The sequence below is a fragment of the Larsenimonas salina genome (assembly GCF_023736155.1).
Classification (GTDB): domain Bacteria; phylum Pseudomonadota; class Gammaproteobacteria; order Pseudomonadales; family Halomonadaceae; genus Larsenimonas; species Larsenimonas salina.
This window is the reverse complement of sequence record NZ_JAMLJJ010000001.1, coordinates 798,298-855,968: the sequence shown is the minus strand read 5'-3', so window position 1 is coordinate 855,968 and position 57,671 is coordinate 798,298. Positions and strand designations below refer to the sequence as shown.

Here is a 57,671-nt window from a genome sequence, read left to right as displayed (position 1 = left end):
CTGGCTGAGGTAGGGGCGTAGTGATGCCTGGCGATGATCGGTCATGGGGTGTCTCCCTGAAACGACGCCGCGCTTGGTGACTCGTCATCGGGCGTGACATCGGCCAGTTGGGCGGCAGATGAGTACGTTCGCCCGCGGCCGCGCTCGAGCCGTACGATCTGATCGGCCAGGCTCAGAAGGTCAAGTCGATGCGTCAGAATCACCAGAGTGCGGGTGGCCTTGAGTCGCGCCAGCACCTCGATGATGTCGCGCTCGCTTTGCTGGTCAAGGCTTGCCGTCGGCTCATCCAGAAGAATCAGCGGCGCGTCCCTGAGTACTGCGCGGGCAAGCGCGATGCGCCTTGCCTGCCCGCCCGAGACGGGTTGCCCACCTTCACCGAGTCGGGTGGCAAGGCCCTGAGGTAATTCGGTTGCCCAGGCTGCCAGCCCCACGTCCGAAAGCGCCTCCCAGAGCGCTTCATCCTTAAGGGCCGGGTCGGCCAGTCTCAGATTATCCGCAAGTGTGCCGGTCAGGAGGGCGCTTCGTTGGCCGACCCAACCAAGCGCCTTACGCCATTGCTCGACAGAAATGCCACTGAGGGGCTGGCCATCATGGGTGTACAGGTTGCCTTCCGATGGGGTCAGTGCCCGAGTGATCAAGGCAAGGAGGGTCGACTTGCCAGCACCACTCGGTCCGACAATGGCGGTGGTGGTATTCGGTGCAAGTTCGAGATCGAGGGAATCGATGGCGTTTAGTGAGTGGCCGTCGTAACGAGCGCAAACGCCCTTGAGCGTTAGCCCAAGTGACGCAGGTACCGTCCACTCGGCGTAGGGGGTGCCGTCAGGGGTCGATTCTTCCGGCGCTAGGAGCGCCATGAGGTCTTCGGCAGCGGCCTCAGCCTCGGCCTTGGCGTGGTAGTGCGTACCAAGCTCTCGCAGTGGCTGGTAGAACTCGGGGGCCAGAATCAGTATGAACAGCCCCGTGAAAAGATCCAGGCCATGGCCCCAGTCGCCGAACTCGAATTTTCCGAGGTAAACGAAGCCGATGTAGATGGCAAGAATGGCGATCGATACCGAGGCGAAGAACTCGAGCGCGGTCGAGGAGAGAAACGCCAGGCGCAGCACACGCATGGTTTGGCGGCGAAACGCCTCCGACACCTTGTAGATGGCGCCGGCCTGCTGGCGGCCAAGACCGAACAGCTTAAGGGTCGGCAGGCCACGCAGCGTGTCCGAGAAATGCCGGCTCATGCGGGCCATTTCCTGAAACTGGGCTTTTTGGCGTGACTTGGCGCCCATGCCGATCAAGGCCATGTTCATCGGGATGAGCGGGCCGGTCACCAATAGAATCACCCCCGCGGCCCAGTTGAGCGGAAACACGACGACCAGAATCATGAGCGGAATCAGAGCGCTCAGAATGACCTGCGGACGGTAATCGGCGTAATAGCCGTGCAACGCATCAACCTGGTCCCATACGCGATTGCCGAGGGTGGCGCTGTGTTGGCGCTGAGCCCAGAGAGGGCCGCGTTCGCCGATGCGCTCGAACACGTCGGCGCGAACGGATTGCCGAACGTGGATACCCGCGCGTGTACCGGCCACTGTCTTGAGCCAGGCAAGCCCCCCGCGGGTGAAAAATGCAAGCGGCAGTGCGGCAAAGGGGAGCCAGAGCTTAAGTGGATCGCCGTGGCCAAGCACCATCTCCTGCGCGATCGAGGCGATTGCCCAGGCTTGAACGAAGAGACAGAGGGTAGACGCCAGAGCGGCGGCGACCGCGGTCTGGGGCCAGGGGGTGGCGCGCTTTGCATGGCGTGAGAGCCATTGACGTGCGGTCAGGGGACTTGGCATAACCACTCCGCAGACAATAAAGACCCAGTGTAATACATGGGTATTTCGTCGACAGAGGCCGGTTGTCGCACGTCGAACCTGATGCGGACTTCTCGTATAATGACCGGCTTCACATTCAAAGTGGCAATGGTTGAGAGTTTATGACGGTAAGAACGCGTGTCGCGCCTTCCCCAACGGGGGATCCTCATGTAGGAACAGCGTATATAGCCTTGTTCAATCTGTGTTTCGCGCGCCAGCACGGCGGTCAATTCATTCTTCGCATCGAGGACACCGATCAGAGCCGCTCGACCGCGTCCTCGGAGCAAATGATTCTCGACAGCCTGCGCTGGCTCGGTCTTGAGTGGGACGAAGGTCCGGATGTGGGCGGGCCACACGGCCCTTATCGTCAAAGTGAGCGCGGCACGATCTACGCACAATACGCCGAGCAGCTATTGAATGCCGGACACGCCTTCAAATGCTATCGCACGTCCGAGGAGCTTGATGCCCTTCGCGATGAGCGCAAGGCGCAGGGTCAGTTCGCCGCGCTTAAATATGAAGATCTGTTGCTCTCACAGGATGAGTTCGACACGCGTGAGGCCGAACAGTGGCCGTATGTCGTGCGCATGAAGGTGCCAAGCGAGGGTGTATGCATCGTCAATGACATGCTGCGCGGTGACATCGAACTCGACTGGGCGCAGGTCGATGCCCAGATCCTGCTCAAGTCCGATGGCATGCCTACCTATCACCTGGCCAACATCGTTGATGACCATCTGATGGGTATTACGCATGTGCTGCGCGGTGAGGAGTGGATCAATTCGGCGCCGAAGCACAAGCTGCTTTACGAGTATTTCGGGTGGGACATGCCGGTGTTGTGCCACATGCCGCTGCTTCGCAATCCGGACAAGTCGAAGCTTTCCAAGCGCAAGAACCCGACTTCGATCAATTACTACCGCAAGATGGGCTTTTTGCCGCAGGCGGTGATCAATTATCTCGGGCGCATGGGTTGGTCGATGCCCGATGAGCGTGAAAAGTTCACCCTCGATGAGATGATGAGCGCGTTCGACATCACTCGTGTTTCGCTCGGCGGTCCGGTGTTTGATCTCGAGAAGCTGACCTGGCTGAACGGGGTGTATCTGCGTGATGATCTCTCAGATGACGCACTGAAGCGCCACTTGATCCAGTGGGCGTTCAACGAGGGGTATATCGATCAGATTCTCCCCCAGATTCGCCCGAGGGTTCAGACGCTTTCCGATGTCATGCCGCTGGCGGGTCACTTCTTTGCAGGGTATCCGGCGCTCAAGGAAGCAAGCTTCGATGACGTCAACATGGAGCGTGAGACGATTGTGGATCTGCTTCAGCTGCTGCTGTGGCGCTTGGAAGCGCTGCGAGAGTGGGACAAGGCGCATGTCATGGCTGAGGTCAAAATGCTTTCGGAGCACTTCGAGCTCAAGATGAAGCAATTCCTGGCGCCAGTATTCGTGGCGATCACCGGCAGCACGGCCTCGACATCGGTCATGGACGCCATGGTAATTCTGGGCGCTGATGTCACGCGTGCGCGCTTGCGTCATGCGATCAGCCTCTTGGGTGCGCCCTCCAAAAAACGCACCAAGGTACTCGAGAAGCGGTACAAGGAACTTGGCGTGAATTAAGGGTTGACGAAAAGACGGGGTCTGGGTATTATCCGTCCCGTCTTTTCGAGCAAGAAGGTGTCGAAAAGGCATCCCACCAAGCTTGTGTTCAAGCGTTCGTGGGGCCTTAGCTCAGCTGGGAGAGCGCAACGCTGGCAGCGTTGAGGTCATCGGTTCGATCCCGATAGGCTCCACCATTTTGCGTCCCATTCGTCTAGTGGTCTAGGACACCGCCCTTTCACGGCGGTAACAGGGGTTCGAACCCCCTATGGGACGCCACTCACTTCCCCTTACAAATCGTTTATTTCCATTAAATTGTCCACCGTTCGGTATGGCGTTTGTTCGTATCAGTGCGTTTGGCGATTTTTTGTGAGTTGTTTAGATAAAATTCAACAAAATCATACGCTTATTATTGGGTAAAAAGTGAGCAATCTGTCTGTAACCCGGCTGTCATGGCGGTTTTGAGGGTGCCAATTCGAGTTGTTTACAGGGTTATCCACAGAAAGTGTGGACAATATGCGACGCCTCAAATGAGAGAGTCATAAAAAAAGAAGCCGCCCCATGAGGGCGGCTTCTTTTTTGGTCTTTCCTGAATCACGCGGGTGCAGTTACTCTGGGTAATCGCGCTCAGTATGGCCCTTGTAAAGCTGGCGAGGGCGGCCGATTCGAACACCTTTGGTGATCATTTCGTTCCAGTGAGAAACCCAGCCGGTCGTGCGCGACAGGGCAAAGATAACCGTGAACATGTTGGTCGGGACGCCCAAGGCTTCAAGAATGATGCCTGAATAGAAATCGACGTTAGGATAGAGCTTTCGCTCGATAAAGTACTCGTCTTCCAGTGCGATCTGCTCGAGTCGTTTGGCGATCTTGAGCTTGGGATTATTTCCGACGCCCAGTTCTTCAAGGACTTCATCGCAGGTCTCTTTCATGACCTTGGCGCGAGGATCGAAATTACGATAGACGCGGTGGCCAAAGCCCATGAGTCGGAAGCTATCGTCCTTGTCCTTGGCACGATCAACGTAGCGTTGGATGTTTTCCTCGGATTCATCACCGATTTCATCGAGCATCATCAAGACGGCTTCGTTGGCGCCGCCGTGAGCAGGACCCCAAAGTGCTGCGATGCCGGCGCTGATGCAGGCGAACGGGTTGGCACCGGTAGAGCCTGCCAGTCGAACCGTCGATGTGGACGCGTTCTGCTCATGATCGGCATGCAGCATGAAGATGCGGTCCATGGCCTTGGCGGCGACCGGGTTGACCTCGAACGGCTCACAGGGGTTGCCGAACATCATGTACAGGAAGTTCTCTGCGTAGGACAGGTCGTTACGCGGGTACATGAAGGGCTGGCCGATATTGTACTTGTAGCACATCGCAGCAAGCGTCGGCATTTTGGCGATCAGGCGAACCGCCGAGACCTCACGGCTGGACGGGTCGGTAATGTCCAGGTTGTCGTGATAGAAGGCAGAGAGTGCGCCGATTACGCCACAAAGGACGGCCATCGGGTGGGCGTCACGGCGAAAGCCCTTGAAGAAGTTGGCAATCTGCTCGTGCACCATCGTGTGATTGCGCACGCACTTGTCGAACTCCTTGTACTGCTCTTCAGTGGGGAGTTCGCCATTGAGTAGGAGGTAGCAAAGCTCGATGAAGTTGGAGTTATCGGCCAATTGGTCGATTGGATAGCCACGGTGCAGCAGAACGCCATTGGCGCCATCGATGTAGGTGATTTCGGATTCGCAGGAGGCGGTAGATACAAATCCCGGGTCGAAGGTGAAGTAGCCTGAGTCGATCAGTGAGCGGACATCAATGACGTCAGGGCCCTTGGTTCCGCTATAGACAGGCAGTTCGATCGGCTGATCAAGCCCCTCGATGCTCAGCTGCGCCTTCTTGTCAGCCATCATGGCCTCCTATAATTATACGATGCGTAATACGTAAGTTCTTGATTGTATGCCTTGCCCGGTCATTTTTAACCTGCCCACTATAGAATCCTCCCGATGATTGTCAATTTGTTTGAAGGGCAGGGCATGCGGGTCTTTCCTTACAAGGATGACTCGAAATGCTGCAGAGCACAAAAAAAATATGAAACCGGCCGATAACATGGATGATCGAGTGGGCGGGCGCATGATGCGGTGCTGTAAAGCGTGCGTGTCAATTTGTCATACGTTAGCCAAAAGCCTATAATTTCGGTCGCGCAATGAGGCCTATGCAGCCTTGACGTGGCTAGTCTTCTTTCCGTGATACATTCATTGAAGCTCCCGAGCGTCGGCCGACGCTAAGAGGAGCAAGAGAGAGTGAAAGCGCCGTGAACAGCAAAAAAAATCCGTCTCAAGGTAAACGACCCGTTAACCTTGACCTGACCAGTTTACAATTCCCCCTTCCTTCCCTTGTCTCGATCACACACCGCATTTCCGGAATCATCCTGTTTGTCGGGTTGATCTTCCTGTTCTGGGCATTCGATGTGTCGTTGTCATCCCCGGCCGGTTTCGACGCGGTAAAAGACGCCATCACAGGCAACGCGCTCGCCAAGATCGTGTGCTGGGGGCTGCTTTCCGCGCTTGGGTATCACGTTGTCGCCGGCGTTCGTCACTTGCTGATGGACATTGGCTACGGTGAGTCGCTCGAAGGTGGTCAACGGGGCGCGCAGCTGGTGATCGTCATCAGCGCGGTTTTGGTCATTCTGTCAGGGGTATGGGTATGGTAACCAATATTACGAATCTGGGGCGCTCCGGGGTCTCCGACTGGCTGATCCAGCGTGCGTCTGCGGTCATTCTCGCGCTTTACACCATCTTCATGGTGGCCTTCTTCCTGTTCCACCCCAACCTGGATTACGTGGCCTGGTCGAGTCTTTTTGATCGCACGTGGATGAAAATATTTACGCTTCTAGCACTGCTATCGATCGCTGCCCATGCATGGATCGGCCTTTGGATCGTCTCGACAGATTACATCAAGAAGTCGTGCGTTCGTCTGGGCGTGCAAACCGCTGTGATCCTGGCGCTGTTTGCGTTCGTTATCTGGGGCGTTCAAGTTCTTTGGGGAGCATAAGTAATGTCGAACATGCGTAGTATGAGTTTTGACGCCATCATTATCGGTGGTGGTGGTTCCGGCCTTCGTGCAGGTCTTGAGCTTGCCAAGTCAGGTAAGAAAACAGCGGTATTGTCGAAGGTATTCCCGACACGCTCGCACACCGTATCCGCTCAGGGCGGAATCACCTGTGCCATCGCAAGCGCCGATCCGAACGACGACTGGCGCTGGCACATGTACGACACCGTCAAGGGCTCCGATTACATCGGTGACCAGGACGCGATCGAGTACATGTGTCAGGAAGGTCCTAAGGCGGTATTCGAGCTCGAACATATGGGGCTGCCGTTTTCCCGCTTTGATAACGGGCGCATCTACCAGCGTCCCTTCGGTGGTCAGTCCAAGGACTTCGGTAAAGGAGGGCAGGCTGCCCGTACCTGCGCCGCGGCGGACCGTACCGGCCATGCGTTGCTTCATACGCTCTATCAAAACAACCTGAAAAACAACACCGTTTTTCTGGATGAGTGGTATGCGGTCGACCTGATTCGTAACGCCTCAAACGATGTGGTTGGTGTAATCGCCATCTGTATCGAAACCGGCGAAACCGTACAGATCAACTCAAAGGCGACCGTGCTTGCAACCGGCGGTGCCGGTCGTATCTATTCCTCCACGACCAATGCCCTGATCAATACCGGTGACGGTATCGGCATGGCGCTGCGTGCAGGCTTCCCGGTGCAAGACATCGAAATGTGGCAGTTCCACCCGACCGGCATTTACGGCGCAGGGTGTCTGGTCACGGAAGGGTGTCGTGGTGAAGGCGGCTATCTGATCAATAAGGATGGCGAGCGCTTCATGGAGCGTTACGCACCGAACGCCAAGGATCTTGCCTCGCGTGACGTCGTGGCCCGTGCCATGGTTCAGGAGCTTCTTGAAGGTCGTGGCTGCGGTGAAAACGGCGATCACGTCATGCTGAAGCTCGATCACCTGGGCGAGGAAACGCTGATGAAGCGCTTGCCGGGTATCGTCGATCTTTCCAAGACGTTTGCTCACGTCGATCCGGTCAAGGATCCGATTCCGGTTGTCCCGACCTGCCACTATATGATGGGCGGTATCCCGACCAACGTTCATGGTCAGGCACTATCTGTCGATGAAGATGGTAACGACACCATCATCAACGGTCTGTACGCCTGTGGCGAAGTGGCGTGTGTCTCCGTTCACGGTGGTAACCGCCTTGGCGGTAACTCGCTGCTGGATCTGGTGGTGTTTGGTCGCGCGGCCGGCATGTTCATCGAAAGCGCCCTTAATGAAGGGATCGAGTACATGTCGCCGAGCCAGTCCGACATCGATAATGCGATGGCGCGACTCAACCGCTGGAATGATTCCAAGCAGGGCGAGGGCGAAGAGATTCCGGTGCTTCGCAAGGAGCTCCAGGAAGTCATGCAGAACAACTTCGGCGTATTCCGCAAGGAAGAGTACATGCAGGACGGCGTCGAGAAACTCGCCAATCTGCGTGAGCGTATCGGCAAGGCCTATCTGCCGGATAAATCCAATACGTTCAATACGGCGCGTGTCGAAGCGCTCGAGCTGGACAACCTGCTCGAAGTCGCCGAAGCGACGGCAATTGCCGCGCTCGAGCGTCGTGAAAGCCGTGGTGCTCATTCGCGTGAAGATTATCCCAAGCGCGATGATGAAAACTGGCTCAAGCACTCGATCTATTACCCGAATAATAAAACGCTTGGTAAACGTGACGTGAATTTCTCACCGGTAAGCGTTGAGACCTTCGAGCCTAAAGAACGGACCTATTGATGAGGTGAAGCGCAATGTCCACATTGCAAGTTTCCATCTATCGCTACAATCCTGAAACCGACGATGCACCATACATGCAGGAGTTTCAGGTCGACACTCAGGGCCGTGATCTTATGGTTCTGAATGTGATTCAGATGATCAAGGAACAAGACAGTACGCTTGCGTACCGTCGCAGTTGCCGAGAGGGTGTATGTGGCTCCGATGGCGTAAACATGAACGGCAAGAACGGCTTGACCTGTGTTACGCCGATCTCAGAGGTGACTAAGGGCAACAAGCTTGTGCTTCGTCCTTTGCCGGGCCTGCCTGTCGTGCGCGATCTCGTGGTCGACATGAGCATGTTCTATAAGCAGTACGAGCGTATTCAGCCCTATCTGCAAAACGATGCGGCCGAACCTGCCATCGAGCGACTGCAGTCTCCGGAAGACCGCGACAAGCTCGACGGCCTTTACGAATGCATCCTGTGCGCGTGCTGCTCGACATCGTGCCCGTCGTTCTGGTGGAACCCGGACAAGTTCGTCGGTCCGGCAGGTCTCTTGCAGGCCTATCGTTTCCTGGCGGATTCTCGCGATACGGCCACGAAAGAGCGCCTTTCGTCGCTTGATGACCCGTTCAGCGTGTTTCGCTGCCGCGGTATCATGAACTGCGTCAATGTATGTCCGAAGGGGCTTAACCCCACACGGGCCATTGGCAAGATTCGTGAGATGTTATTGTCCAATGCGACTTAATATGCATCGCTGTGCTTGTTATCATGGCCGGTATTGGCTGTACGAGCAGTAAACCTTGAAGACAAAGGCCGACGCCCATGTGCGTCGGCCTTTGTCGATTGAAATAGAGTAACGCGGCCTCAAGCGCCGTATTCAGTAACCGAACGCCGACGCCAACGCGGTCTGGCCGTGCCAGGCGCCGACACCACCCCAAAAGCGTAGGGTGATCAAAAGATGCAAGAAGGTATCATGGAGTTAATGCGACGGACTTCGCACATGAGCGGAGGCAACGTCCATTACGTTGAAGATCTGTACGAGCAGTACCTCAGTGAACCGACCGCGGTACCCGATGAATGGCGGCAATATTTCGATCAGCTTCCGAAATACGAAGGCGGGCCGAACCACGATACGCCTTTGTCGCCGATTCGCGATGAATTCTACAATATCGCCAAGCAGCAGCGTCGCTCGGTAGCCGTCAGTGGCGGTAATGAAGGCGGTGAGAGCAAGAAGCAGGTTCGCGTCCTTCAGTTGATCAATGCCTTTCGTTTCAGAGGGCATCAACAGGCCAACATTGACCCGCTCGGCCTGCGATCCAACCAGCGTGTGCCCGACCTTGACCTGTCCTTCCATCAGTTGGCTCAGGAAGACATGGACACCGAGTTTCAGACCGGCTCCTTCTTTTTGGGCAAGGACACTGCGCCGCTCAAGGAAATTGTCGACGCGCTCGAAAAAACGTACTGCCGTTCGATCGGCTGCGAGTTCATGCACATCGTCGATACCGAAGAAAAACGTTGGCTTCAGCAGCGTTTTGAATCGGTGCGCTCGAAGCCCGATTACAGCGCAGACGCGCGCAAGCACATTCTTGAGCGTCTGAGTGCGGCTGAAGGGCTCGAAAATTATCTTGCAAGCAAGTACCCGGGCACCAAGCGCTTCGGTCTCGAGGGTGGGGAATCCTTCATTCCGCTCGTGGATGAGATGATCCAGCGTGCCGGCAGTTACGGCACCAAGGAGGTCGTCATCGGTATGGCGCACCGCGGTCGCCTCAACCTGCTGGTCAATATACTGGGCAAGAGCCCCTCCGAGCTGATCGATGAATTCGATGGCAAGAAGATGCTTGAGCAGGGCTCCGGTGACGTTAAATACCACCAGGGTTTCAGCTCCAACGTCATGACGACCGGGGGCGAGGTGCATCTGGCACTGGCGTTCAACCCCTCGCACCTTGAAATCGTATCGCCGGTGGTTGAAGGCTCCGTTCGTGCCCGCCAGGATCGACGCAAGGATTTCGACGGCGATCAGGTGCTTCCGCTGGTCGTGCACGGCGATGCGGCGTTCGCGGGCCAGGGCGTTGTCATGGAAACCTTCCAGATGTCCCAGACCCGTGGCTACAAGACAGGCGGCACGGTTCACCTCATCATCAACAACCAGGTCGGTTTTACCACCTCTCGCCCTGATGATGCGCGCTCGACCGAGTACTGCACCGACATTGCCAAGATGGTTCAGGCGCCGATCTTCCATGTGAATGGCGATGATCCGGAAGCCGTGATCCATGCCACTCAGGTTGCGATCGATTACCGTCAGCAGTTCAAGAAGGACGTGGTCATTGATCTGGTCTGCTACCGCCGGCGCGGCCACAACGAGGCCGATGAGCCCTCGGCCACGCAGCCGCAGATGTATCACAAGATCAAGTCGCACAAGACCAGCCGCGCACTCTACGCAGACCTTCTTGTGAAGGATGGCGTGATCGGCGAATCCGACCCCAAGGCGATTTCCGACAACTACCGTGATCTGCTCGATCAGGGCAATCACGTCGCCAACGCCCTGGTCAAGAAGCCCAATACGGAGCTGTTCGTCGACTGGACGCCCTATCTTGGCCACAAGTGGACCGGCTTCGCGGACACGACCTTCCCGATGAAACGGCTTCAGGAACTCGCCACCAAGATGTGCGAGGCGCCGGACGATTACGAAGTCCAGCGTCAGGTGGCCAAGGTCTATGAAGACCGCAAGAAGATGGCGGCCGGCTCGCTTGCCGCGAACTGGGGCTTTGCAGAAACCCTTGCCTACGCGACGCTGATCGACGAAGGCTACGATATCCGTCTGACAGGTCAGGATTCCGGCCGTGGCACGTTCTCGCACCGTCACGCCGTGATTCATAACCAGAAAAACAACGACACGTGGACGCCGCTTCAGCACATCAAGGACGGTCAGCCCATGTTCACGGTGCGCGATTCCTTCCTCTCCGAGGAAGCGGTGCTCGCGTTCGAATACGGCTATTCCACCACCACTCCGAACGCGTTGGTTATCTGGGAAGCCCAGTTCGGCGATTTCGCCAATGGCGCCCAGGTCGTGATCGATCAGTTCATTTCCTCGGGTGAGACCAAGTGGGCACGTCTGTGCGGTCTGACGCTTTTGCTGCCGCATGGCTATGAAGGTCAGGGCCCCGAGCATTCCTCGGCGCGTCTGGAGCGTTTCCTGCAGCTGTGCGCCGAGCACAACATGCAGGTGTGCATGCCCACCACGCCCGCGCAGATTTTCCATCTGCTGCGTCGGCAAACGGTGCGTCGTATCCGTAAACCGCTGATCATCATGTCGCCGAAAAGCCTTTTGCGTCACAAGGATGCAACGTCCTCGCTTGAAGAGCTGTCCGAGGGTACGTTCCAGATGATCGTCCCGGATCAGGCCAATCTCGAGGCTGACGCCGTCAAGCGCGTTGTAATCTGCTCGGGCAAGGTCTACTACGACCTGGCGAACTACCGCAGCGAGCATGAGCGTGAGGATACGGCTATCCTGCGGGTGGAACAGCTCTACCCGTTCCCGGAGAAGTCGCTGCAAAAGCAGCTTGAGCAGTATCCGAATCTGGAAAAAGTCGTGTGGTGTCAAGAAGAGCCGCAAAATCAGGGCGCCTGGTATCAAAGCCAGCACCACATGCGCAAGGCGGCCGATGCGGTAAATGCAGGGCTTGGACGCGATTTGTCGTTTGCCGGGCGTGCAGCGTCAGCGGCACCTGCAGCAGGATATATGGCCGTGCACGTCGATCAGCAGCGTAGGCTGGTCGATGATGCCTTTAATCAATAAAGGCCGAGTCGGGTCTAGAGAGAAGATGAACTAAGGAATCCCAATGGCAACCGATATTAAAGCGCCAAGTTTTCCGGAATCCGTCGCCGAGGGCACTGTTGCCACTTGGCACAAGAAACCGGGCGATTCGGTATCGCGTGATGAACTGATCGTTGAAATCGAAACCGACAAGGTTGTTCTCGAGGTCGTGGCACCGGAAGATGGCACGATCAAGGAAATTCTGATCGACGAAGGCGAGACGTGTGAATCCGAGCAGGTGCTCGGTCAACTCGGCGAGCCCAGTGCCGACGGCGGCGACGCTTCATCCAGCGACGCCTCCGACGATGAAAGTGCCTCCGATGACAGCGCGTCTGATGCCGAAGACAGCGACAGCGGCAAGCAAGAAAAGGCGCAAAAAGCCTCGACCGGCGGCGGAAAGTCCCACGACGTGAAAGCGCCGGCGTTCCCTGAATCCGTTCAGGAAGGCACGATCGGTACCTGGCACAAGAAACCGGGCGACGCCGTCAAGCGCGATGAGCTGATCGTCGATATCGAAACCGACAAGGTTGTTCTCGAGGTTGTTGCGCCTGCAGACGGTAGCCTTAAAGAGCTTAAAGCCGAAGAAGGTGACACGGTCGAATCCGAACAGGTACTCGCCATCTTCGTTGAAGGCGGTGCGGGCAGCAGCGGTTCCGACTCCGAAGACGACGCTGACAGCAAGAGCGCCGACGACAAGGGCGGTCAGGATGAGCAGGTCGGTGACAAGATTCTCGCACCTTCGGCGCGTAAGCTTGCCGCTGAAAACGACTTGGACGTGTCTAAAATCGAAGGCACCGGCAAGGGCGGGCGTGTTCTGAAGGAAGACGTTCAGCGCGCCATCAAGGAAGGCAGTGCCAAGAAAACGGCGCCCGCTGAGAAAAAACCGGCCAAGGAAGATAAAAAAGCGTCTTCTGCACCTCAGGTTGATGTCCCGGAAGGGGATCGCCCAGAGAAGCGCGTGCCTATGAGCCGTCTGCGTCAGACCATCGCCAAGCGGCTGGTTCAGGCGCAGCAAACCGCGGCGATGCTTACGACCTACAACGAAGTCGACATGACGGAAGTCATGAATCTTCGGTCGCAGTACAAGGACGTCTTCCAGAAAACGCACGACGTCAAACTCGGCTTCATGGGCTTTTTCGTCAAGGCCGCGACCGAGGCGCTCAAGCGCTTCCCGGACGTCAATGCCTCCATTGACGGCACTGAGATCGTTTATCACGGCTACCAGGACATCGGTGTTGCCGTATCGACGCCGCGCGGTCTGGTTGTGCCGGTGCTGCGTGATACCGACAGCATGAAACTTGCCGACGTCGAAAAGAACATCGGTGACTTTGGCAAGCGCGGCCGCGAAGGCAAGCTCGGCATCGAAGACATGCAGGGTGGTACGTTCACCATCACCAACGGCGGTATCTTTGGTTCGTTGATGTCGACGCCGATCCTCAATCCGCCGCAGACCGCCATCATGGGGATGCACAAGATTCAAGAGCGTCCCATGGCCGTTAACGGCAAGGTCGAAATCCGCCCCATGATGTACCTGGCGCTGTCTTACGATCACCGCATGATCGATGGTAAGGACGCCGTGCAATTCTTGGTGGCGATTAAGGAACTGCTGGAAGATCCGGCGCGCTTCCTACTGGATGTGTAAGCTGAACTGGCTTCGGGCGACGGAGTCGCCCGAAACCGCTTTTGTACTGGAATCAACGGGAAGAACTCATGGCCGATAAATTTGACGTAATCGTGATTGGTGCAGGTCCCGGCGGCTACGTCGCGGCAATTCACGCTGCGCAGCTGGGCCTCAAAACAGCATGCGTCGAGAAGTGGGTCAACAAGGAAGGCAAGACCGTTCATGGCGGCACCTGCCTAAATGTCGGCTGCATTCCGTCCAAGGCATTGCTTGAAACATCGCATAAGTATGTCGAGGCAAAGGAAGAGTACGACGAACTCGGTATCGAAGTGAGCGATGTCCAGGTCGACGTCAAGAAGATGATGGCGCGCAAGGAAAAGACGGTTCAGAACCTGACCGGCGGCATCAGCTCACTGTTCAAGGCCAATGGCGTTACTGCGCTTGAAGGTACCGGCAAACTGCTCGACGGCAAGAAAGTCGAAGTGACCGGCAACGATGGCGAAGCCAAGACCTATGAGGCGGACAACGTCATTATTGCCTCCGGCTCGATTCCGGTCGATATTCCGCCGGCACCCATCGATCATAAGCTGATCATGGATTCTGCAGGTGCCCTTGAGTTTCAAGAAGCGCCAAAACGTCTTGGTGTCATCGGGGCGGGCGTGATCGGGCTTGAGCTCGGCAGTGTCTGGAACCGCCTTGGCAGCGAGGTTACGGTACTTGAGGCCATGAATGATTTCCTGCCGTCGGTCGACAAAACGCTGGCCAAGGAAACCCAGAAAATCCTCGGTAAACAAGGTCTTGATATCAAGCTGGGCGCGAAAGTGACCGGCAGTGACGTCAAAGACGACGAAGTCGTTGTGACCTACACCGATTCAGAAGGTGAAAAGACACAGACATTCGATAAGTTGATCGTCTGCGTTGGTCGCAAGCCGTATACCGAAAGCCTTCTTGATGAATCCGCCGGCATCGAGCTGGACGACCGCGGATTTATCAAGGTCGATGGTACCTGCAAGACCAATGTGGATGGCGTCTACGCCATCGGCGACGTGGTCCGCGGCCCGATGCTTGCCCACAAAGCGTCCGAGGAAGGCATCATGGCGGCCGACATCATCGCTGGCCACAAGGCCGAGATGAACTATGACGCCATTCCAAGCGTTATCTATACCTTCCCCGAAGTGGCCTGGGTCGGCATGAACGAGCAGGAAGCCAAGGAGCAGGGTATCGAGGTCAAGATCGGCACCTTCCCGTTCTCGGCAAGCGGTCGCGCCATGGCCAACAATGCAACACAGGGTATGGCCAAGGTGATCGCCGATGCGGAAACCGATCGTGTGCTGGGTGTTCACATCCTTGGACAGCATGCGGGCGAGTTGATCGCACAGGGCGTTATCGCGATGGAATTCGGCTCAAGCGCCGAGGACCTTGCAATGACGTGCTTCGCGCACCCGACCCTTTCCGAAACAGTTCACGAGGCAGCGCTTGCCGTCGATGGTCATGCAATTCATATGGCAAATCGTAAAAAGCGTAAGTAAGCGCCTTATCCGGCGTATGGCCGGTGACCAAGGTCACCGGTTTTTCGTGGTCGGCCCGATGGCAAGAACGATCCGGGCCGGCCGTGGGAGTCCAATGCAACCAATGGCATGAGACGATGAATCTTCACGAGTATCAGTCAAAACAACTGTTTGCCGATTACGGTTTGCCGGTGTCCAAGGGCTTTGCCGTTGACACACCCGAAGAAGCCGCAGAGGCATGCAAGAAAATCGGTGGTGACAAATGGGTCGTCAAGGCTCAGGTCCACGCAGGCGGCCGCGGCAAGGCCGGCGGCGTCAAGCTGGTCGAGTCGCCGGACGCTGCCAAGGAGTTCGCAGAGCAGTGGCTTGGCAAGAACCTGGTCACCTTTCAGACTGATGAAAAAGGTCAGCCGGTTGCCAAAATTTTGGTAGAAAACTGCACCGATATCGCCAACGAGCTGTATCTTGGCGCGGTTGTCGACCGTGGCACACGTCGTATCGTGTTCATGGCGTCAACCGAAGGTGGCGTCGAAATCGAGAAAGTGGCCGAAGAAACGCCTGAGAAAATTCTCAAGGCTGAAGTCGATCCGCTTACCGGTGCGCAGCCTTATCAGGCTCGCGATCTCGCGTTCAAGCTCGGTTTGAACAAGGATCAGGTCAAGCAGTTCACCAAGATTTTCCTGGGGCTTGCCAAGCTGTTCCAGGACAAGGATCTGGCGCTTCTCGAGATCAACCCGCTGGTCATTACCGATGAAGGTAACCTGCACTGCCTGGACGCCAAAATCGGTCTGGACAGCAATGCGCTCTACCGTCATCCGGATCTGCAGGAAATGCGTGACCCGTCGCAGGAAGACGAGCGCGAAGCGCATGCCCAGCAGTGGGAACTTAACTATGTGGCACTCGATGGCAACATCGGCTGCATGGTCAATGGCGCCGGTCTTGCCATGGGCACCATGGACATCATCAAGCTCAACGGCGGCCAGCCGGCGAACTTCCTCGATGTCGGCGGTGGCGCCACTAAAGAGCGCGTAGGCGAAGCCTTCAAGATCATCCTGTCCGATGACTCCGTTAAAGCGGTTCTGGTCAACATCTTCGGTGGTATCGTGCGCTGCGACATGATCGCTGAAGGCATCATCGGTGCCGTCGAGCAGGTGGGTGTCAATGTGCCGGTCGTGGTTCGCCTGGAAGGCAACAACGCCGAATTGGGTGCACAGAAACTGGCCGATAGCGGATTGAACATCATCGCGGCCACGAGCCTGACTGATGCTGCGCAGCAGGTCGTGAAAGCAGCGGAGGGCAAGTAATGAGTATTTTGATCGACAAGAACACCAAGGTCATCTGCCAGGGGTTCACTGGTGGCCAGGGTACGTTCCATTCCGAGCAGGCGCTTGAGTACGGCACCAACATGGTTGGCGGTGTTACGCCCGGTAAGGGCGGACAGACCCACCTTGGTCTGCCGGTATTCAATACCGTCGCCGAAGCCGTCGAGCAGACTGGCGCTGAAGCGACCGTCATCTATGTGCCGGCCGCGTTCTGCAAGGACTCGATCCTTGAAGCAGCCGATGCGGGCATCAAGCTGATCGTCTGCATCACCGAAGGCATCCCGACGCTTGATATGCTTGAGGTCAAGGTTAAGTGCGATCAACTCGGCGTGCGCCTGATTGGTCCGAACTGCCCGGGTGTGATCACGCCGGGGCAAACCAAGATCGGCATCATGCCGGGCCACATCCATAAGCCGGGCAAGGTCGGTATCGTGTCTCGCTCCGGCACCCTGACCTACGAAGCGGTCAAGCAGACCACCGATCATGGCTTCGGCCAGTCGACCTGTGTCGGCATCGGCGGTGACCCGATTCCGGGCTCACACTTCATCGACATCCTCGAGATGTTTGAAAAGGACGAGCAGACCGAAGCGATCGTCATGATCGGTGAGATCGGCGGCACTGCAGAAGAAGATGCAGCGGCCTACATCAAGGAGCATGTCTCCAAGCCGGTCGTTGCCTACATCGCAGGTGTGACTGCGCCTCCCGGAAAGCGCATGGGCCACGCGGGCGCCATCATCGCTGGCGGCAAGGGCACTGCAGATGAAAAATTTGCAGCGCTTGAAGCAGCGGGCGTCAAGACCGTCCGTTCGCTGGCTGAAATCGGCGATGCCCTGAAGGAAGCGACTGGCTGGTAAGATCAAGGTCAGTTGTTATCAGAAAACCCTCGGCGCGCAGGCGTCGGGGGTTTTTTAATGTGATTCAGATGACGCTTTATCCAATTCACTGCCCCACGCCCATAGAAAGGGCGTCGACCGCGCCGGGGTTGCCTGTTCGATCACGCTTTGATCCCCCTGTGTGCAGATCACCAGCCGGTCGACCTTGAAACGCTGCCATAACGCGGGTACTTCACTGGGGTAGTGAAGAGGAACGCCCTCAAGCGTCGTGCCGCGCTGCCATGGATCGGTTGTGATCAGAGCGACCACGTCGTATCTATCATTTAAAGCGCTCAGCAGGCTGTAGTGCGCAGTATCGCTTCCGCAGATAATAAGACGCAGGCGCTTTGAGTGTGCCGGACGTTGTCCGGCTTTCAAACGGTTCAGTAACTTTTTGATCATGCGCTACGGCCTCCCTATGCGCTGTTGGGCCAAGTTTAACGGATGGGTATTGGTTACTCTGTTCACCTACCCGGAGGACCCTTCATCATGTCAGATTCCTGTGCCCATAGTGAGCCAGAGCGCGATTCACTCGATGGTAAAACGCTTTTGATGCAGCTTTTACGCGTCAAGGGTGTTGCCACAACCTGGCTCGATGAGTCCCTCGATCTGACGGGCGTCGGAACCGATATGCCAACGCACCGGCTGCCTGCATCGCTTGCCCTTCAGGCCGCCAGAACCACGCATGCACTCCGGCCTGACGTGCCTGTGGCGCTCATGCTGTCGTCTGTGTCCTTTGAGGCGCTTTTTCCCTCGGATGCGTACCTGGATTCTAGCGGGCGGTTACTCGTATTTGTCGTGACACCTGAGGGAGGGTGCCCCGTAAACGCGACAGCAGGGCAAATATATCGCCGCATCGAACCAACGCCCTATTGGCTGTGCCGGATATCAGATGGGGTGGATCTCATACTGGCGGGTCAGGGCGCGGGCGTTTTAAGCGTTCAAGACACCGTACTCACGACAGAATGGGATCGTGAGCGGCTTCATTTGCCAAGCTTCGAGGCATCCGGCCCAACGCCATTGGCGCTCGAGATTCGATCGGCCCCTCAGGAATGCAACGTGGCGCTGGTTGGTGAGCTTGCACTTCCCGACTATCGCCGGGTGGCCGATTGGGCCGAGCGCGAGCGCGTACTATGCGTGTCGTTGCCCAATGCGGGATTGCAACCGGGCGCGGTATGTTTTCCAGGCGTTGACAGCGAGTCTGGTCGTGAGTGGCTTACGCAAATGACGCAGCTGTGGGTGATCGGGGGAGGCGACTCAGAGCTACCTGAGTCGGTGCGACATCACGCTCCGATTTATGTTAGCCGTATTGACGAACTGGCCAGCCATTCGCCTCAGGGTGATGAGTCTTTCTATCTTCGAGGATGTGCCCAGCAGGCCGCGCTCTCGATACTGATGCGTGAGCAGGAGCGGGCTGCCATCAAGCAATTGACGGCGCTGGATGTGCTGACTGAGCGTAAGGACGTATTTGTCCTGCCGGCTGATTGGCTCGCGCTGGATGGGCTTGTCGACGAGCAGACACTGGCGCGATGCTATGGCGCGAATGGACACGAAGAGGCCGGGCTGCGCGCTCGTGCGCTTGCGCTTGCGCTCTCGCGTGCCCGTAATGTCAGAGTTTGGGTCGTGTGTCCGGAAGAGGGCGCGCTCGACTGGTCTGCATGGCAAGCGTTCTGGAACACTCATGGCCAGGGGCGGGCGCTGACGCTTTTAAAGTGGCAGGCTCCAATGGCTGGACGCGCTCCGGGCGTGGAAGGCGGCGCGGAGGGGGCGACGCTTCATGTCGACAAGGCAACGCCGGGCGCGCTTCAGGCGATCAAGCGTTTACTTGCAACAGCGTGCCCATCTCGCCTTATCTTGAATCATTACCGCCAAGCATAAAAAACGCCGCTTGAAGCGGCGTTTCTTGATCGACGTTTTGTCTTAGAACTGAACGCCCACAGAGCCCATTGCGGTATCGAGCTTATAGTTGCTGTCGAGCTGATAGCGCGTGTACTCGGCGCGAACGAAGACCGGCACATCAGAGAACTGATACTTGGCGCCCAGACCGTACATCGGCGCGCCGCCGTATTCGTTGTCGACGCTGTCGCCATTGGCGTAGTTGCCGTTACCGTCGGTCTTGAAATATGCGTAGCCGACACGGCCATAGCCGCTCAGGCCGCCGTAGATCGGCACTTCACCGATGGCGCTCAGGCCATAGGCCTTGGTGCTGAGGGTAGCATCAGCGCCATTGCCCTGGGCTTCGATATCACCGAGGTCGGTAAAGGACAGCTCGGTAGAGAAGTACGGGTTGTACTTGTAGCCGACAAATGCGTTCTGAGCAGTGTCGTCGTCGTCGCTGAAGCTGGCAGTGCCGGCATTGTCATTGGAGAACGCGTGGAGATTGCCGTCATGAACGCGGGTCTCGCCAACACCGACGCCTGAATAAATGCCTTCACTGGTCGCAGTATTTGTGTCTGCCGCCATGGCTGAAGTGGCCACGAACGCGCTGCCGATCAGAATAGGTGCTGTCATCAATGCAATACGGTTCATCATGTTGCTCCTTGAAATAAAATACAGGGCGTCCTGCGTTGTTGACCTGCCATTGCTTTGTATTGTCATTGTTTCGAGCGGACTCGATAAGACAGGGACATCGAACACTGTTTTATAATGGCACTGCTTACGGCTTTTAGCAAGGTCATCGTTTGCATGGACATAAAAAAACCGCCGTTAAGCGGCGGTTTTCTCTGATGGGGATCAAGGCTCAAGCTTCTTCGGTGACCGGGATCACGTTGGAGGCCGCCTTCTGAAACTCCTCGATCTCATGGAAGTTCATGTAGCGATAGATCTCACCGGCCATGGCGTCGAACTCGCTCATGATTTCCTTGTACCGAGCAACGCTTGGAAGTTCGCCGTAGACCGCAGCCACCGCCGCAAGCTCGGCAGACGCCAAGTAGACGTTGGCACCATCGCCCAGGCGGTTCGGGAAGTTTCGAGTCGAGGTGGATACGACCGTCGACTTCGGCGCGACGCGGGCCTGGTTGCCCATGCACAGCGAACAGCCCGGCATTTCCATGCGTGCGCCAGCACGGCCATAGATGCTGTAGTAGCCTTCCTCGGTCAGCTGGTGCTGATCCATCTTGGTTGGCGGTGCCAGCCACAGGCGAGTCTTGAGCGACCCGGCCGGTTGCTTCTCGAGCAGCTTACCGGCGGCTCGGAAGTGGCCGATGTTGGTCATGCACGAGCCGATGAAGACCTCATCGATGCGCTCGCCGGCAACATCAGAGAGAAGGCGAGCGTCATCGGGGTCATTCGGCGCACACAGAACTGGCTGGTCGACGTCGGCCAGATCGATCTCGATCACGGCGGCGTATTCCGCGTCCTTGTCCGCGCGCATCAGGCTCGGGTTGGCAAGCCACTCTTCCATGCCTTCGATGCGGCGCGCGATGGTGCGGGCATCGCCGTAGCCACTGTCGAGCATCCACTTAAGCAAGGTGATGTTCGATTTCAGGTACTCGCTGACACTGTCGTCTGAAAGCGTGATGGTGCACCCGGCGGCGCTGCGCTCGGCAGAGGCGTCGGACAGTTCGAATGCCTGTTCGACGGTGAGATCTTCAAGGCCTTCGATTTCAAGGACGCGTCCGGAGAACACGTTCTGCTTGTTGGATTTCTCGACCGTAAGCAGCCCTTGTTTGATGGCGTAAAGCGGAATGGCGTGCACCAGATCGCGCAGGGTGATGCCGGGCTGACGTTCGCCCTTGAAGCGCACCAGTACGGATTCCGGCATGTCCAGCGGCATGACGCCGGTGGCAGCGGCGAAGGCAACCAGCCCCGAGCCTGCCGGGAAGGAAATGCCCATCGGGAAGCGCGTGTGCGAGTCACCGCCGGTGCCGACTGTGTCCGGCAGCAGCATGCGGTTGAGCCAGGAGTGGATGATGCCATCGCCCGGGCGCAGTGAGACACCGCCCCGGTTCATGATGAAATCGGGCAGGGTGTGCTGCATTTCAACATCAATCGGCTTCGGATAGGCGGCGGTATGGCAGAAGGACTGCATGACCAGATCGGCCTGGAAGCCGAGACACGCCAGATCCTTGAGCTCATCACGCGTCATTGGCCCGGTGGTGTCCTGAGACCCGACCGTGGTCATGCGCGGTTCGCAGTACATGCCGGGACGAACGCCGTCCATGCCGCAGGCCTTGCCGACCATTTTTTGCGCAAGGGTAAAGCCCTTGCCATTGTCGGCGGGCTGCTCCGGAACACGGAAGTCGTCAGCCGGACCAAGGCCCAGGTAGTCACGCGCTTTCTGGGTCAGACCGCGGCCGATAATCAGCGGAATACGGCCACCGGCACGCACTTCATCGAGAAGAACGCGCGTTTTCAGCTCGAATGTCGACAGCACGTCGTCACTGTCATGACGGCAGACCTTGCCCTCGAACGGATAGACGTCAATCACATCGCCCATGGCCATGTTCGAGACGTCCATTTCGATCGGCAGGGCACCGGCGTCTTCCATGGTGTTGAAGAAGATCGGTGCGATCTTGCCGCCGAAACAGAAGCCGCCGGCACGCTTGTTGGGAACATTCGGGATGTCATCGCCGAAGAACCACAGAACCGAGTTGGTGGCGGACTTGCGCGAGGAGCCGGTACCAACGACGTCGCCGACGTAGGCAACCGGGAACCCCTTGGCCTTGACGGCGTCGATCTGGGAAAGCGGGCCCTTGTTGCCGGGTTCTTCGGGATCGATGCCGTCACGCGGGTTCTTGAGCATTGCGTTGGCGTGCAGCGGTATGTCCGGGCGAGACCAGGCGTCAGGTGCCGGAGACAGGTCGTCGGTATTGGTTTCACCGGGCACCTTGAAGACCGCAATGCTGACCTTTTCAGGTACCGGCGCCTTGGCCTTGAACCATTCGGCATCGGCCCAGGATTCGATTACGCCCTGAGCGTGCGCGTTGCCCGCCTTGGCGCGGTCGGCAACGTCGTGGAACGCGTCGAACATCAGCAGCGTGTGCTTGAGCTGTTCGGCGGTTTCCGCGGCCAGGGCCTCATCGTCGAGCAGCTCGACCAGAGTTGCGATGTTGTACCCACCCTGCATGGTGCCAAGCAGCTTAACGGCGTGAACCTTATCGATCAGCGGTGACTGCGTCTCACCCTTAGCAATCGCTGCCAAAAAACCGGCCTTCACATAGGCTGCTTCATCAACACCCGGGGGGATGCGGTCGGTCAACAACTCAAGTAGAAAAGCTTCTTCGCCGGCCGGCGGGTTTTTAAGTAGCTCGACCAGTTCACTGGTCATTTCCGCATTCAGCGGCTTGGGCGGGACGCCGTCGAGCGCGCGTTCCTCGACATGCTGACGATAGGCTTCAAGCACGGTGGTGGTCCTCGTTGGTTATCTGTGTCGAATGCGCGGCATGGCTCAGGTATCGGGCAAGACACAGTGACCTACCGCGCTTCGAGGCCAGAGAGTTTACGGTAAAGTGTCGACAATGTTAAGGGAACGGCCGCGTATCATACGCGTGCATAGGCGATGTTCATCCCGGGCTTTCCGGTGTAAGTGTCGACGTGGCGCGCCGGACTGGCGACAATGGCGTGTTATCACTGTCGTTGTTACGTCTAGCGTTTGTTAATTCTGCCGTTTTGTTAAGGAAAGAAAGGATGGTTTCGGATCAGGTTCCCAAGGTTCTGCTCGACTTCCTGCCCTGTCGTACGCCCGCAGCCTGGATCGAGGCGGCGGCAATGCACAACGAGATTCTTTTGATCGATCACGCGCAATGCGAAAAGAAGGCGGCGTCGACGGCCATGCATCTTTTGTTTCGCTACGTCGAAAAGCCGGGGCTTTTGAGCAAGATGTCGCAGCTCGCCCGCGAGGAATTGCTTCATTTTGAGCAGGTGGTCGGGCTGATGGCAGCACGCGGGATCGACTACAGCCATCTGAGCGCGTCGCGCTACGCAGAGGGGCTTCGCGCTCATGTGCGCAAGAATGAGCCAGGGCGCCTAATCGATATTCTGATTGTAGGGGCCTTTATCGAGGCGCGTTCCTGTGAGCGTTTTGCAAGTCTTATCCCGCACCTCGATGACGAACTGGCGCGCTATTACCGAACCCTGCTCAAGTCCGAGGCGCGCCATTTCGAGGATTATCTGGGGCTGGCTCGTGATTACGCCGGCCCGGACGATAACGTAGATGAGCGGATTGCCGCGTTTCGAGAACATGAGCGTGAACTGATCGAGTCCACGGATACCCACTTCAGGTTTCACAGCGGTGTGTTGACCTAATGTCGACGACCGCTTTTCACGGCAGGGAAGGACGATGGCAAAGGATGCGCGCGTGGCGCTTCAGGTGTTGGGCGGGTTCAAGCTCGAGACGCCGGAAAAGACGATAACCCAATTCAGCTATGACAAGGTGAAAGCCTTGTTCGTGCTTCTTCTCCTGAGCGAAAAAGCCGTATCGCGGTCCTTGATTGCCAGTTGGCTATGGCCGGATACCGAGCCAAGTTCAGCGCGAACGAACCTGCGTCATGCGCTACATAGTCTGCGCCAGGCGCTTGGCAAGGAAGAAGCCGTCCTTGAAATCAGCCGGCAGAACCTGGCGCTGAACGCCTCTTCTTCGCCTGAGTGGTCGATTGATGTGATGGCGCTGACAGCGTCTCTCGATGGCGAACCTAATGTCGACAATCTTGAGTGTATTCTGACGTTGTACCGCGGCGAGCTGGCGGAAGGGCTTCAACTGAACAACTGCGGCGAGTTCCAGCGGTGGCTATTGGAGCGTCGAGAACAGTGTCGATTGAGCGTGATTCATTACATCGAGCGTGTGTTCAAGGCCTCGAACAATGTCGACGCTTATCTTGTCGATCGCATCGTTCATCTGTTTCCGCGCTATGACGTCTTTCAGCGCCGCGCGATTTCCAATCGGATCGAGCAGGGCGACATCGAGGCGGCTCGTGAGCATTACAACGCTTATTTAGAACAGCTTGCGATTTCGGGGCAGCAACCCTCACCGGAGCTTTTGAAGCTTGCACGGGCGTGGTCGAGTGATGACGAGGACGCCGCTGACCATGCGTTTCGGGCACCGGCCTCTGTGCCATCAGACGGGCCGATGTTTACCGGTCTTCAGCAGGACGACATCGACTATCGCCAGATATCTGTGATGGTCATTCGAATCAGCCAGGCTAGTCGGGCCGACGCCGAGCGCCAGTGGATGATTCACTGCCTGGACGCTCAGCGGCAGCTTATTCGCTGGGTCGAGCAGCAGTGTCGTCATCTGGGCGGCTTCTGGTTGCCGGGGGCCGCCGGCGGGCTTGGCATGGCCTGTTTCGGGACTCATGGGCCGGCGCATCAGCTGGCGGAACTGGTGGCGCTTTACGAGCACTGTCGCCGCTCGATGGCCGATGTCGTTGCAGCGAGCTGGCAGGGCAGAAGTTCGGAGTTGCCTCAGTTCGATCTGGCCGCCGGTCTTCATAGTGGGCGTGCCATTTTCATCCCCGAGCGGCGCATGATGGATCCGCTCGGTGCCGTGACACAGCCCGCGCTTGAACTTGTGAGCACGGCGCGAGGCAGCGAGTTGGTCATTTCGCCGGAGGCAAGCCATCAGATGCCGCCAGCACTCGATCTTCAGCCGCGTCTTTTCATGCGACTTTGGGCTGCAAACGGTGAAGTTCGCCGCAAGATGCTGGTGCTCAGCAGCGACCACAGCGCTGAGCCGCTGCCACCACACCTATTTGGCAGGGAAGTGACTGAGCGCGAGCTCGAGGATGCGTTGTCACGTGCGATGATTGGTCTACGCCAGAGCGTGTTGGTGCGTGGGGAGAGCGGTATGGGCAAGAGCTCGCTCATGGTTCACTTCCGCCAGCTCAAACAAAGCAGCGATATCGATGTGTGTTGGGTGTCCAATACGCGTGTGTCGTATCAGGAGCCCTTTGGTCTGCTGCGTACCCTGTTTCGCTGGCGCCTTGGCGGTGCGCTGACCCGTGAAGCGCTCGACCGCATTCGGTTAGTACACCCAGAGGCGGCCTCCTGGAGCGAGGAGGGTGTGGGGCTACTGTATCGGTTGCTGGGCGTAGATGATTCGTCGGGCATCGAGTCAGACAGTGCGCAGCAGCGCCGGGCGATCGAAATTGCGACGATTGCGCTTCAGTACATGATCGAAAACCGCTGCCAGCATCGACCATTTTTGATCATGCTCGATGACCTTCAGTGGATCGATGAGGCCTCGCTCAAGATTCTTGCCAATACCCAGGCGCGTCTTGCCATGCATCATCCTCTGTTGATCGTTGCAAGCCTACCGATGAATAGCCCCCTTCAGGCCTGTATGCATTGGGATCGTCAGGTGGTGCTTGGCCGGCTGGACGCCAATAACACGGCACGCCTTCTCGAGTATCTTGTCAGACGGTATCGACTCAACCTGGGCTCACGGGTTCGTCAACAATTGCTCGAGCGCTGCGATGGCGTGCCACTGTATCTTCAAGAAATCTGTCGGAGCCTTTATATGGAACGCCGCGATGGGCGTCCCGTTGAAATCGAGCGGTTACCGTCCGGGTTGGTCGGGCTTCTTTCCAGCCGGATCGATCAGCTCGATGAATTTCGAAGTGAGGCGCATGTCGCGTCTGTCATTGGTCGCCAGTTCAGCAGTGATCTGTTGCAGAAATGTCTCGAAATCACCGACCGACGCTTGAAGCAGGCGCTGGAGCGCATGCGGCGAATGGAGATCATTGAACGCTGCGTCAACAGCAGCGAGTTTGATTACCAGTTCTCCCATCAGCTTCTTCATGAAGCAGCCTACAGTGGCTGCCATCCTGATATTCGAAAGCGTACCCACGCCTTTATGGTCGAGCTGATCGAACGCGAACGTCCGCACTGGCTGAGCCGTTATCCGGGCTATTTCGCGCATCATCTGTGTCGGTGCGGCATCTTTGCCCGAGCGGCGCGCTACTTCGAGCTCGCCGCCCGGGACGCGGTTCAGGCCGGCGCAAGCCACACGGCGCTTGCCATGGCCGACGATGGCCTTGATTGCATCGAACAGGCCGCTGACGGCGTCGACCGCCACATTAGTTTGCTAATCGTGCGCGGTCATGCTGGCTTCGAGCTCGAGGGCAGTATTTCGTCGATCGCCGAGCAAAGCTTTTCCAAGGCCCAGGCGCTTTTGGAGTCGAAAGAGACGGTTACGTCCGGGGATGAAGAAGTCGACGATCAGTACTTCACGGTGCTCTGGGGGCAGCTCATCATCATGAATGAGCGTCTGATGCTCGATGAAGCGCAGGCACGGGCCAAGCTGTTGATCGAATGCGCCAAGGGCATGAGCGACGAGCGCTATACCCGGCTTGCCGAGTTCGGCCGCGGCAGTACGGCTTTTTTCAGAGGGCATATCATCGAGGCAACCCAGGCGTTCGAGGCGATGGGGGGGATGTCGGCCGGCTTGTCGCTTGAATGGGTGCCCTATGCCCTGCACCCGCAGATTCAAAGCGGTGTGCTGCTGGCGTGCTGCGCCTCACTTCGGGCCGATTATGAGCACGCGGAATTCTGCATGGACGCCTTGATGGGTCGTGCAACCGACTTGAAGCATCCGCCGTCACAGGTAATGGCGCTGGTGGGCAGCGGCTGTCTGTACCGTCGCCACGGGCATGTACGGCTGGTGGCCGAGCGTGCCGACAAGGCCCTTGCAATCATTTCCACGGCGGATCTTGACCCCTGGCGGTGGGCGGCCGAGTGTCTTCGAGGCTGGGTCGATGCCGTGATGGGCAAGCCCGAGGGCGTGATTCGCCTGGAGGAGGCGCTGGAGGCGCTTTCCGAGCGTGCCTTCGGCAATCTTTATTGCATGGCGGTTATTTGGTACATCGAGGCCTGCCAGGCGCTTGGCTACCTTCAGCGCGCGGTCAAGGTGTTCGAGCGCAACATCGAGTTCTACCGCCGAAGCGATCTTCTGTATCTGCCGGAGCTTTTAATCGTGCATGCCCGAAGCCTTGCAAAGCTTGGCGATCGTCAAGACGAAGTGCGCACCTTGTTGACCGAGGCAATCGAACTCGCTCGAGGCAATTGCAATCTTCATTTTGAGCTGGTCGCTCAGGACGCCTGGCTTACGCACGTTAAACGCGACGATGATGAGGTCATCGACCGACTCGAGCGAACGCTTCTGGCCATTCCTGCAAGTGATGCCCCGTTGATGATGCGCTTCAGGCAGCGACTTAATCAGTTGAACGGGGAAGGGTGAGGGCGTACGAAGAGTAGGGGCACCGAGGAGGTGCCCGCTCGAGTGGCTCAGGCGTGGGACAGGTCGGTCAGCGAGAAACTGACCAGTGACAGCGTGTCGCCCTCGTGGCGCAGCTCCCAGCCGAGGTTGTCCTTCCAATCGCCCAGGACGTAACGCTTTGCGGCATCACCGCCAAGGTCGACGTCGTGGATGTCCGGGCGGTGGGTGTGACCGTGGATCAGCGTGCGAACGTTGTGTTCGCGGAGGGCATCGAGCACCGCGTCAGGCGCGACGTCCATGATGTCATCGGCCTTGCGGGAATTGGCCTCGCCAGATTGTTGGCGAAGCTGCTTGGCAAGCGCCAGACGCTCTTCCAGGGGCTTTGCGAGGATGGCGTTTTGCCAGTTGGGGTCGCGGGCCATCGCTCGAAATTTCATGTATTCCGGGTCCTGGGTGCAGAGGCTGTCGCCGTGCATCAGAAGTACCGGTGTGTCACCCAGCGCAATGAGTGAGGGGTCGTCGATCAGGTGGGTGTGACTTTCTTCGGCAAAGGCGTGGCCCAGCAGAAAGTCGCGGTTGCCGTGCATGACGTGGACGCGAGTGCCTTGTTCGCTCAGGGTGCGCAGTGCTTCGATGATGCGCGCCTCGAACGGGCCTTGTGCGTCGTCACCGATCCAGCCTTCGAACAGATCACCCAGAATGTAGAGATCATCGGCGTCGGGTGCCCGAAAGGCGAGATAATCCAGAAACCCCTGAGCCGTTTCGGGTTCCTGCTCGAACAGATGAATATCGGAAATAAACAGGGTAGTGGTCATGGTGCCTCGAACGCCTGAGTGGGTATGCGATGAGAAAAAGCGGCGCGTGCTCGCGCCGCTGATGCATCATGCGTTCTCGATCATTCGGCGATGTAGGCTTTCTTGAGCACGACATCTTCGGCCGGCACATCGGCGTGCGGGCCGCGGCGCGTGGTCTTGACCGACTTGATTTCGTTGACCACGTCCATGCCCTCGACGACTTCGCCGAATACACAGTAACCCCAGCCCTGCGGTGTGGGCGCGGTGTGGTTCAGGAAGCTGTTGTCGGAGACATTGACGAAAAACTGCGCGGTTGCGGAGTGCGGGTCCATGGTGCGGGCCATGGAGACACGGCCAACCTTGTTTTCAAGGCCGTTGTTGGCTTCGTTCTTGATCGGCTCACCGGTCGGCTTCTGTTCGAAATCAAGAGAAAAGCCGCCGCCTTGAACCATGAAGCCATCGATGACGCGGTGGAATAACGTGTTATCGTAAAAGCCATCTTTGACGTATTGCTCGAAGTTGGCTGCGGTTTCAGGCGCCTCGTCCTTGAACAGTTTGAGAGTGATGTTGCCGTAGTTGGTTTCGAGAACAATCATGCCGTTATCCTTATAAAACGTAGAGCGCCACGTTTGATGTGACGCATGAAGGTCGCGCTATAATAGCGGCTTTATCGACACGCGGGAAACCGCACCGAATCCAGAATCATCTTAGAGGTTGACCGACGTCTCATGAGTCAAGAAAGCGCCAGCGCTGCGAATTTTATCCGCAATCAACTTCGTGACGAACTCGAGTCCGGGCAGGGCGCATCGATCGTCACGCGTTTTCCGCCTGAGCCCAATGGCTTTCTCCACGTCGGGCACGCCAAATCCATCTGCCTCAATTTCGGCCTGGCCGAGCAGTTTGGCGGGGTCTGTCACCTGCGTTTCGATGACACCAATCCTGAAAAGGAAGAGCAGGTTTATATCGATGCCATCAAGGAAGACATTCAGTGGCTTGGCTTCGAGTGGGGCGGTGATGCGCGGTTTGCATCCGACTACTTCGATACGCTTTACGAGTGGGCGCAACACCTGGTGCGCGAAGGTAAGGCCTATGTCGACGATCTCAACGCCGAGCAGATGCGAGAGTACCGCGGCACGTTGACCGAACCCGGCAAGCCAAGCCCGCACCGCGAGCGAAGCGTCGAGGAAAACCTCGACCTGCTCGATCGCATGCGTAAGGGTGAGTTCGCCGAAGGCGAGAAATCACTTCGTGCCAAGATCGACATGGCCGCGCCCAACATCAACCTGCGTGATCCGGTCCTTTACCGCATCCGCCATGCTCGGCATCACCAGACCGGCGACGCGTGGAAGATCTATCCGTCCTACGACTTCACGCATGGACAGTCCGATGCGCTTGAAGGCGTGACGCATTCGATCTGTACGCTCGAGTTCGAGGATCACCGGCCGCTTTATGAGTGGTTCCTCGCCAATCTGCCGGTTCCAAACACGCCGCGTCAGATCGAGTTTGCGCGGCTTAACCTGAACTACACCGTGACGTCCAAGCGAAAGCTCAAGCTTCTGGTGGATCAAAACATCGTCGATGGTTGGGATGACCCCAGGATGCCAACCATTTCCGGCATGCGCCGACGCGGCTACACCCCGGCGTCCATTCGCAAGTTCTGCGACATGATCGGCGTGGCGCGTGCGGCAAGCGTGGTTGATATTCATATGCTTTACCACGCGATTCGAAGCGACCTTGAAGACAACGCCCCGCGCGCCATGTGCGTGATGAAACCGCTGAAGGTGGTGCTGACCAACTGGGACGCTGACCGCGAAGAGGTTTTCGAAGTGCCTGGGCACCCCGCGCGTGATGATATGGGCATGCGTAAGCTTCCGATGACCAAGACGCTCTGGATCGATCAGGACGACTTCATGGAAGAGCCGCCCAAGAAGTTCTTCCGCCTGGCACCGGGTAAGGAAGTGCGGCTTCGTAACACCTACATCATCCGTTGCGATGAGGTGATCAAAAACGACGCCGGTGACGTTGTCGAGCTTCATTGCAGTGTGGATTACGACACGCTTGGCAAGAACCCGGAAGACCGTAAGGTCAAAGGGGTTATCCATTGGGTCAGTGAAACGCACGGTGTGCCGATCGAAGTGCGCAATTACGACAACCTCTTTCAGGTTGAATCGCCGGATAAGGACAAGGACATCGATTTTCTCGAGCACCTGAACCCTGACTCTTTGGAAATCTGCCAGGCTATCGGCGAGCCGGCGCTTGCTGAGGCGCGGGCGGAAGACCGGTTCCAGTTCGAGCGTGTCGGGTATTTCTGCGCTGACCGCTACGCACTTGACGAAGGTAAACGGGTTTTCAACCGAACCGTCAGCTTGAAAGACGGTTGGGCCAAGGCACAGAAGAAAGGCTGAGGAGGTCAGGTGCAGGTTTACAACACACTCACGCGTGAAAAAGCGCCGTTGACACCGATCGAGCCTGGCAAGATTCGAATGTACGTGTGCGGCATGACGGTCTATGACTATTGCCATCTGGGGCATGCCCGGGTGCTGGTCGCTTTTGACGTCATCACACGTTATCTGCGGGCCAAGGGCTTTGACGTTACCTATGTTCGAAACATTACCGATGTTGATGACAAGATCATCGCGCGTGCGCAGGAAAACGGCGAATCGATCGATGCACTGACCGGTCGAATGATCGATGCCATGCACGACGATGAGCGTAAGCTGTTCGTGCTGGCGCCAACCAGAGAACCGAGGGCGACCGAGCACATCGATGACATCATCACTATGGTCTCGACGCTGATCGATAAGGGGTATGCCTACGCCGCCGACAATGGTGACGTGTATTATCGGGTGCGCAAGTTCGACGGCTACGGCAAGCTCAATAATCGGGCTATCGACGATATGCTGTCCGGTGCGCGGGTCGAGGTCGATTCTGCCAAGGCCGACCCACTCGATTTCGTGCTCTGGAAGGCGGCCAAGCCCGAAGAAAGTGCCTGGGTGTCGCCTTGGGGGCCGGGGCGCCCTGGGTGGCATATCGAATGCTCGGCGATGTCGACGTGTTGCCTTGGCAACAACTTCGATATTCACGGCGGTGGCCCGGACTTGACCTTTCCGCACCATGAGAACGAAATTGCTCAAAGCGAAGCCGCCACTGGCGAAACCTATGCCAACGTGTGGATGCACGCCGGTGCGCTTCGGGTCAACGATGAAAAGATGTCCAAGTCGCTTGGCAACTTCTTCACCATCCGTGATGTTCTAGAGGTCCATGATCCGGAAGTGGTGCGTTATCTTCTGGTGGCCAGTCATTACCGCAGTGCGATCAATTACGCGCCGGACGCACTCGATGAGGCGCGGCGCTCGCTGGAGCGCCTTTATAACGCGCTCGATGGGGTTGATTTGAGCTCTGAGGCGGTGGATTCACGCTATAGCGAGCGTTTTCATCGGGCGATGGACGACGACTTCAATACGCCCGAGGCGATGGCGGTGTTGTTCGAGCTTGCGCGGGACATCAACCGGGCCAAGAAGGACGGTGAAGAGGCAGGTGCGCTGGCATCCGAGCTGCGGCGCCTGGCAGGTCTACTTGGGCTCTTGAACTACTCACCCTCCGAGTTTCTTAAGGGGGGGCAGTCTGCGCTTGAAATCACCGAGGAAGAGATTGAAGCTCAGATTCAGGCACGCAATGATGCCCGCAAAGCCAAGGATTTTGCCGAAGCGGATCGTATTCGCGATACGCTTGCGGAGAAGGGCATTATCTTGAAGGACAGTAGAGAGGGTACCGGCTGGGTGGTTGAGCACGGCTAAATGCAGTCTCTGGTCTTAGCCGTTTCGATAACAGCTGCCTTAAAGAAAACCCCGGTACTTACCGGGGTTTTTTAATGCCGTCATGGTCCTTCAAAAAAAAGCGTCAGCCTGCGTCATGCATGTCCGCGGCCTGAAGGGTGTTTTCAAGCAAGGTAGCAACGGTCATCGGGCCCACGCCGCCCGGCACAGGCGTGATGTGACTTGCGCGCTCTGAGGCGGGTTCGAACTCGACATCGCCCGTCAGTGTGCCGTCATCCATGCGATTGATACCGACATCGATCACGATGGCGCCTTCCTTGACCCATTCGCCTTTTACCAGCCCCGGCTTTCCGACCGCCACGACCAACAGCTCTGCACGCCTTACATGGTCTTCCAGGTCGCGAGTGAAGCGATGGCAGACGGTTGTGGTGCAGCCGCCTAGCAGCAGTTCAAGAGCGAGTGGTCGGCCGACGATGTTCGATGCGCCGACCACGGTTGCGTTCATTCCGCGAACATCAAGATCGCTTTTCTCGAGAAGCGTCATGATGCCTTTAGGGGTGCAGGGTCTGAGCACGGGCATTCGCTGTGCCAGGCGACCGAGATTATAGGGATGAAAGCCGTCCACATCCTTATCAGGGCGAATGCGCTCCAGTAACGGGTTGGCGTCCAGGTGCGCCGGCAGGGGAAGCTGGAGCAGGATGCCGTCGACGCTTTTGTCAGCGTTCAGCGAGTCGATCAGTTGTTCAAGTTCGGTCTGGGAGACGTTTTCAGGCAGCTCATGCTGATAAGAGAGAATACCGGCAGCTTCACAAGCTTGATGTTTCTTGCCCACATACACCTGTGAGGCCGGATCGTCACCTACGAGCACGACGGCCAGCCCGGGGAGACGCTGACCTCGGTCGCGTCTTTGAGCGACTTGTTGGGTAACATGGTCTCGAACCTGGGCAGCAATAGCTTTTCCGTCGATTAATCGGGCCGTCATGTAGTTGCGTCCTCATGGCGCTGTGTGATTCAAAGCCCGTAATTTTCGCACGCCCCCTGCCACAGTCAATTGGCTTTATGCGTTCAAGGGGTAAATTAATGCTTGACCTCAAAAGGCGTTATTGTAGAATGCGCCTCGCATTAGGGCGAAGCCAGCAGGTGAGCCGGAATCGGGGTATAGCGCAGTCTGGTAGCGCGCCTGCTTTGGGAGCAGGATGTCGGGGGTTCAAATCCCTCTACCCCGACCACTAATTGATTCAAGTGTTTAATTTGAAACGATTAGTTGACCGGAAAGGCTTGGATATATAGAATGCGCCTATAGCTCAACCGGATAGAGCAACGGCCTTCTAAGCCGTAGGTTGCAGGTTCGAGTCCTGCTGGGCGTGCCAAGCGCAAGCTCAGCAAATGCGGTAAATGTAGATATGGTGGGTGTAGCTCAGTGGTAGAGCCCCGGATTGTGGCTCCGGTGGTCGTGGGTTCGATCCCCATCATCCACCCCATTTCTACAAGCGGTCAGAGACCCCAGGAAAGCACCCGTGCTTCCCTGGGTTTTTTTCGTTGGTACATGGGTTTCTAGATTTTCTAGGTGTCGGGGGTTGAAAAAAAACACGGACGCCTACAAATAGATCCCATACCGCGCTTGCCAGCGCATGTCGGGGTTTTTAGAATCCCAGTCTTTATATTTTTAGCGCAACGCCACTCATTGTGGGTAGAGGATCTTTCATGCAAGTTTCTGTCGAAACAACGTCCCCGATCGAGCGTCGGGTAACCGTACAAGTACCGGCCAGCCAAGTTGATCAGACGGTCGATGAGCGCCTGAAGGAAACCGCTCAAAAAACCAAGCTCAACGGGTTTCGCCCGGGCAAGGTGCCGATGTCAGTTGTTCGCCAGCGCTTTGGCAAGGACGTTCGCAATGAGGTCGTCAGTGAGCTGATTCGCCAGCATTACGTCAGCGCCCTCAGTGAAAAGGAATTGAACCCGGCCGGCTATCCGTCCATCGAGCCGACCGTTGATGAAGCGGGCAAGGATCTCGAATTCGTCGCAACCTTTGAAGTCTATCCGGAAATCGAGCTTAAAAGCATCGAAGGCACCGAGGTTGAGCGACCCAAGGCAGACATCACTGGTGCCGACGTCGACGAAATGATCGAGACGCTGCGCAAGCAAAACGCCAAGTGGACAAGCGTTGATCGTCCGGCGCAAAGCGGTGATCAGGTCAAGATCGACTTTGAAGGTTTCATCGATGGTGAAGCGTTTGAGGGCGGCAAGGCAGAAGGCCACGAGCTAGTTCTCGGTTCCGAAAGCTTCATTCCCGGTTTCGAAGCTCAGCTTGAGGGCGCCAAGGCAGGCGACGAGACTGAAGTTACCGTGAACTTCCCGGAAGATTATCAAGCGGAACATCTCGCGGGTAAGGAAGCGGTCTTCAAGGTCGTGGTCCACGAGGTATCCGAGCAGAGCCTGCCGGAGGTTGATGCTGAATTCACCAAAAAATTCGGTATTGAAAGCGGTGATCTGGACGAATTCAAGGCCGACGTTCGTGCCAATATGGAGCGCGAGCTGAGCAACGCGGTTGATAATAGCGTCAAGCAGCAAGTCATGGCAGCGCTTAAAAAAGCCAATGACGTGACTGTTCCGAAAACGCTTGTTCAACAAGAATGCCAGACCGTCAAGCGTCAGGCCGCTCAGCAGTTCGGACTTGGTGAAGACTTTGACGTTTCACAGCTGCCTGATGAGCTGTTTGAAGAGCAGGCCCGTGATCGCGTGGTTGTAGGGCTGCTTCTTGCTGAAGTGGTAAGCGCGAACGAAATCGATGCAAACGATGATGAAATTCGCGACTACATTCGTGAATATTCCGGCCAGTATGAAGAGCCAGAACAGCTGGTCGAGCACTACATGAACGACGAGCAATTGAAAAATCAGGTGAAATCAGCTGTTCTTGAAAAGAAAGCGGTTGATCAGTTGCTTGCTCAAGCAACGGTAAACGATGTCGAAATGAGTTATCAGGAAGCGCTTCAGGCTGCTCAGCAACAGGTGTCTGAAGACAGCGAAGAAGCCCAGGAAGAAAGCAGCGAAACGGCTTAATTCGACTCTTTGGATCGATGTTGTCAATGTACTATTAAACCCGGCCAAGGCCGGGTTTATAATCACTGGACAAGGAAGGACGCAATGGGAAACGACTTCGACATCAGTAACGCTGGTGGTTTGGTCCCGATGGTGGTCGAGCAGAGCGCACGCGGTGAGCGTTCTTATGATATCTATTCTCGCCTGCTGAAAGAGCGCGTCATCTTCCTCGTTGGGCCGGTGGAAGATTACATGGCCAACCTTGTGGTTGCGCAGCTGTTGTTCCTTGAATCGGAAAACCCCGACAAGGACATTCATCTCTATATCAACTCGCCGGGTGGCTCGGTTACTGCGGGTATGTCGATCTACGACACCATGCAGTTTATCAAACCAAACGTTTCAACCGTGTGTATCGGCCAGGCCGCAAGCATGGGCGCCTTGCTGCTCGCAGGTGGCGCAGCTGGGAAACGGTTCTGCTTGCCCAACTCTCGAATGATGATTCACCAGCCGCTTGGTGGGTATCAGGGTCAGGCGACCGACATCGAGATCCATACTCGAGAAATTCTGACGATCAAGGAGCGCTTGAACAAGATTCTGGCGCATCATACAGGTCAGGATCTTGAAACCATCGCGCGTGATACGGATCGTGACAACTTCATGAACGGCGAAAGGGCAGTCGAGTACGGCCTTATCGACGCCGTGCTGGAGCAACGCCCGACATCCTGATAGCGTAGCGGTACGTCATTAATAGTTATGCTCGGTGGCCTGCGGTTCTGGCCACCGACTAGAAGAGGTACGCGAATGGCCGACGGCAAAGGTAAAGACGAGAACGGTAAGCTGCTGTACTGCTCGTTTTGCGGAAAGAATCAAAACGAAGTGCGTAAACTGATCGCAGGTCCTTCCGTCTATATCTGCGATGAATGCGTGGATCTCTGCAATGACATCATTCGTGAAGAGGTTCTCGAAGCAGATAGTGAGCAGAGCGAAGACCGGCTTCCCGCACCTAAAGAGATTCGTAACACGCTTGATGATTACGTGATCGGGCAGGACCGTGCCAAGATGGTGCTTTCCGTTGCGGTCTACAACCATTACAAGCGCCTTCAGTCACCCAAGAACAACGAGGATGTCGAGCTCGGCAAGAGTAACATCCTATTGATCGGCCCGACCGGAAGCGGCAAAACGCTTTTGGCAGAAACGCTTGCGCGCTTGCTCAATGTGCCGTTTACCATCGCCGATGCCACTACGCTGACCGAAGCGGGCTACGTGGGCGAAGACGTTGAAAACATCATCCAGAAGCTGCTCCAGAAGTGCGATTACGACGTCGACAAGGCGCAGCGTGGCATTGTCTACATCGATGAGATTGACAAGATCTCTCGCAAATCGGACAACCCTTCGATCACTCGCGATGTCTCGGGTGAAGGGGTGCAGCAGGCGCTTCTGAAGCTGGTTGAAGGTACAACGGCCTCGGTTCCGCCGCAGGGCGGTCGAAAGCATCCTCAACAAGAGTTCCTGCAGGTTGATACTGGCAATATTCTCTTCATTGTTGGTGGCGCATTCGCAGGGCTCGAGAAAGTGATACAGGACCGCGCAGAGAAGGGCGGTATCGGCTTCAACGCTCAGGTCAAGAGCAAGGACACCAACAAGGGTGTAGGTGAGACGTTGTCCACCGTCGAGCCTGAGGACCTGGTCAAGTTCGGGTTGATCCCCGAGTTCGTTGGTCGCTTGCCGGTCATTGCAACGCTTAATGAGCTGGATGAAGCTGCGCTGGTTCAGATTCTGACCGAGCCCAAGAACTCGCTGGTTCGACAGTACGTCAAGCTTTTTGAAATGGAAGGCGTCGAACTCGACTTTCGCGAGGATGCGCTCAAGGCTGTGGCTCACAAGGCCATTGAACGCCGCGCTGGTGCTCGCGGACTGCGCTCGATTCTTGAGGCGGTGCTGTTGAACACAATGTATGAGATCCCGTCTGTCGAGAATGTCTCCAAGGTCGTGATCGATGCATCGGTCATCTCTGGTGAAAGCGAACCCATCCTCATTTATTCCAATGATGAGGAAAAGCGTCTGGCCGGTCAGGAAGGCTGAAGGCGTGCGTTCGGTAATCACCAAAAGGGGGCCTTCGGGCCCCTTTTTTGTTGATAGCCGTGTGTTGAATCCTGCCGCCGGTGCCCCCAAATATAACCTAATAAGCTGTTAACGCGGCCCATCCAACAACATCGAGGTATGTCTGCATGGAGCAGAACACGGAGCAAACGCTAACACTACCTCTTTTGCCGCTGCGTGATGTAGTGGTGTACCCACAGATGGTGATTCCTCTTTTTGTGGGACGCGAAAAATCCATTCATGCACTTGAGCATGCAATGGAAACGGACAAGAAGGTAGTCTTGGTGGCGCAGAAAGAAGCCAGTGAAGACGACCCGGATACAAACGATCTTTTCTCGGTCGGAACCGTTGCTGAAATCATGCAGCTTCTTAAGCTGCCCGATGGCACGGTAAAAGTGCTGATCGAAGGCAGTGACCGAGTTGATATCGATCGAATCGAAGAAAACGAAGACACCCAATACAGTGTCGCTCACGTTTCCAAACGTGAAACCATCGAACTGACCGAGCGTGAGCAGGAGTCGCTGGTGAGAGTCCTGCTCAATCAGTTCGAGCAATACGTCAAGCTTTCGAAGAAAGTTCCCAATGAGGTGCTTACGTCACTTCAAGGCATGGAAGAGCCCAGCCGCTTGGTCGATACGATCAGTGCGCATCTTTCTCTCGGGATCAACGATAAGCAGTCTCTGCTCGAAATCGACAAGATTCGTGAGCGCATTGAACATCTGATGACGCTGATCGAGTCCGAGATCGATCTGCTTCAGGTCGAGAAGCGTATTCGCTCGCGCGTCAAGGAGCAGATGGAAAAGTCGCAGCGCGAGTACTATCTCAACGAGCAGATGAAGGCCATCCAGAAAGAGATGGGCGAGCTCGATAACATGCCGAACGAGGCCGATCAGTACGAAGAAAAGATCGCCCAGGCCGGCATGCCGAAAGACGCTGAGGAGAAAGCGCGTCAAGAGCTCAACAAGCTCAAGATGATGGCGCCGACTTCAGCCGAGGCCACCGTCGTACGTTCCTACTTGGATTGGGTATTGTCGGTGCCCTGGAAAAAACGTACTCGGGTGCGTCATGACATCGCGCACGCCGAAGAGGTTCTGGATGAGGATCACTACGGGCTCGACGAGGTCAAGGAACGCATCCTCGAATACCTCGCGGTACAGCGTCGAGTCAAGAAGCTCAAGGGGCCAGTGCTTTGTTTGGTAGGCCCGCCTGGCGTCGGTAAAACTTCGCTTGGCCAGTCGATCGCGCGGGCAACGAATCGCAAGTACACCCGGCTTGCTCTGGGCGGCATTCGCGATGAATCCGAGATTCGAGGCCATCGCCGCACTTATATCGGGTCGCTGCCAGGTAAATTGATCCAGCGCATGAGCAAGGTCGGCGTACGTAACCCCCTGTTCTTGCTTGATGAGATCGACAAGGTCGGCATGGACCATCGTGGCGACCCGTCGTCTGCGCTGCTGGAAGTGCTCGACCCTGAGCAGAACGACAAATTCAGCGACCATTATCTGGAGCTGGATTATGACCTCTCGGATGTGATGTTCATTTGCACGGCAAACTCCATGAACATCCCCGGCCCGCTGATGGATCGAATGGAGATTATTCGAATCCCGGGTTACACCGAAGATGAAAAGCTCGCGATTGCCAAGCGCTATCTGGTGCCGAAGCAGCTGAAGGCCAACGGTCTCAAGAGTCAGGAACTGACGCTTGATGACGGCGCGCTTTTGGAGCTTATCCGGTATTACACCCGTGAGGCCGGTGTGCGTGAATTCGAACGCCAGATCGCCAAGGTGGCTCGCAAGGTGCTCAGAAAGCGGATCGATCAAGAGGTCAAGGGTGGGGCGCAGTCGACTACCGAGCTTGCCTCTGAAGACGTGGAAGAGTTCGCAGGTGTACGCCGCTACAGCTATGGGCTTGCCAACCGCAAGGATCAGGTCGGCCGCGTAACAGGGCTTGCCTGGACATCGGTCGGTGGCGAGATCCTCAATATCGAATCGGTACTGACGCCCGGCAAGGGGCGTATTCACAAGACCGGCTCGCTTGGCGATGTAATGAAGGAGTCGGTGAGTGCGGCCCAAACCGTCGTACGCTCGCGGGCCAAGGCGTTGGGCATCGATGTCGAGCGGTTCGAAAAAGAGGACCTGCACGTCCACGTACCGGAAGGTGCGACGCCCAAGGACGGCCCAAGTGCCGGTATCGGCATGGTGACTGCGATTGTTTCCACCTACACCGGATTCCCCGTGCGGTGTGATGTCGCCATGACCGGTGAAGTCAACCTGAGAGGCGAGGTGATGCCGATCGGTGGTTTGAAGGAAAAGCTGCTGGCGGCGCGCCGTGGTGGCATCAAGACGGTACTCATTCCCGAAGAGAACGTGCGGGATCTCAAGGAAGTGCCGGATGCGATCAAGGACGCCCTGGATATTCGGCCGATGCGCTGGATCGATGAGGTACTTGATGTCGCGCTCACCAAAAGCGCGGCGGGTGTAGATGATGAGACTTTCGTCGAATCCGGCGAAAGTGATGATCGTCCACAAGTCAATACGCATTAAGACTGTCAAACGGGGGGCAAACCCCCGTCGTAGCGCGCTTTCTGGGGCAATGGTCGCTTGACGCTCATCGGTCACGTTGCTATAAACTGCGGTTCATTGTGATGGCGTTGACCGCCCATGTTCATTGCGCTGAATATTACTGATATGTTGAAAGTCAAGGGGTGAAGAGTGAATAAATCTGAACTGATCGATGCGATTGCAACATCCGCGGACATTCCGAAGGCCGCTGCTACACGTGCACTGGATGCGATGATCGATTCGGTCACTGACACACTGAAGCAGGGCGATTCCGTCGCACTGGTTGGTTTCGGTACGTTTTCAGTGAAAGAGCGCGCTGCGCGTACTGGCCGTAACCCTCAGACCGGTCAGCCGATCAACATCGATGCGGCAAAAGTACCCAGCTTCAAGGCTGGCAAGGCTCTGAAAGACGCCGTCAACTGATCGAACGTAATTACTCCGGTAATGAGACTTCGAAATAACGCACCGCCTCGCGGTGCGTTTTTTATTGTAGGGGCCCTTTCGGTTTCGACCCGACCACGACGGCCCGGTACAATGAGCCACCGATTCATGACGTTAACTGTTTGAGGCCTGCATGCTGCAACATATTCGAAATCGCGCTCAGGGCTGGATTGCCAAAGTTATCGTGGCGTTGATTGCCATCACGTTCACGTTCTTTGGGGTCGAGTCGATCGTCAGTGTCTTTACCCAGAGCAGCGACGATGCTGCCACCGTCAACGGCGAGTCCATCAAGAAGCAAAGCGTGGAGCTTACGCTTCAGCGTCAAATGCGTTCGGGCCAGGTTTCGCCAGATAACGAGAACCAGGCCAGAAGCGAGATTCTGGATCAGCTGATTACCCGCGCCCTGATGCGTCAATACGCCAACGACCACGGTCTGGTCTTTACCAAGGCCCAGGTGGATCAGTTGATCGTGCAGCTGCCTGAATTTCAGGATCAGAACAACCATTTCTCCAAAGAGCGCTTTGTACGCACCCTCAACAGTGCCGGCTACACTCCGAATACTTTCAGAACGCAGCTTGAAGAAGACATGGTGATTACCCAGCTTCGACAGGGGCTGGCCGCCAGCAGCTTTGTTCTACCTGGCGAAGTCGACCGGTTGGCCGCACTTCAGAACCAGACTCGAAGCTTTCGCTACGCATTGATCGGCCCGGATGCACTCTCCAAAAGCGTCCAGGTGTCAGATGAAGACGTCGAGAATTACTACACCCAGCACAAGGATCAGTTCACACGTCCGGAGCAGGTCAAGCTGAACTACATTCTGCTCGACAAGCAGGCGATGGCCTCTGATGTCTCAGTCACCGATGACGCCCTTAAATCTGCCTATGATAAGCGCAAGGCCGATGCACCTAAGCGGGTATCTGACATTATCATCAGCATCAATGACCAGCAGGATGACGCCGCTGCGCGTGAGCAGGCGCAGAGCATCGAGTCGAAGCTCGCAGAGGGCGCCTCGTTTGCCGATCTGGCCAAGCGCTATTCCGATGATCCCGGAAGCGCCAGCAAGGGGGGCGATCTTGGCGTGGTGACCGAAGGTATCTTCGGCCAGACGTTCGACCAGCAGCTCGGTACGCTTTCTGAGGGCCAGGTTTCAAAGCCGTTCAAGCTCGACAACGCCTATCACATCATCAAGGTAACCGGCATTCAGATCGACTCGTTTGACGCTTTGCGCCCGGAGCTGCGTGAATCGCTTCAGAATGAGCAGGTGGCCTCGGTGTTCGATGACAAGGCGCAAAAGCTCAAGGACGACAGCTACTCAGCCCCCAATCTGAGCGACGTCGCTCAAGACCTAGATCTCAAGCTGCACGAAAGCGGCTGGGTCGGTAAGGACAACGATGATCCGATTCTTGGGAACGCCGATGTGATCAAGGCGGCCTTCAGTAACGATGTATTGGATCGAAACGATGTGAGCCAGGGCTATAACAGTGATGTTATCGAGCTTGATGGCGATCACCGTCTGGTGCTTCGCGTCGCTGACTACCGGCCCGAACAGGTGCTGCCGCTGGATCAGGTGCGCGAGCGCATTCGAAGCACGCTGACTCTTGAGCAGCAGCAGACGCAGCTGGCTACTCAGGCGAGCAGTGCCGTCAGTGCCTTGAAGTCGGGCCAAACGCCTTCGGTTTCATTGAACTGGCAGGAGGCCGACGCCGTGGGCCGTAACGACGACAGTGTACCGAGCGAGTTGATCGACGCCGCCTTCCAGATGCCGCGCCCGGACAACGGCCCGCGTTTCGCGCATCATCAGGTTGGTCAAAAGCAGGCAATCGTTGAATTGCAAAAGGTCGGTAGTAAAGAGAGCAATCAGAACGATCTTGATTTTGTTCGATCGCTGGCCTCGCGCGTCAACCAGCAGATCGTGGTATCAGCTCTGGTCGAGCGACTGCATGAGCAAGGCAAGATCGACAAGTGACATTACACGCGCTACGCTTGTTAGCACGCTAATTAACGGCGCCTTCGGGCGCCGTTTCCTATGTCACGTTCGCTATCAGGAGCGCGTTATGACTGAGAGTCGCTATTTTGTTGTGACCGACCACCCGAATGGGGTGCCGGATGAGGCCCTGTTCGAGCTTTGCACCGATTCATTGCCCGAACTCGCCAGCGGTCAGTTGAAGCTCAAGAACCTGTGGCTGTCGGTCGACCCGTACATGCGCAATCGTATGGACGGCGTCAAAACCTACATCGACCCGTTCGAACTGAACGCACCCATGGAAGGCGCAGCCATCGGCGAGGTGGTCGAATCAAGCGATGAGCGCTTCACGGTCGGTGACAAGGTACGTCACATGGCCGGCTGGCGTGATCACGCCGTGGTCGATGCCAATCATGTCGAGCCGCTGCCAAGCTATGATGTTCCGCTTCAGGCCTATCTGGGCGTGCTTGGCATGCCGGGCATGACCGCCTGGACCGGGCTCAATACCATTGCGGGGCTGACTGGAGAGGACACCGTGCTGGTGTCGGCCGCAAGCGGTGCCGTTGGCTTTCTGGCCGTTCAGCTCGCGGTTCAAAAAGGCTGTACCGTTGTGGGCACGGCCGGTTCCAAGGAAAAGTGTCAGTGGCTGGAATCGCTTGGTGTGCATGCGGTCAACCACCATCAAAGTGCGGAGGACATCGCCGCCGGCATCAAGCGTGCAGCGCCCCAGGGCATCGATGTCTACTTCGAGAATGTTGGTGGGCCGATGCTTGATGCCGCGCTTGCGTCCATGAACGATTTCGGGCGTATTGCGGTCTGCGGCATGATTTCACGCTACAACGACGGTGAGCAGCCGGGGCCTGCCAATATCGCCATGATGTTGACCAAGCGGCTTCGCGTGCAGGGCTTTATCGTGCTCGAGCACTGGGAAGGCTATAGCGATTTCATCAAGGATGTCGGGCCGCTGGTGCAAAAAGGGGTGATCGAGTATCAGGAGAGTGTTTTCGAGGGGCTCGAAGCCACTCCGAAAGCCTTCCTGTCACTGTTTGAAAGTGGGGCGTACAACGGCAAGCGTCTGGTGAAACTCGCGCCGTAACGTCTTGACCTGAGGCGGCTCGCGCCGCCTCAGGTCGAGTCTTCAAGCCAGGTAATCAACGCAAGTGCCTCATCGCGCTCGGTGCCGCAGACTTCGATATCGAACTCGAACGCATGGCACACCGCAGGTCGGTCAGGGTGGCCGAAAAGACGACACAGATTGTTCTCATCCAGTTGAACACAGCGCACCCCGGCCGGTTTGCCATCTTTCATGCCCGGAATTGGTGTGGTTATCGAGGGCGCGATGCAGCAGGCGCCACAGCCGATACGACACGCCATTGATTTATCTCCCATAGACGAGAACTCTCTAGTGATCAGTGGCCGGTGAGCCGTCATCGATCGTGTCATGAAGCGTTGGTGATGACGCCGTAGCGCGTTGCCCGATTTCCAGGCGCACCTTGGGCAGCGCATCGGGGTAGTGCGCGGCGATATAGCGAATCAGACCTTCTCGCAACTCGCAGCGAAGATCGAACGTATCCGCACCGCCGCGGGCACTGATCAACACGCGAAGCTGCATGTTTCTCTCGGTCATCTCAAGCAGTTGTACCTTGCAGACCTTGCCGCTCCAGCGCGGTGACAGCTGCGCCAGCCGCTCGGCTTCTGCCTGCAGCTCATCAAGCGGCAGATAGTAATCGGCGTAGAGGATGACCGAGCCGATCAGATCGTTGCTGGTGCGTGTCCAATTCTGAAACGGATGATCGATGAAGTAATTGATCGGCAGCACCAGTCGGCGCCAGTCCCATAGACGAATAACGACATAGGTCAGCGTCAGTTCCTCGACCCACCCCCATTCACCCTCGACCACCACGGCGTCGTCGAGTCGGATCGGTTGGGTCAGTGCGATCTGAATGCCCGCGATCAGGTTGCCGAACACTTTCTGAGCGGCAAACCCGAGCACGACCCCAAGAATACCGGCCGACGCCAGAATGCTGGTGCCGAGCTGGCGGACCTTATCGAAGATCATCAGCATCGAGGCAAGCGCCAGCAAAATGATCAAAAAGTTGATCAGCTTGCGCAGCACCGTGATCTGCGTATGCACCCGACGTGCCACGAGGTTGTTCTCAACGTCCATTCGGTAGCGTTCGCTCAATAGCCGCTCGGTCATGTTCACGCCCTGAATCATGACGCCGGCCACGCTTGCGATCAGCAAAAGACTTGCCAGATTATGAAGTAAAGCGTCGATGCGCTCTGAGGCAATGAACAGCGGCAGCAGCGCAAACAGCAGTAACACCGGGGCAAGCGCCGCCGTCGTCCGTGTCAGAAGCGGCAGTAGAAATCGCTCGAACGCCGTGGTTCTGTCCTCGGCCCAGCGGTCCATGACCGCAACCATGCGCCGGGTAACCCGCACGATCAGCCACAGCAGCAAAAGCGCGGCAATCAGGTTGGCCGTGATCAAGAGCGGGCCGTGCCAGCCTAGCCGGGTCGGTATCAGGAAATAGAGCGAAAACGCCACACCATAGACCCAGGCCAACCACACCAGCGGTGGATGTACGGCAATCGCTACCGCACTGACAAGGCGGAGTCGACCGTTGAACACCCGCTTGATCGTGCAGTGCAGGACTTCAAGCCCTGCATGGGCTGCAACGGTCAGTACCGCGATCCCGAGCGCGTAGGCCCACTGCGGCAGTGCCCCGACGTTTTCAATGAACGTATCGATCATACCCATACCCTGGTTGCCGTTTTTCAAAGCATAGGCAAGAACACGACCAACGTCTTAGTCAGGGCACGCGGTGGGTCAATCGTCTCGTGGCTGGCTTGCCTGGGCGATGGCACCCTTGCCGATGCCTTCGAACGCCTGGACACGGATATCGCCGCCATGCAGCATGCTGATGCGCTCGGCAAGCCACTTGGCGATGTTCTCGACCGTGCTGGTGGTCGGCATGATCATCACGCGCTCGCGGGGCAGCTTGATGCGAAAACTGCCTTGAGCCGAGGTATAGGCTACCCGACAGAATTCGTCGTCCGGCAAGATAACGTCGGCCTGGTCGGCCAGATAGATGTCGACAAGCCCACGGCTCCACTGTGCGGCGAGCGCCTCATCGAGTTCACCGTCGCGCCAGATGTACAGGCGCGAGCGGTGGCCATGGGCGATGCGCTGACAGTTGCCGGCGTGCTGCTTGAGTCCGTGAGAGTAAGTGTAGCCAGCACCCTCGATGCGCTCCTCGGCCAGGGAAATACCGATGCGGGTAACGCGGGGCGGTGGACGCTTCATGAGCTGCTCGGAGATGTACTCGCCCAGCCGCTCCGGGGTGATTTCCGTCCAGGGCAGTAAGGTAAACGCCTGGCGTGGAGCGCGCACTTCCATCGGCCAGGGGAGTGAGGCCTTGATGCAAAGACCTTCTGCGCACTCCTGGACATCGATGCCCGGGGCCTTGGTCGGCACCAGCAGCGTGTGATCCGGCCCCTGGTCGATGACCCGTTTGATCCAGGGTTTGACCTCGCCGAAATCGAACAGCATGCCGTCCTCGCCGAGCTCGCCATCAAGGGTCAGATCGACATGCCAGCTGGCGCCGACGAGGCCGCGTTTGGCGTCCCAGTAGGAGGCGTCTAAATGGGTCAGTGCGTTGACGAACAGCGTCATCAGTCGATTCCTATCATCTTGTGGGTCTGAAGCGAGAGCTTCCAGCGCGGGCGTCTCATGCAGTAGTCGAGTGCGGCCTTGAGCGTCGAGCGAGCCTCGCCCTGCGGTGAAAGGTCCATCGGCTGCAGGTAGTAGTGTTCGAAATGTGTGTGCTCGAACCGTTCCGGCAGTGCCTCGGGCTGGGGGTAGACCAGCTTGAGTTCGTGGCCGGTCTCCTGAACCAGCTCGGCGCGGCCCTTGGGGCTGACGCAGAGCCAGTCGATGCCATTTGGTGCCTTGATCGTGCCGTTGGTTTCCACCGCAATTTCAAAGCCCTTGGCGTGCATGGCTTCAATCAGCGGCGCATCGAGCTGCAGTAGCGGCTCACCGCCGGTAAACACCACGTATGGTGTCCCTTCCGGGGAGGGCCAGAACGCGGCGATGTGGTCAGCCAGGTCACGGGCGGTCTTGAACTTGCCGCCGTTCTGGCCATCGGTGCCGATGAAGTCGGTGTCGCAGAACGTGCAGATGCTCGCGGCGCGGTCCTGCTCGCGGCCCGACCAGAGGTTGCAGCCGGTGAACCGGCAGAACACCGAAGGGCGTCCGGCCTGGGCACCTTCGCCCTGCAGGGTGTAGAAGGTTTCCTTGACGCTATACATCGAGGCCGCCCTGGGCATAAGGCAGTGGGTCGGTCAGCCCGTGCTCGGCGAACGCCGCAAGCCGCTCGCGGCAACTGCCGCACTCGCCGCAGGCAAGTGACTGACCCAGGTAGCAGGTCCAGCTGTTGGCGTAATCAAGCCCAAGCGCCAGACCGTCGGCCAGAATCTCGCCCTTGCTCGCGTGCAGGTAGGGCGCACGAATCTCGACCGGCTCGTAATTGGCAATGCCGGCAACCGAATTCATGCGCTCGACGAATTCCGGCCGACAGTCGGGGTAGATGGCGTGATCGCCGCCGTGGGCACCATAAAAGCAGACGTCGGCACCGATATTGACGGCGTGACCGATGGCGAGTGACAGCAGGATCATGTTGCGGTTGGGCACAACCGTTGCCTGCATGTTGTCTTCGGCGTAGTCGGCGCGCGGCATCGCCTGAGTGTCATCGGTCAGCGCGCTATGGCCGATCAATTGATGAATGGCACGGATATCGACGATTTTGTGCGTGACGCCAAGCGTCTGACACACGTAAGCGGCGACATCGAGTTCCTTTGCATGGCGTTGGCCGTAATGAAACGACAGTGCGTGTACGGTGTACCCCTCGCTCAAGGCGCGATGGAGCACGGTATAGGAATCCATTCCACCGGAATAGATAACGACGGCATTCTTAGACATGGCGGAGAATTTCTTTGTCCGATGAGTGATCGGCTCCGGGATCCGGTCCGGAAGCAAGCAGAGTGTGGTCGGTGAAAAAATCACCGCGCGGTAGTTTACGCACTGCGCGGCGAATGTGCCAGTTATAACGTGGCGGCGGCGCGTGCGGCCTGGTCGTAGAGCCCGGACAGGCTGCGTAAAAGCCCGGCGGCGCGGTGAAGCTCTTCGCGGCTGATGCCAAGCTGCTCGAGCGACTCGATCAGGCAGGTTTCACGAATCTGGGCGTAGCGCTTGCAGGCCTCATGGCCGCGCTCGGAGATGCTGTAGAAGCTTTCCTTGCCGCGCTTTTCGACCGTGACCAGCTCAAAGCGCACCAGTTTCTTGAGCGCGTAGCTGACGGTGTGACTGTCCTCGATATTGAGCACCAGGCACAGGTCGCTCACGCGGCGGGTGCGGCCGCGGTGATTGACGCTATTGAGAATCAATACCTCGAGCGTGCTGAGCTCGCCATAACCGGTTGCACTCATGCAGCGGGCTACCCAGCGATTGAAGCCGTGGCTTGCAACCATCAGTCCGAATTCGAACTCCGACAGCTCCCTCGCCTTGTGCGAAAGGTGTTCCGACGACACGATCGGATTCAAGGGGGGTGTCACAGGTGAGTCATCGCTCATTATCCGTTCCCCATCATGGTCGGCAGCATCAGTGCGATGCCTGGAAAAAGGCCGAGCAGGATAACACCAAGAAGCATCAGCATGAAAAAGGGCAGCGTCGCTCGGGCAATGCTCAGAATGTCCCGGCCAGTCATGCCCTGAATCACGAATAGGTTGAAGCCGACCGGTGGGGTGATCTGAGACATTTCGACCACGATGACCAGATAGATGCCGAACCAGATCAAGTCAAAGCCCGCAGCTTCCACCATCGGCATGACGATCGATGTCGTAAGCACTACCACCGAGATACCGTCGAGAAAGCAGCCGAGCACAATGAAAAAGAGCGTCAGCACCGCAAGCAGCGTAAAAGGGGCAAGCTCAAGCGTTGCGATCCACCCGGCAAGTTGGCCTGGAAGCTGGGTAAAGCCCATCGCCGTGGTCAGAAAGGACGCGCCGGCCAGAATGAACGCGATCATGCTGGCGGTACGCACGGCACCCAGCAGCGAGTGCTTGAATGCCTGAGCGCCGAAGCCGGTATTGAGTCGCGCGATGATCATCGAAAGAACGACACCAATCGTTGCCGCTTCCGTCGGTGAGGCAAATCCCGCATAGATCGAGCCGATGACGCCAACGATCAGCAATAGAAGCGGCAGAATACGCAGGCTGCCCCTGAGCTTTTGTGCAAGAGGCATCGAGGCCTCGGCGACGGGCACCTTGTCAGGGTGACGTAAGGACCAGATCATCAGGTATACAACGAACAGTGCCATGAGCATCAGCCCCGGCAGAATACCGGCCATGAACAGCCGTGAGATCGATTGCTCGGTCGCGATGCCGTAGACGATCAGAATGATCGAGGGCGGGATCAGAAGCCCAAGTGTTGCCGAGCTTGCAAGCGTACCAATGGCGAGCCGGTCATCATAGCCACGCCGTTCAAGCTCTGGCAGCGTCATCTTGCCAACGGTCGCGCAGGTGGCGGCAGACGAGCCGGACACGGCGGCGAACAGGCTGCTGCCAAAGATGTTGGTGTGAAGAAGCCCACCGGGCAGGCGGTTGAGCCAGGGCGCGAGCGCCTTGAACAGATCGTCGGCAAGCCCCGAGCGAAACAGGATTTCGCCCATCCAGATGAACATCGGCAGCGCCGTCAGTTCCCAGCCATAGCTTGCGCTCCAGAAGTCAGAGCCGAGCACGGAGCCGGCCGGGATGGGCGTAAACTGGCTGATGGCAATCCACCCAAGCGCCAGCAGGGAAAAGGCCACCCATAGCCCGCCGCCGAGCAAAAGCACCAATGCGATGGATAGGGTCAGAATCAGCGCAAACATAGCGGATCTCTCTTTCAGTCACTTGTTCAGTCACTTGTTCGTGATCAAGCGACCGACGCCACGGATGAGCGTCGGTCGATGAGCCTCAGTCGACGACGCTATCCTGCTCGGGCAGTGGCGCATCAAGGCGGTGGGGGGCGATGACCCCAAGGACCACGGTGTTGAGCAGGGTCTCAGCGATGGCGAGGGCCAGCAGCGCAATCCCGCTCACTAACACGGCCTGCGGGTAGACCAGAGGAATGGCCACAAGGCCATAGGACACTTCGTTGTAGGCGATGCTGTCTTCGAGCAGGACCCAGAGCTCGATGCCCAGATACCCCGTAAGCACCAGGGCCAGGGTCAGCGCGACGACCTCGAGCAGAACGCGAATCCGAAGGGGCAAGCGCTCGGTCACCAGTGTCACGCGAATGTGGCCTCTCGTTGCGAAGGTATAGGCGCTGCCGAGAAAGGTGGCGCCCACCAATAAGAAGCCTGCGATTTCGGAAACACCGCTGATGGTCCACCCAAGCGGGGCGTGCCCGACGGCAACCAGAATCCGGTCAAGCGCACGAGACAGCACCTGGGCGGTGATCAGAGTGACGATGGCCAGCATGCTTAGACCGGCAAGCCATGCCCCCAGCCGGTAAAGCGGCATCAGATAAAATCGCATGAGGCCTCCCTTTACGCGTTGTCGTCACGCGCGCTGAGTTGGCGGTAGCGCTCGAGTATGGCCTCGCCTTCCGAGCCCGTCTGCGCTTTCCAACGCTCGACCAGTTCGGCGCCGGCCCGCTCGAGGGCCTTTTCAAGCGCAGGTGTGGGGGTATTGACCTTGATGCCGTGATCCTTCAGTGCGGTCATGTCGGACTCAGACTCGGCCTTGCTCATCGCCCAACCGCGCTGTTCTGCCTTTTGGGCGGCGTCCATCACGGCGCGCTGAGTGGTCTTGTCCAGGCGGTCGAAGGCTTTCTGGTTAATGATCACGATGTTCTTGGGCAGCCACAGATTGGCGTCGTTGAAGTGCGAGACATAGTCCCACGCGGCCGTATTCACCCCGGTCGAGACCGAGGTCACCATGGCATCGACGCGCCCGGTACTGAAGGCGGTCGGTATATCGGAGGCCTCAGTCTGGGTCGGAATGGCGCCAAGCCGCTTGGCGAGCCGCTCGGTGGCCGTATTGTTCGAGCGAAGCTTGATGCCCTGAAGTTGATTGGCCTGGGTCAGTTCGAACTGCGTATAGATGCCCTGGGACGGCCAGGGCACACTGTAAAGCACTTTCAGGCCCTGACGTTCGAGGCGCTTCGAGATCTCGGGCTTCGAGGCCTGCCACAACCGTCTGGCGGATTCGTAATCGTTGGCAAGCGTTGGCAGTGCATCGACTTCGAAAATCGGATTTTCATTGGCAAGCCGAGAGAGAAAGAGCTCACCCACCGGCACGATGCCCCGGCGTACGGCGTTCTTTATTTCAGGGTGCGGGATGAGCGCGCCGTTGGCGTGGACGGTGACCGCGAGCTTGCCACCGGTCGCCTCGGTAACGTCCTCGGCGAACTGCCGGGCATTTTGGGTATGGAAGTTGGCATCGCCGTAGGGTTCGGCAAAGTTCCATTGGGCCCCATGGGCTGATGTCACGGGCGCAAGGCTCAGTACGCCAAACGCGCCTGCCACGGTGAATATGGTCTTGAGGGTGCGCAGGTAGTGCATGATCGAATCCGCCATTGTCGTTGTCGTTAAACGCATTCCAAACACGGTCATCGATATTTTTATTTTAATTTGTAGATAAAATATCGATAAACTTTGACAAAGATACGCAGCGAATTTTATACCTGTCAAGACAGCTGACCCGCGATTCACGTCGTATAACAATCATGTAAAGGAGGGCGCCGATGACAACGAGGCTACTGCTTAACTGCGATATGGGGGAACGCCTTGGGCCCTGGCCAATGGGACGGGACGAAGAGGTCATGCCCTGGATCGATTGCGCCAACGTGGCCTGTGGTTTTCATGCCTCGGACCCGGTCACGCTCAGAGAGACCGTCGCCCTGGCCGCGCGCCACGGCGTTCAGGTCGGCGCACATCCCGGCTATCCGGATCTGGTCGGTTTCGGCCGGCGCTCGCTTGCGTGTACGCCGAATGAAGTCGAGCAGATGGTGCTCTACCAGATGGGGGCGGTGTATGCCGCCTGTCGTGCGGAATCGATCGAGCTTTCCTACGTAAAGCCTCACGGCGCCCTCAATCACGACATGATGCGTAACCCGGACGTTCTTGAGGCCATCATGGCGGCCGTGGCGGCGTTTGACCGTGAGCTGCCGCTAATGGTGACTTCGGTGTCGGATCGCTCGGCCACCGAGCGGCTGTCTAGGCAGTACGGCATTACGGTCTGGAACGAAGTCTTTGCTGACCGGGCCTACGACGCCGAGGGGCATCTCGTTTCCCGTCAAACGCCCGGGGCCGTCCACAAGGATCGTGACGCCATCGTCGCTCAGGCCGTCGCGTTTGCAAACGGAGCGCCGATTCTTGCTCATGACGGTAAAACCGAGCTCACGCTTTTGGCAGATACGCTGTGCGTTCACGGCGACAATGACGAGTCGATCGCCTCGGTTCAGGCCGTTCACGCCGCGTTGAAAGGAGGTGCGCCATGACGGTAAACGTTGAGATCGAGCGTGTCGGCCTTGATTGCCTGTTGGTACGCCTGTTCGATCAGATCGATACCCGCCATGTCGATGTCATCATGGCGTTTTGCGAACAACTCCGAGACGAACTTGCAGACGCAGTGATCGATCTCACTCCGTCCTACACGACGGTACTGGTGCATTTTAACGATGCGCGCACGGATGAGGCTCATGTGCGAGAGGCGATAAAACGGGCGCTCGAGGCGGCAGGCCAGCGGGCAGAGGCCAGCGGGCAGGTGCATGAACTGCCGGTCTGGTTTGACCCGCGCGTTGGCCCCGAACTCGAGGTCATCGCGGATAAGGCGAAGCTGTCGGTCGACGAGGTTATCGAGCGTCATGTCTCCCGCGAGTATCGGGTCTTCGCGCTGGGCTTTGCGCCCGGGTTCGGGTTCATGGGGGCGGTGGATGAGGCCATCGCCATGCCAAGGTTATCGACCCCGCGAAAACGGGTTGCGGCGGGAAGTGTGGGAATCGCCGGCATCCAAACGGCGGTTTACCCGAGTGCGCTCCCGGGGGGATGGAACATCATCGGCCGGTGCCCGACGCGCCTTTTCGATATCAAGCGCGAAGGCTACACCCTGTACCGAGCCGGCGATACCGTGCGCTTCAAGCCGATCGATCACGCCACGTTCTTGAACCATGGCGGTGATGACACCCCCTTTGAAGGAGCGCGACATGACTGATTCGGCAAGCTGTTCGATCACTCGGCTCGACGGTGGGTGTCGAGTGCAGGATTTGGGTCGATTCGGGGTGCGCCATCTGGGCCTCGGGCAGGGGGGCGGGTTTGATCATCTCTCGCTGCGCGTTGCCAACGCACTGCTCGGTAATGCGCATACGGCACCGGTACTTGAAATCACGCTAGGGCAGGTTGCTCTGACGTTTTCGGCGTCAACGACCGTTGCGTTAACGGGGGCGGATCTAGGCGCTCGGCTTGATCACGTGCCGGTGAGCCCGGGCGGCTGCTTTGTGGTCGAGGGCGGCCAGACCCTGATGTTTGATACCCCGGTTCAAGGGCTTCGAAGCTATCTGGCGGTCGCTGGCGGGTTCGAGGTAGCGCCTGAACTTGGAAGCGTGACGGCGCTGGCCCGAGAGCCGCTCGGAGGGCTTCATGGCGAGGGGGATGAGCTGACGGTGGGCGATGCGCTCACGTATGCGCCCGGGTTCCCGTCTCTTCGAACCCAGCCGGACGCGACCAGATGGTCGTTCGATGAGGCGTTGGTGCTTGATGTAGTGGTGGGCCTGCAAGCCGCCACGTTTTCGGGGCGAAGTCTATTTGATGCGTTCAATCGACCGTGGTGCGTGGATACGCGTGCAGACAGCATGGGGGTCCGACTCGAAGGGCCGCGTCTTGAAAGCCGATGCGCGTCGCTTGTTTCCGAAGGGCTGACACCGGGTGTCATTCAGGTGCCACCGGATGGCGCACCGATCATTTTGGGTCCGGACTGTCAAAGCATTGGCGGTTACCCCAAGTTCGGCGCAGTCACGCCATATTCGCTGGCGCGTCTGGGGCAATGTTGCCCTGGCGATACGCTGCATCTGCGACCGGTTGGCATTGGCCTTGCCCGGGCGCGCTGGGCGCAGTGGCTTGGACATCTTGACGGCGTTGAGTCTCATGGCGTCTAGGCGGCGTATGTGATGTACACAAAAACGCCTGCAGGTGCAGGCGTTTTGACCGAAGCGTTCGTGACTCTCAGGGTGTGACTCTTGGAGCTTGTGACCCTTAAAGCTCGTGACCGAGCACGACAGAACAGATGGCCGAAAAGCTGTGCGCCTCAGGCGGGTGATCGAGGTCAATCCCGAGGGCGTGGGTAATGTCTGCGGCAGAGATGACGCCCCTGATGCGGCAGCCATTTTGATCGCAGCTGTCCTTGATCAGAATGTGGCGGTCGCCGGATTCCTTTAGCGTCTTGACCAGATCGCCAAGTGTTGCCTTTTCCAGGCGGTTGAAATCAAGAGCATGCAGGTCGTTACGGCTGACCTTGACCATATCCACGGTGACTTCGCTGCGCTCGATACTGTACTGGTTCATTGCAACCGTGATGGCTCGGCCGCCAAACAGCTGACGCGCACCCACAATGCCCGTGAAATGGCCGTCGCTATCAATGACCAAGAGCATATGTACGCCATTGTTTTTCATGATGGCAATGGCTTGAGTCGCGCTGGTGCTTGACGGCACGGTCTGGGCACGGCTGGCCTCGAAGTCGGTCAGCAGGGCGATGGCCGGGCTGTCCATGTCGAGCGCGGCCTCGGAAGTTCGCGCCTTGGGCTTGGCAATGTCGCGAACAGTTTCCAGACCGGAAAGTGTGAGCGAGTTGTATACCGTTTCTGTGGTCATGGCCCTTTCCTTATATCAGCAGGTAGTGTGCGAACGGCGTTTCAAGATGGACCGCGTGTCACAGTGTCGCATCGTGTCCATTAAGACTGAGATAAGCCTTAAAAGTTCGCAAGCCCGACTTACAGATAATTTTTGAGATCGCCTCTGACCATGTCGAGGAAGGTGATGAACTGGGTATCGCGCGGGTCGTCGGTACGATCGACTCGGCAGCTCATGCTGATTGAGCCGCGAGTACTGATTTCATCAAAGATTTCAAGAGTAATGCCCTTTCCCTGCTCCGCCTTGAACTCGATCTCACCGTCTTCAAGCGTGAAGGCATCCAGAAGAGTCGCTCTTACACGGGTCGACCCGCCTTCAGCGTGCACACGGCGTACGAACAGCCAGCCTTCGCGAGTCAGCGCCTCTCCCTCGCGTGACTGATGTTGATAAATCGTTCGATAGCACGCGCCCTGAGCGGCTCCTTTCTCAGCCATGCTCTTGAAGGCCTCGACCATCTTGCGCGCCATGGCACCCGAGGCCAGCACCTTTTTCATCGCGGCCTGGTGTTCACGGTCCAGCTTGTCCTGACGGTTGAACCGCTTCCACTGCTGGTAGGAGTTGAATAGATCAGACATCGCACACATCCTTTTAAGGGAAACTAAGCGGGCGCCATCATCGCGCATCTTTACTCGACAATGCCAGTCCGAGGCCAAACGAGTGCTTGAGTGGCATCACGAAGCGATGCTTTCTTCGCTCATTAAGAGGTGTGGTTTTAATGTAAAGTGCGTGCATTTCGACAAACGCGGTTGTTCTGTGAGGAGCGGCGCTGTGCGTGTCTTGGGTCGATGCGTCAGCATCAATTAATCTGCACTACCTTTGCTGCTTGGCGAGCAGATACGGGGGAGGTATGTAGCGGATATAAAAAAGCCCCAAGAAGTCAAGCCGTGGGGATGGCACAGCCTGAAGCTTCTTGGTGCTACGCTGTTGAATGGGGGATGGTCATCAGCAACGCGAGCTCATTAAGCCTTATTTTGGGCCACGGTTCTGTGCAAGTTGGATCGAAAGCCCCTATGGCATCGCCTGTACGGAGCCATGGGTTTATTTTTTAGTGAAACCGAGAAAAGAAGGTCTGAAACGCATGAAACAGGTCAAGACAGTCACAAGCGTGCTCGCATTTGCTCTTTTAAGTGGGTGTGCAGCAAGCGACCATATTATCAGTTCCGACTTGAACGCAACGACCGATACGGTTGTCGGGCGCGATGGGCAGGGCGTATTCGTCAATGCATTCAAGTTTCGCGCCCCGTACCGCTTTGAAAACGAAGATGCGGCCATTGCCTGCATGAAAGATCAGTTGGCGGACGACAGGGGCACGCTTGAAAAACTGGTGGTGGATGAACATCAGATCGAGGGTGAACTGACCTTGGCCGCAAGCGACGTACCGGTTCGCGCCAAGCTCGATTTTCAGCACCTGCCGGAAGAGGGAAATTACTATTACTTCTCGAGCCCGCGAATTGGTAGCGATTATGCCCAACGTATAGAAGCGTCTGCCAGCGAGCCTGCAGTGGGCGTCAAAAAGCAACTTGAGAGTTTTACCGGCCGCGTTCAGCAGTGTCTTGATTCTGCCGGACAGCGTATGTCCAGCGCTCAGGATTGAGGCGAGCGGGTCCAGCCGCGAGCGCTTAGACAATTATCGATTCGATACTCGGCCGGCTCGGTGTAGAACGAGGTCGCAAAGCCGGTCAGAGATGAGAAGTGAAGGCCGATGCCATAATCATTATCGAGCTGATTGTCATTGGTAAGGGCATCCTTTCGACCGCGGCACTCTTCCATATCCATGACGAGATCCTGATGGTCGGCACTTGGCTTGGTCCAGTTCATCGTGGAACACCCTGACATCATCAGCAGGCAACCAAGTGTTGCCATAAGCCCTGCTGTTTTGGCATTCGGGCCCAAGCGTGATGCGACCATGTCGATTCCCCTGCGTTTCAGTCGATTGGCGCTGTTGTTTTTCCGGTAGCGCATATCGGCCGTGCGACCGATATGCGCACTCTAGCATAGTCAACCGGCTAAAAGAGTTCGAGCTTTATATCGCCCTTTATAAACGAACCTTGAATATCCTTTTCCGTCTCATATGACCCACCTTCTAAACGTCTTCTTGCCTGCGATACAAAGGCAGATTCCATGTTCTGGTCAGATCGTGACGTCCTGGGTGTGCTTGCTCGTTATCCATTGATGACCGTGTGAGCCAACCGTGTGAGTCGCGCCTCACTTTTTACTTTTTGAGCTGTCGCTGAGGGGGCAGGGTCGCAGCTCAAGGTTTTACCCCCGTCGCCGTTTATGGAACGTAGATAACTACTTGGCAGGGGAAAAACGTGCTTATCATCATTGGCTATATCGCTGTTGTCGCGTGTGTTTTCGGCGGCTACCTAATGGTTGGCGGACATCTTGGCGCGCTCTGGCAACCTGCGGAAATCGTCATCATTTTTGGTGCAGGAATGGGCGCGTTCATCGCATCCAATAGCGGACATGGCATTAAGGCAACCATTCGCATCCTGCCCAAGTTGATGAAAAGCAGTCATTACAACAAGGAGATGTTTCTCGATCTGATGGGGCTTTTGTACCTGATTCTCGCCAAGGGCCGTCAGGAAGGCATGATGGCGCTTGAAAAAGATATCGACTCCCCGGAAGACAGCCCAATCTTTTCTCAGTATCCCGCCCTCGTTAACGACCCGCTTCTGATGGAGTTTCTGACGGATTACCTGCGACTCATGATCAGCGGCAACATGGATCCGTTCGAGATCGAATCCCTGATGGATCATGAGATCGAGACGTTTCAACACGAGGCCGAAGTGCCAGCGCACAGCATCAATGCGGTAGGTGATGGCCTGCCGGCCTTCGGTATCGTTGCAGCCGTCATGGGGGTTGTACATACCCTGGGTGCCGAAGGGCTCGAGCCCGAGCAGATCGGGCCCCTGATCGCCAACGCAATGGTGGGAACCTTCCTGGGTATTTTGCTTGCCTATGGGTTCGTCACCCCGCTTGCCAACAAGGTCAAGCACCACGTCGAAGAGATGGTCAAGATGCTTCAGTGCATCAAGGTGACGCTGCTTGCCAACCTGAATGGTTACGCACCGCCACTTGCTGTCGAGTTTGGTCGAAAAGCGCTGTTCGCCTCCGAGAGACCGTCATTCAGCGAACTCGAAGAGCACGTCCGCAGTGTCAAGTCCAAGCCGGCCGGCTAAGGAGCGGACATGAACCATAACGCACGACGTCCAATCGTCATTAAACGGAAGAAAAAGTCTGATCACGGCGCACATGGCAGTTGGAAGATTGCCTATGCCGACTTCATGACAGCCATGATGGCCTTCTTCCTGGTGATGTGGTTGCTGTCCGGTACAAGTGAGGCCGAGCTCGAAGCCATCAGCGAATATTTCAATACACCGCTTAAGGTCGCGATGTTTGGAGGGGACAAGAACTCGGCCAGCAACAGCGCGATCCCCGGAGGCGGGGATGACGTTACCCACCAAGAGGGTGAGGTCAAGAAAGTCGTTATCACGCCTCACGCCTACAGGCTTGATGACGCCGAGCTGC

The 57,671-nt window shown here is 57.3% G+C and carries 49 protein-coding genes and 5 tRNA genes (2 of these 54 only partly in view); 33 read left to right on the top strand and 21 right to left on the bottom strand.

Going from position 1 to position 57,671, the window contains the following annotated elements; all coding sequences use genetic code 11:
• On the bottom strand, positions 1–45 hold the start of the coding sequence (gene cydC / locus NAT23_RS04115; RefSeq protein ID WP_251925850.1) for a thiol reductant ABC exporter subunit CydC. It extends 1,710 nt beyond the left edge of the window; 45 of the gene's 1,755 nt are visible here — the first part of the coding sequence; it begins with the start codon at positions 43–45; its stop codon lies beyond the left edge, outside the window.
• Positions 42–1,820 (bottom strand): thiol reductant ABC exporter subunit CydD, encoded by a 1,779-nt coding sequence (cydD, locus tag NAT23_RS04110; RefSeq protein ID WP_251925848.1) that lies wholly within the window; start codon positions 1,818–1,820, stop codon positions 42–44. Before cydD ends, cydC begins: the two co-directional genes overlap by 4 nt.
• Before the next feature lie 140 nt (positions 1,821–1,960).
• On the opposite strand from cydD, the gene gltX reads away from it, so the two are divergent.
• The 3 genes from gltX to NAT23_RS04095 all read left to right on the top strand — a co-directional run bounded on the left by gltX (position 1,961) and on the right by NAT23_RS04095 (position 3,706).
• Positions 1,961–3,448: a glutamate--tRNA ligase gene (gene gltX, locus NAT23_RS04105; RefSeq protein ID WP_251925846.1), complete on the top strand. Its 1,488-nt coding sequence runs from the start codon at positions 1,961–1,963 to the stop codon at positions 3,446–3,448.
• 100 nt (positions 3,449–3,548) lie between these two features.
• Positions 3,549–3,624: transfer RNA gene (locus NAT23_RS04100), tRNA-Ala, on the top strand.
• A 6-nt stretch (positions 3,625–3,630) separates the two neighbouring features.
• Positions 3,631–3,706: transfer RNA gene (locus tag NAT23_RS04095), tRNA-Glu, on the top strand.
• A 329-nt stretch (positions 3,707–4,035) separates the two neighbouring features.
• Here the strand turns inward: NAT23_RS04095 and gltA are convergent.
• Positions 4,036–5,319 (bottom strand): citrate synthase, encoded by a 1,284-nt coding sequence (gltA, locus tag NAT23_RS04090; RefSeq protein ID WP_251925845.1) that lies wholly within the window; start codon positions 5,317–5,319, stop codon positions 4,036–4,038.
• A 404-nt stretch (positions 5,320–5,723) separates the two neighbouring features.
• On the opposite strand from gltA, the gene sdhC reads away from it, so the two are divergent.
• The 9 genes from sdhC (at position 5,724) to sucD (ending at position 17,344) form a co-directional block, all read left to right on the top strand.
• Complete coding sequence (gene sdhC / locus NAT23_RS04085) at positions 5,724–6,122, top strand: succinate dehydrogenase, cytochrome b556 subunit (protein ID WP_251925843.1); 399 nt, start codon at positions 5,724–5,726, stop codon at positions 6,120–6,122.
• Positions 6,116–6,463: a succinate dehydrogenase, hydrophobic membrane anchor protein gene (gene sdhD / locus NAT23_RS04080; RefSeq protein ID WP_251925841.1), complete on the top strand. Its 348-nt coding sequence runs from the start codon at positions 6,116–6,118 to the stop codon at positions 6,461–6,463. Before sdhC ends, sdhD begins: the two co-directional genes overlap by 7 nt.
• Before the next feature lie 3 nt (positions 6,464–6,466).
• Complete coding sequence (sdhA, locus tag NAT23_RS04075) at positions 6,467–8,245, top strand: succinate dehydrogenase flavoprotein subunit (RefSeq protein WP_251590615.1); 1,779 nt, start codon at positions 6,467–6,469, stop codon at positions 8,243–8,245.
• Between the two features lie 14 nt (positions 8,246–8,259).
• The gene (locus tag NAT23_RS04070; protein WP_251925839.1) at positions 8,260–8,970 is read left to right on the top strand and encodes a succinate dehydrogenase iron-sulfur subunit; all 711 of its coding nucleotides are present in this window, start codon (positions 8,260–8,262) and stop codon (positions 8,968–8,970) included.
• A 213-nt stretch (positions 8,971–9,183) separates the two neighbouring features.
• Positions 9,184–12,021: a 2-oxoglutarate dehydrogenase E1 component gene (locus NAT23_RS04065; RefSeq protein ID WP_251925837.1), complete on the top strand. Its 2,838-nt coding sequence runs from the start codon at positions 9,184–9,186 to the stop codon at positions 12,019–12,021.
• Between the two features lie 43 nt (positions 12,022–12,064).
• Entirely contained in the window at positions 12,065–13,681 is a 1,617-nt protein-coding gene (gene odhB, locus NAT23_RS04060; protein ID WP_251925835.1) for a 2-oxoglutarate dehydrogenase complex dihydrolipoyllysine-residue succinyltransferase, read from the top strand.
• Between the two features lie 68 nt (positions 13,682–13,749).
• Positions 13,750–15,189: a dihydrolipoyl dehydrogenase gene (gene lpdA / locus NAT23_RS04055; protein ID WP_251925833.1), complete on the top strand. Its 1,440-nt coding sequence runs from the start codon at positions 13,750–13,752 to the stop codon at positions 15,187–15,189.
• 116 nt (positions 15,190–15,305) lie between these two features.
• Positions 15,306–16,472, top strand: coding sequence for an ADP-forming succinate--CoA ligase subunit beta (gene sucC, locus NAT23_RS04050; RefSeq protein WP_251590598.1), 1,167 nt, complete (start codon positions 15,306–15,308; stop codon positions 16,470–16,472).
• The gene (gene sucD, locus NAT23_RS04045) at positions 16,472–17,344 is read left to right on the top strand and encodes a succinate--CoA ligase subunit alpha (protein ID WP_251590595.1); all 873 of its coding nucleotides are present in this window, start codon (positions 16,472–16,474) and stop codon (positions 17,342–17,344) included. The genes sucC and sucD overlap by 1 nt, the downstream gene beginning before the upstream one ends.
• A 54-nt stretch (positions 17,345–17,398) precedes the next feature.
• On the opposite strand, the gene NAT23_RS04040 is transcribed toward sucD, so the two are convergent.
• The gene (locus NAT23_RS04040; RefSeq protein WP_251925831.1) at positions 17,399–17,764 is read right to left on the bottom strand and encodes a nucleoside-diphosphate sugar epimerase/dehydratase; all 366 of its coding nucleotides are present in this window, start codon (positions 17,762–17,764) and stop codon (positions 17,399–17,401) included.
• Positions 17,765–17,851: 87 nt separating this feature from the next.
• Here NAT23_RS04040 and NAT23_RS04035 point away from each other — a divergent pair, with 87 nt between their 5' ends.
• Positions 17,852–19,240 (top strand): hypothetical protein, encoded by a 1,389-nt coding sequence (locus NAT23_RS04035; RefSeq protein WP_251925829.1) that lies wholly within the window; start codon positions 17,852–17,854, stop codon positions 19,238–19,240.
• Between the two features lie 42 nt (positions 19,241–19,282).
• On the opposite strand, the gene NAT23_RS04030 is transcribed toward NAT23_RS04035, so the two are convergent.
• Together NAT23_RS04030 and acnB are read right to left on the bottom strand one after the other, a co-directional pair.
• Complete coding sequence (locus NAT23_RS04030) at positions 19,283–19,894, bottom strand: outer membrane beta-barrel protein (RefSeq protein ID WP_251925828.1); 612 nt, start codon at positions 19,892–19,894, stop codon at positions 19,283–19,285.
• 208 nt (positions 19,895–20,102) lie between these two features.
• Positions 20,103–22,706, bottom strand: coding sequence for a bifunctional aconitate hydratase 2/2-methylisocitrate dehydratase (acnB, locus tag NAT23_RS04025; protein ID WP_251925826.1), 2,604 nt, complete (start codon positions 22,704–22,706; stop codon positions 20,103–20,105).
• A 284-nt stretch (positions 22,707–22,990) separates the two neighbouring features.
• Here acnB and NAT23_RS04020 point away from each other — a divergent pair, with 284 nt between their 5' ends.
• Positions 22,991–23,608: a MiaE family protein gene (locus NAT23_RS04020; RefSeq protein WP_251925824.1), complete on the top strand. Its 618-nt coding sequence runs from the start codon at positions 22,991–22,993 to the stop codon at positions 23,606–23,608.
• A gap of 34 nt (positions 23,609–23,642) precedes the next feature.
• Positions 23,643–27,536 (top strand): ATP-binding protein, encoded by a 3,894-nt coding sequence (locus NAT23_RS04015; protein WP_251925822.1) that lies wholly within the window; start codon positions 23,643–23,645, stop codon positions 27,534–27,536.
• 47 nt (positions 27,537–27,583) lie between these two features.
• Here NAT23_RS04015 and NAT23_RS04010 read toward each other — a convergent pair whose 3' ends face one another.
• Together NAT23_RS04010 and NAT23_RS04005 are read right to left on the bottom strand one after the other, a co-directional pair.
• Complete coding sequence (locus NAT23_RS04010; RefSeq protein WP_251925821.1) at positions 27,584–28,330, bottom strand: UDP-2,3-diacylglucosamine diphosphatase; 747 nt, start codon at positions 28,328–28,330, stop codon at positions 27,584–27,586.
• A gap of 80 nt (positions 28,331–28,410) precedes the next feature.
• Positions 28,411–28,905 (bottom strand): peptidylprolyl isomerase, encoded by a 495-nt coding sequence (locus tag NAT23_RS04005; RefSeq protein ID WP_251590569.1) that lies wholly within the window; start codon positions 28,903–28,905, stop codon positions 28,411–28,413.
• A 132-nt stretch (positions 28,906–29,037) separates the two neighbouring features.
• Between NAT23_RS04005 and NAT23_RS04000 the strand changes: the two genes are divergently transcribed.
• The gene (locus NAT23_RS04000; protein WP_251925820.1) at positions 29,038–30,714 is read left to right on the top strand and encodes a glutamine--tRNA ligase/YqeY domain fusion protein; all 1,677 of its coding nucleotides are present in this window, start codon (positions 29,038–29,040) and stop codon (positions 30,712–30,714) included.
• Between the two features lie 9 nt (positions 30,715–30,723).
• The gene (gene cysS, locus NAT23_RS03995; protein WP_251925819.1) at positions 30,724–32,106 is read left to right on the top strand and encodes a cysteine--tRNA ligase; all 1,383 of its coding nucleotides are present in this window, start codon (positions 30,724–30,726) and stop codon (positions 32,104–32,106) included.
• Positions 32,107–32,209: 103 nt separating this feature from the next.
• Here cysS and folD read toward each other — a convergent pair whose 3' ends face one another.
• Positions 32,210–33,067 carry a bifunctional methylenetetrahydrofolate dehydrogenase/methenyltetrahydrofolate cyclohydrolase FolD gene (folD, locus tag NAT23_RS03990; protein ID WP_251925818.1) on the bottom strand — a complete coding sequence of 286 codons (858 nt, stop codon included), beginning with the start codon at positions 33,065–33,067 and terminating at the stop codon, positions 32,210–32,212.
• 170 nt (positions 33,068–33,237) lie between these two features.
• Here folD and NAT23_RS03985 point away from each other — a divergent pair.
• The 10 genes from NAT23_RS03985 to NAT23_RS03940 all read left to right on the top strand — a co-directional run bounded on the left by NAT23_RS03985 (position 33,238) and on the right by NAT23_RS03940 (position 43,285).
• Positions 33,238–33,314 (top strand) — tRNA-Pro (locus NAT23_RS03985).
• A gap of 64 nt (positions 33,315–33,378) precedes the next feature.
• Positions 33,379–33,455: transfer RNA gene (locus tag NAT23_RS03980), tRNA-Arg, on the top strand.
• A gap of 36 nt (positions 33,456–33,491) precedes the next feature.
• Positions 33,492–33,566: transfer RNA gene (locus NAT23_RS03975), tRNA-His, on the top strand.
• Positions 33,567–33,789: 223 nt separating this feature from the next.
• On the top strand, positions 33,790–35,145 hold the full coding sequence (gene tig, locus NAT23_RS03970; RefSeq protein WP_251925817.1) for a trigger factor: 1,356 nt from the start codon (positions 33,790–33,792) through the stop codon (positions 35,143–35,145).
• A gap of 84 nt (positions 35,146–35,229) precedes the next feature.
• Positions 35,230–35,850 carry an ATP-dependent Clp endopeptidase proteolytic subunit ClpP gene (gene clpP / locus NAT23_RS03965; protein ID WP_251590553.1) on the top strand — a complete coding sequence of 207 codons (621 nt, stop codon included), beginning with the start codon at positions 35,230–35,232 and terminating at the stop codon, positions 35,848–35,850.
• A gap of 75 nt (positions 35,851–35,925) precedes the next feature.
• A complete protein-coding gene (clpX, locus tag NAT23_RS03960; RefSeq protein ID WP_251590552.1) occupies positions 35,926–37,206 on the top strand; it encodes an ATP-dependent Clp protease ATP-binding subunit ClpX in 1,281 nt (426 codons plus the stop codon).
• Positions 37,207–37,352: 146 nt separating this feature from the next.
• Positions 37,353–39,767, top strand: a complete 2,415-nt coding sequence (gene lon, locus NAT23_RS03955) for an endopeptidase La (RefSeq protein ID WP_251925811.1) — start codon at positions 37,353–37,355, stop codon at positions 39,765–39,767.
• A 168-nt stretch (positions 39,768–39,935) separates the two neighbouring features.
• On the top strand, positions 39,936–40,208 hold the full coding sequence (hupB, locus tag NAT23_RS03950; protein ID WP_251590542.1) for a nucleoid-associated protein HU-beta: 273 nt from the start codon (positions 39,936–39,938) through the stop codon (positions 40,206–40,208).
• 151 nt (positions 40,209–40,359) lie between these two features.
• The gene (locus tag NAT23_RS03945) at positions 40,360–42,192 is read left to right on the top strand and encodes a SurA N-terminal domain-containing protein (protein WP_251925810.1); all 1,833 of its coding nucleotides are present in this window, start codon (positions 40,360–40,362) and stop codon (positions 42,190–42,192) included.
• Between the two features lie 88 nt (positions 42,193–42,280).
• Complete coding sequence (locus tag NAT23_RS03940; protein WP_251925809.1) at positions 42,281–43,285, top strand: NADP-dependent oxidoreductase; 1,005 nt, start codon at positions 42,281–42,283, stop codon at positions 43,283–43,285.
• Positions 43,286–43,314: 29 nt separating this feature from the next.
• Here NAT23_RS03940 and NAT23_RS03935 read toward each other — a convergent pair whose 3' ends face one another.
• From NAT23_RS03935 to NAT23_RS03895, 9 genes are all read right to left on the bottom strand, one after another.
• Positions 43,315–43,578, bottom strand: coding sequence for a YkgJ family cysteine cluster protein (locus tag NAT23_RS03935; RefSeq protein ID WP_251925808.1), 264 nt, complete (start codon positions 43,576–43,578; stop codon positions 43,315–43,317).
• Positions 43,579–43,591: 13 nt separating this feature from the next.
• The gene (locus NAT23_RS03930) at positions 43,592–44,944 is read right to left on the bottom strand and encodes a mechanosensitive ion channel family protein (RefSeq protein ID WP_251925807.1); all 1,353 of its coding nucleotides are present in this window, start codon (positions 44,942–44,944) and stop codon (positions 43,592–43,594) included.
• Between the two features lie 75 nt (positions 44,945–45,019).
• Positions 45,020–45,865: a 6-pyruvoyl trahydropterin synthase family protein gene (locus NAT23_RS03925; RefSeq protein ID WP_251925806.1), complete on the bottom strand. Its 846-nt coding sequence runs from the start codon at positions 45,863–45,865 to the stop codon at positions 45,020–45,022.
• On the bottom strand, positions 45,865–46,503 hold the full coding sequence (gene queE, locus NAT23_RS03920) for a 7-carboxy-7-deazaguanine synthase (RefSeq protein ID WP_251925805.1): 639 nt from the start codon (positions 46,501–46,503) through the stop codon (positions 45,865–45,867). The genes NAT23_RS03925 and queE overlap by 1 nt, the downstream gene beginning before the upstream one ends.
• Positions 46,496–47,173, bottom strand: a complete 678-nt coding sequence (queC, locus tag NAT23_RS03915) for a 7-cyano-7-deazaguanine synthase QueC (protein WP_251925804.1) — start codon at positions 47,171–47,173, stop codon at positions 46,496–46,498. The genes queE and queC overlap by 8 nt, the downstream gene beginning before the upstream one ends.
• Before the next feature lie 122 nt (positions 47,174–47,295).
• Positions 47,296–47,823: a winged helix DNA-binding protein gene (locus tag NAT23_RS03910; protein ID WP_251925803.1), complete on the bottom strand. Its 528-nt coding sequence runs from the start codon at positions 47,821–47,823 to the stop codon at positions 47,296–47,298.
• Entirely contained in the window at positions 47,823–49,121 is a 1,299-nt protein-coding gene (locus NAT23_RS03905) for a TRAP transporter large permease (protein WP_251925802.1), read from the bottom strand. Before NAT23_RS03905 ends, NAT23_RS03910 begins: the two co-directional genes overlap by 1 nt.
• Before the next feature lie 85 nt (positions 49,122–49,206).
• Positions 49,207–49,770 (bottom strand): TRAP transporter small permease, encoded by a 564-nt coding sequence (locus NAT23_RS03900; protein ID WP_251925801.1) that lies wholly within the window; start codon positions 49,768–49,770, stop codon positions 49,207–49,209.
• Between the two features lie 11 nt (positions 49,771–49,781).
• On the bottom strand, positions 49,782–50,813 hold the full coding sequence (locus NAT23_RS03895; protein ID WP_251925800.1) for a TRAP transporter substrate-binding protein: 1,032 nt from the start codon (positions 50,811–50,813) through the stop codon (positions 49,782–49,784).
• Positions 50,814–50,980: 167 nt separating this feature from the next.
• Between NAT23_RS03895 and NAT23_RS03890 the strand changes: the two genes are divergently transcribed.
• The 3 genes from NAT23_RS03890 to NAT23_RS03880 are packed head-to-tail and all read left to right on the top strand — an operon-like array spanning position 50,981 to position 53,389.
• The gene (locus NAT23_RS03890) at positions 50,981–51,736 is read left to right on the top strand and encodes a 5-oxoprolinase subunit PxpA (RefSeq protein WP_251925799.1); all 756 of its coding nucleotides are present in this window, start codon (positions 50,981–50,983) and stop codon (positions 51,734–51,736) included.
• Complete coding sequence (gene pxpB / locus NAT23_RS03885; protein ID WP_251925798.1) at positions 51,733–52,449, top strand: 5-oxoprolinase subunit PxpB; 717 nt, start codon at positions 51,733–51,735, stop codon at positions 52,447–52,449. Before NAT23_RS03890 ends, pxpB begins: the two co-directional genes overlap by 4 nt.
• A complete protein-coding gene (locus tag NAT23_RS03880; RefSeq protein WP_251925797.1) occupies positions 52,442–53,389 on the top strand; it encodes a 5-oxoprolinase subunit C family protein in 948 nt (315 codons plus the stop codon). The genes pxpB and NAT23_RS03880 overlap by 8 nt, the downstream gene beginning before the upstream one ends.
• A 97-nt stretch (positions 53,390–53,486) precedes the next feature.
• Here the strand turns inward: NAT23_RS03880 and NAT23_RS03875 are convergent, their stop codons facing one another.
• Together NAT23_RS03875 and NAT23_RS03870 are read right to left on the bottom strand one after the other, a co-directional pair.
• Positions 53,487–54,101 carry a CBS domain-containing protein gene (locus tag NAT23_RS03875; RefSeq protein WP_251925796.1) on the bottom strand — a complete coding sequence of 205 codons (615 nt, stop codon included), beginning with the start codon at positions 54,099–54,101 and terminating at the stop codon, positions 53,487–53,489.
• Between the two features lie 119 nt (positions 54,102–54,220).
• Positions 54,221–54,715: a hypothetical protein gene (locus NAT23_RS03870; protein ID WP_251590486.1), complete on the bottom strand. Its 495-nt coding sequence runs from the start codon at positions 54,713–54,715 to the stop codon at positions 54,221–54,223.
• A 353-nt stretch (positions 54,716–55,068) separates the two neighbouring features.
• On the opposite strand from NAT23_RS03870, the gene NAT23_RS03865 reads away from it, so the two are divergent.
• Positions 55,069–55,734 (top strand): hypothetical protein, encoded by a 666-nt coding sequence (locus NAT23_RS03865; RefSeq protein WP_251925795.1) that lies wholly within the window; start codon positions 55,069–55,071, stop codon positions 55,732–55,734.
• Here NAT23_RS03865 and NAT23_RS03860 read toward each other — a convergent pair.
• Entirely contained in the window at positions 55,725–55,958 is a 234-nt protein-coding gene (locus tag NAT23_RS03860; protein ID WP_251925794.1) for a hypothetical protein, read from the bottom strand. The genes NAT23_RS03865 and NAT23_RS03860 overlap by 10 nt on opposite strands.
• 494 nt (positions 55,959–56,452) lie before the next feature.
• Between NAT23_RS03860 and motA the strand changes: the two genes are divergently transcribed.
• Positions 56,453–57,322, top strand: coding sequence for a flagellar motor stator protein MotA (gene motA / locus NAT23_RS03855; RefSeq protein WP_251925793.1), 870 nt, complete (start codon positions 56,453–56,455; stop codon positions 57,320–57,322).
• A gap of 9 nt (positions 57,323–57,331) precedes the next feature.
• Positions 57,332–57,671 carry the beginning of a flagellar motor protein MotB gene (motB, locus tag NAT23_RS03850; RefSeq protein WP_251925792.1) on the top strand. 560 nt of this gene lie beyond the right edge of the window, so only the first 340 of its 900 coding nucleotides appear in the window; its start codon is at positions 57,332–57,334; the stop codon falls past the right edge of the window.

Coding starts and splice junctions, on each gene's coding strand:
- cydD (WP_251925848.1), bottom strand. CDS start 1,820: ATGCCAAGTCCCCTGACCGCACGTCAATGGCTCTCACGCCATGCAAAG.
- gltX (WP_251925846.1), top strand. CDS start 1,961: ATGACGGTAAGAACGCGTGTCGCGCCTTCCCCAACGGGGGATCCTCAT.
- gltA (WP_251925845.1), bottom strand. CDS start 5,319: ATGGCTGACAAGAAGGCGCAGCTGAGCATCGAGGGGCTTGATCAGCCG.
- sdhD (WP_251925841.1), top strand. CDS start 6,116: ATGGTAACCAATATTACGAATCTGGGGCGCTCCGGGGTCTCCGACTGG.
- sdhA (WP_251590615.1), top strand. CDS start 6,467: ATGTCGAACATGCGTAGTATGAGTTTTGACGCCATCATTATCGGTGGT.
- NAT23_RS04070 (WP_251925839.1), top strand. CDS start 8,260: ATGTCCACATTGCAAGTTTCCATCTATCGCTACAATCCTGAAACCGAC.
- NAT23_RS04065 (WP_251925837.1), top strand. CDS start 9,184: ATGCAAGAAGGTATCATGGAGTTAATGCGACGGACTTCGCACATGAGC.
- odhB (WP_251925835.1), top strand. CDS start 12,065: ATGGCAACCGATATTAAAGCGCCAAGTTTTCCGGAATCCGTCGCCGAG.
- lpdA (WP_251925833.1), top strand. CDS start 13,750: ATGGCCGATAAATTTGACGTAATCGTGATTGGTGCAGGTCCCGGCGGC.
- sucC (WP_251590598.1), top strand. CDS start 15,306: ATGAATCTTCACGAGTATCAGTCAAAACAACTGTTTGCCGATTACGGT.
- sucD (WP_251590595.1), top strand. CDS start 16,472: ATGAGTATTTTGATCGACAAGAACACCAAGGTCATCTGCCAGGGGTTC.
- NAT23_RS04040 (WP_251925831.1), bottom strand. CDS start 17,764: ATGATCAAAAAGTTACTGAACCGTTTGAAAGCCGGACAACGTCCGGCA.
- NAT23_RS04035 (WP_251925829.1), top strand. CDS start 17,852: ATGTCAGATTCCTGTGCCCATAGTGAGCCAGAGCGCGATTCACTCGAT.
- NAT23_RS04030 (WP_251925828.1), bottom strand. CDS start 19,894: ATGATGAACCGTATTGCATTGATGACAGCACCTATTCTGATCGGCAGC.
- NAT23_RS04020 (WP_251925824.1), top strand. CDS start 22,991: ATGGTTTCGGATCAGGTTCCCAAGGTTCTGCTCGACTTCCTGCCCTGT.
- NAT23_RS04015 (WP_251925822.1), top strand. CDS start 23,643: ATGGCAAAGGATGCGCGCGTGGCGCTTCAGGTGTTGGGCGGGTTCAAG.
- NAT23_RS04010 (WP_251925821.1), bottom strand. CDS start 28,330: ATGACCACTACCCTGTTTATTTCCGATATTCATCTGTTCGAGCAGGAA.
- NAT23_RS04005 (WP_251590569.1), bottom strand. CDS start 28,905: ATGATTGTTCTCGAAACCAACTACGGCAACATCACTCTCAAACTGTTC.
- NAT23_RS04000 (WP_251925820.1), top strand. CDS start 29,038: ATGAGTCAAGAAAGCGCCAGCGCTGCGAATTTTATCCGCAATCAACTT.
- folD (WP_251925818.1), bottom strand. CDS start 33,067: ATGACGGCCCGATTAATCGACGGAAAAGCTATTGCTGCCCAGGTTCGA.
- tig (WP_251925817.1), top strand. CDS start 33,790: ATGCAAGTTTCTGTCGAAACAACGTCCCCGATCGAGCGTCGGGTAACC.
- clpP (WP_251590553.1), top strand. CDS start 35,230: ATGGGAAACGACTTCGACATCAGTAACGCTGGTGGTTTGGTCCCGATG.
- clpX (WP_251590552.1), top strand. CDS start 35,926: ATGGCCGACGGCAAAGGTAAAGACGAGAACGGTAAGCTGCTGTACTGC.
- lon (WP_251925811.1), top strand. CDS start 37,353: ATGGAGCAGAACACGGAGCAAACGCTAACACTACCTCTTTTGCCGCTG.
- NAT23_RS03945 (WP_251925810.1), top strand. CDS start 40,360: ATGCTGCAACATATTCGAAATCGCGCTCAGGGCTGGATTGCCAAAGTT.
- NAT23_RS03940 (WP_251925809.1), top strand. CDS start 42,281: ATGACTGAGAGTCGCTATTTTGTTGTGACCGACCACCCGAATGGGGTG.
- NAT23_RS03935 (WP_251925808.1), bottom strand. CDS start 43,578: ATGGGAGATAAATCAATGGCGTGTCGTATCGGCTGTGGCGCCTGCTGC.
- NAT23_RS03930 (WP_251925807.1), bottom strand. CDS start 44,944: ATGATCGATACGTTCATTGAAAACGTCGGGGCACTGCCGCAGTGGGCC.
- NAT23_RS03925 (WP_251925806.1), bottom strand. CDS start 45,865: ATGACGCTGTTCGTCAACGCACTGACCCATTTAGACGCCTCCTACTGG.
- queE (WP_251925805.1), bottom strand. CDS start 46,503: ATGTATAGCGTCAAGGAAACCTTCTACACCCTGCAGGGCGAAGGTGCC.
- queC (WP_251925804.1), bottom strand. CDS start 47,173: ATGTCTAAGAATGCCGTCGTTATCTATTCCGGTGGAATGGATTCCTAT.
- NAT23_RS03910 (WP_251925803.1), bottom strand. CDS start 47,823: ATGAGCGATGACTCACCTGTGACACCCCCCTTGAATCCGATCGTGTCG.
- NAT23_RS03905 (WP_251925802.1), bottom strand. CDS start 49,121: ATGTTTGCGCTGATTCTGACCCTATCCATCGCATTGGTGCTTTTGCTC.
- NAT23_RS03900 (WP_251925801.1), bottom strand. CDS start 49,770: ATGCGATTTTATCTGATGCCGCTTTACCGGCTGGGGGCATGGCTTGCC.
- NAT23_RS03895 (WP_251925800.1), bottom strand. CDS start 50,813: ATGGCGGATTCGATCATGCACTACCTGCGCACCCTCAAGACCATATTC.
- NAT23_RS03890 (WP_251925799.1), top strand. CDS start 50,981: ATGACAACGAGGCTACTGCTTAACTGCGATATGGGGGAACGCCTTGGG.
- pxpB (WP_251925798.1), top strand. CDS start 51,733: ATGACGGTAAACGTTGAGATCGAGCGTGTCGGCCTTGATTGCCTGTTG.
- NAT23_RS03880 (WP_251925797.1), top strand. CDS start 52,442: ATGACTGATTCGGCAAGCTGTTCGATCACTCGGCTCGACGGTGGGTGT.
- NAT23_RS03875 (WP_251925796.1), bottom strand. CDS start 54,101: ATGACCACAGAAACGGTATACAACTCGCTCACACTTTCCGGTCTGGAA.
- NAT23_RS03870 (WP_251590486.1), bottom strand. CDS start 54,715: ATGTCTGATCTATTCAACTCCTACCAGCAGTGGAAGCGGTTCAACCGT.
- NAT23_RS03865 (WP_251925795.1), top strand. CDS start 55,069: ATGGGGGATGGTCATCAGCAACGCGAGCTCATTAAGCCTTATTTTGGG.
- NAT23_RS03860 (WP_251925794.1), bottom strand. CDS start 55,958: ATGAACTGGACCAAGCCAAGTGCCGACCATCAGGATCTCGTCATGGAT.